This window comes from Phyllobacterium sp. YR531 (genome assembly GCF_000282595.1).
In the GTDB taxonomy this organism is placed as follows: Bacteria; Pseudomonadota; Alphaproteobacteria; order Rhizobiales; family Rhizobiaceae; genus Phyllobacterium.
Window position 1 is genome coordinate 1 of sequence record NZ_AKIZ01000037.1, and the last position, 57671, is coordinate 57671.

The 57671-nt window shown below is 53.5% G+C and carries 55 protein-coding genes and 1 tRNA gene (1 of these 56 running past the window's edge); 28 read left to right on the plus strand and 28 right to left on the minus strand.

Going from position 1 to position 57671, the window contains the following annotated elements; all coding sequences use genetic code 11:
• Positions 1–237 precede the first annotated feature (237 nt).
• From PMI41_RS19795 to PMI41_RS19815, 5 genes are all read right to left on the minus strand, one after another.
• A complete protein-coding gene (locus tag PMI41_RS19795; RefSeq protein WP_052025949.1) occupies positions 238–1065 on the minus strand; it encodes a DUF4167 domain-containing protein in 828 nt (275 codons plus the stop codon).
• 316 nt (positions 1066–1381) lie between these two features.
• Complete coding sequence (gene prmC, locus PMI41_RS19800) at positions 1382–2263, minus strand: peptide chain release factor N(5)-glutamine methyltransferase (protein WP_008127828.1); 882 nt, start codon at positions 2261–2263, stop codon at positions 1382–1384.
• A complete protein-coding gene (prfA, locus tag PMI41_RS19805; RefSeq protein ID WP_040856143.1) occupies positions 2250–3329 on the minus strand; it encodes a peptide chain release factor 1 in 1080 nt (359 codons plus the stop codon). Before prfA ends, prmC begins: the two co-directional genes overlap by 14 nt.
• 7 nt (positions 3330–3336) lie before the next feature.
• The gene (gene ptsP, locus PMI41_RS19810; protein WP_040856147.1) at positions 3337–5577 is read right to left on the minus strand and encodes a phosphoenolpyruvate--protein phosphotransferase; all 2241 of its coding nucleotides are present in this window, start codon (positions 5575–5577) and stop codon (positions 3337–3339) included.
• A 137-nt stretch (positions 5578–5714) separates the two neighbouring features.
• On the minus strand, positions 5715–6968 hold the full coding sequence (locus PMI41_RS19815) for an aspartate kinase (RefSeq protein ID WP_008127831.1): 1254 nt from the start codon (positions 6966–6968) through the stop codon (positions 5715–5717).
• Positions 6969–7158: 190 nt separating this feature from the next.
• Here PMI41_RS19815 and ubiG point away from each other — a divergent pair, with 190 nt between their 5' ends.
• The gene (gene ubiG / locus PMI41_RS19820) at positions 7159–7902 is read left to right on the plus strand and encodes a bifunctional 2-polyprenyl-6-hydroxyphenol methylase/3-demethylubiquinol 3-O-methyltransferase UbiG (protein WP_008127832.1); all 744 of its coding nucleotides are present in this window, start codon (positions 7159–7161) and stop codon (positions 7900–7902) included.
• Positions 7903–7911: 9 nt separating this feature from the next.
• On the opposite strand, the gene PMI41_RS19825 is transcribed toward ubiG, so the two are convergent.
• The 7 genes from PMI41_RS19825 to PMI41_RS19855 all read right to left on the minus strand — a co-directional run bounded on the left by PMI41_RS19825 (position 7912) and on the right by PMI41_RS19855 (position 12006).
• Positions 7912–8280: a helix-turn-helix transcriptional regulator gene (locus tag PMI41_RS19825; RefSeq protein WP_008127833.1), complete on the minus strand. Its 369-nt coding sequence runs from the start codon at positions 8278–8280 to the stop codon at positions 7912–7914.
• An 8-nt stretch (positions 8281–8288) separates the two neighbouring features.
• Complete coding sequence (locus tag PMI41_RS19830) at positions 8289–8540, minus strand: type II toxin-antitoxin system RelE/ParE family toxin (RefSeq protein WP_008127835.1); 252 nt, start codon at positions 8538–8540, stop codon at positions 8289–8291.
• Between the two features lie 94 nt (positions 8541–8634).
• Positions 8635–9531 carry a DMT family transporter gene (locus PMI41_RS19835; protein WP_008127836.1) on the minus strand — a complete coding sequence of 299 codons (897 nt, stop codon included), beginning with the start codon at positions 9529–9531 and terminating at the stop codon, positions 8635–8637.
• A 60-nt stretch (positions 9532–9591) separates the two neighbouring features.
• Positions 9592–10005: a DUF1178 family protein gene (locus tag PMI41_RS19840; protein ID WP_008127837.1), complete on the minus strand. Its 414-nt coding sequence runs from the start codon at positions 10003–10005 to the stop codon at positions 9592–9594.
• A complete protein-coding gene (locus PMI41_RS19845) occupies positions 10002–10868 on the minus strand; it encodes a carbon-nitrogen hydrolase family protein (protein ID WP_008127838.1) in 867 nt (288 codons plus the stop codon). The genes PMI41_RS19840 and PMI41_RS19845 overlap by 4 nt, the downstream gene beginning before the upstream one ends.
• A 10-nt stretch (positions 10869–10878) precedes the next feature.
• Positions 10879–11148, minus strand: a complete 270-nt coding sequence (gene grxC / locus PMI41_RS19850; protein WP_008127839.1) for a glutaredoxin 3 — start codon at positions 11146–11148, stop codon at positions 10879–10881.
• 78 nt (positions 11149–11226) lie between these two features.
• Positions 11227–12006 carry a ComF family protein gene (locus PMI41_RS19855; protein ID WP_008127840.1) on the minus strand — a complete coding sequence of 260 codons (780 nt, stop codon included), beginning with the start codon at positions 12004–12006 and terminating at the stop codon, positions 11227–11229.
• A 63-nt stretch (positions 12007–12069) separates the two neighbouring features.
• Between PMI41_RS19855 and PMI41_RS19860 the strand changes: the two genes are divergently transcribed.
• Positions 12070–12951, plus strand: coding sequence for a methyltransferase domain-containing protein (locus PMI41_RS19860; protein ID WP_008127841.1), 882 nt, complete (start codon positions 12070–12072; stop codon positions 12949–12951).
• Here the strand turns inward: PMI41_RS19860 and PMI41_RS19865 are convergent.
• From PMI41_RS19865 to PMI41_RS19885, 5 genes are all read right to left on the minus strand, one after another.
• The gene (locus PMI41_RS19865) at positions 12948–13268 is read right to left on the minus strand and encodes a hypothetical protein (RefSeq protein ID WP_008127842.1); all 321 of its coding nucleotides are present in this window, start codon (positions 13266–13268) and stop codon (positions 12948–12950) included. The genes PMI41_RS19860 and PMI41_RS19865 overlap by 4 nt on opposite strands.
• A 112-nt stretch (positions 13269–13380) precedes the next feature.
• Positions 13381–13794, minus strand: a complete 414-nt coding sequence (locus PMI41_RS19870; protein WP_008127843.1) for a (deoxy)nucleoside triphosphate pyrophosphohydrolase — start codon at positions 13792–13794, stop codon at positions 13381–13383.
• Entirely contained in the window at positions 13791–14549 is a 759-nt protein-coding gene (locus PMI41_RS19875) for a GNAT family N-acetyltransferase (protein WP_008127845.1), read from the minus strand. Before PMI41_RS19875 ends, PMI41_RS19870 begins: the two co-directional genes overlap by 4 nt.
• On the minus strand, positions 14549–15790 hold the full coding sequence (gene argJ, locus PMI41_RS19880; protein WP_008127846.1) for a bifunctional glutamate N-acetyltransferase/amino-acid acetyltransferase ArgJ: 1242 nt from the start codon (positions 15788–15790) through the stop codon (positions 14549–14551). Before argJ ends, PMI41_RS19875 begins: the two co-directional genes overlap by 1 nt.
• 76 nt (positions 15791–15866) lie before the next feature.
• On the minus strand, positions 15867–16793 hold the full coding sequence (locus PMI41_RS19885; protein ID WP_008127848.1) for a peptidylprolyl isomerase: 927 nt from the start codon (positions 16791–16793) through the stop codon (positions 15867–15869).
• A 260-nt stretch (positions 16794–17053) separates the two neighbouring features.
• Between PMI41_RS19885 and secA the strand changes: the two genes are divergently transcribed.
• From secA to PMI41_RS19900, 3 genes are all read left to right on the plus strand, one after another.
• Positions 17054–19780, plus strand: coding sequence for a preprotein translocase subunit SecA (gene secA / locus PMI41_RS19890; protein ID WP_008127850.1), 2727 nt, complete (start codon positions 17054–17056; stop codon positions 19778–19780).
• Between the two features lie 122 nt (positions 19781–19902).
• Positions 19903–21324 carry a lipopolysaccharide biosynthesis protein gene (locus tag PMI41_RS19895; RefSeq protein WP_008127851.1) on the plus strand — a complete coding sequence of 474 codons (1422 nt, stop codon included), beginning with the start codon at positions 19903–19905 and terminating at the stop codon, positions 21322–21324.
• Positions 21324–22610 (plus strand): GNAT family N-acetyltransferase, encoded by a 1287-nt coding sequence (locus PMI41_RS19900; RefSeq protein ID WP_008127852.1) that lies wholly within the window; start codon positions 21324–21326, stop codon positions 22608–22610. Before PMI41_RS19895 ends, PMI41_RS19900 begins: the two co-directional genes overlap by 1 nt.
• A 27-nt stretch (positions 22611–22637) precedes the next feature.
• On the opposite strand, the gene PMI41_RS19905 is transcribed toward PMI41_RS19900, so the two are convergent.
• On the minus strand, positions 22638–23411 hold the full coding sequence (locus PMI41_RS19905; protein ID WP_008127853.1) for a sulfotransferase: 774 nt from the start codon (positions 23409–23411) through the stop codon (positions 22638–22640).
• 465 nt (positions 23412–23876) lie between these two features.
• Between PMI41_RS19905 and PMI41_RS19910 the strand changes: the two genes are divergently transcribed.
• From PMI41_RS19910 to PMI41_RS19925, 4 genes are all read left to right on the plus strand, one after another.
• On the plus strand, positions 23877–24407 hold the full coding sequence (locus PMI41_RS19910; protein ID WP_008127855.1) for a tail fiber protein: 531 nt from the start codon (positions 23877–23879) through the stop codon (positions 24405–24407).
• 36 nt (positions 24408–24443) lie between these two features.
• Positions 24444–24974 (plus strand): tail fiber protein, encoded by a 531-nt coding sequence (locus PMI41_RS19915; protein ID WP_008127856.1) that lies wholly within the window; start codon positions 24444–24446, stop codon positions 24972–24974.
• Positions 24975–25040: 66 nt separating this feature from the next.
• Positions 25041–25574, plus strand: a complete 534-nt coding sequence (locus PMI41_RS19920) for a tail fiber protein (protein ID WP_040856075.1) — start codon at positions 25041–25043, stop codon at positions 25572–25574.
• A 92-nt stretch (positions 25575–25666) separates the two neighbouring features.
• Complete coding sequence (locus tag PMI41_RS19925; RefSeq protein ID WP_157179450.1) at positions 25667–26110, plus strand: GNAT family N-acetyltransferase; 444 nt, start codon at positions 25667–25669, stop codon at positions 26108–26110.
• On the opposite strand, the gene PMI41_RS19930 is transcribed toward PMI41_RS19925, so the two are convergent.
• Positions 26103–26396 (minus strand): hypothetical protein, encoded by a 294-nt coding sequence (locus PMI41_RS19930; RefSeq protein WP_008127862.1) that lies wholly within the window; start codon positions 26394–26396, stop codon positions 26103–26105. The genes PMI41_RS19925 and PMI41_RS19930 overlap by 8 nt on opposite strands.
• 227 nt (positions 26397–26623) lie before the next feature.
• On the opposite strand from PMI41_RS19930, the gene pepT reads away from it, so the two are divergent.
• Positions 26624–27856 carry a peptidase T gene (pepT, locus tag PMI41_RS19935; protein ID WP_008127865.1) on the plus strand — a complete coding sequence of 411 codons (1233 nt, stop codon included), beginning with the start codon at positions 26624–26626 and terminating at the stop codon, positions 27854–27856.
• Between the two features lie 15 nt (positions 27857–27871).
• Here the strand turns inward: pepT and PMI41_RS19940 are convergent, their stop codons facing one another.
• The 3 genes from PMI41_RS19940 to PMI41_RS24390 all read right to left on the minus strand — a co-directional run bounded on the left by PMI41_RS19940 (position 27872) and on the right by PMI41_RS24390 (position 33080).
• Complete coding sequence (locus tag PMI41_RS19940; RefSeq protein WP_008127867.1) at positions 27872–29308, minus strand: GGDEF domain-containing protein; 1437 nt, start codon at positions 29306–29308, stop codon at positions 27872–27874.
• 135 nt (positions 29309–29443) lie between these two features.
• On the minus strand, positions 29444–30613 hold the full coding sequence (locus PMI41_RS24385) for an acyltransferase (protein ID WP_008127869.1): 1170 nt from the start codon (positions 30611–30613) through the stop codon (positions 29444–29446).
• Positions 30614–30731: 118 nt separating this feature from the next.
• A complete protein-coding gene (locus tag PMI41_RS24390) occupies positions 30732–33080 on the minus strand; it encodes a calcium-binding protein (protein ID WP_008127872.1) in 2349 nt (782 codons plus the stop codon).
• 519 nt (positions 33081–33599) lie between these two features.
• Between PMI41_RS24390 and PMI41_RS19955 the strand changes: the two genes are divergently transcribed.
• Both PMI41_RS19955 and PMI41_RS19960 read left to right on the plus strand, forming a co-directional pair.
• Positions 33600–35345 carry a type I secretion system permease/ATPase gene (locus PMI41_RS19955; protein ID WP_008127873.1) on the plus strand — a complete coding sequence of 582 codons (1746 nt, stop codon included), beginning with the start codon at positions 33600–33602 and terminating at the stop codon, positions 35343–35345.
• On the plus strand, positions 35342–36658 hold the full coding sequence (locus PMI41_RS19960) for an HlyD family type I secretion periplasmic adaptor subunit (RefSeq protein ID WP_008127876.1): 1317 nt from the start codon (positions 35342–35344) through the stop codon (positions 36656–36658). The genes PMI41_RS19955 and PMI41_RS19960 overlap by 4 nt, the downstream gene beginning before the upstream one ends.
• A gap of 195 nt (positions 36659–36853) precedes the next feature.
• On the opposite strand, the gene PMI41_RS19965 is transcribed toward PMI41_RS19960, so the two are convergent.
• Positions 36854–36938, minus strand: a tRNA-Leu gene (locus tag PMI41_RS19965).
• 256 nt (positions 36939–37194) lie between these two features.
• Here PMI41_RS19965 and PMI41_RS19970 point away from each other — a divergent pair.
• Entirely contained in the window at positions 37195–37785 is a 591-nt protein-coding gene (locus PMI41_RS19970) for a YqaA family protein (protein WP_008127880.1), read from the plus strand.
• A 32-nt stretch (positions 37786–37817) separates the two neighbouring features.
• Positions 37818–38315, plus strand: coding sequence for a disulfide bond formation protein B (locus tag PMI41_RS19975; protein ID WP_008127883.1), 498 nt, complete (start codon positions 37818–37820; stop codon positions 38313–38315).
• Positions 38316–38473: 158 nt separating this feature from the next.
• Here the strand turns inward: PMI41_RS19975 and PMI41_RS19980 are convergent, their stop codons facing one another.
• On the minus strand, positions 38474–39031 hold the full coding sequence (locus PMI41_RS19980) for an HNH endonuclease (protein WP_008127884.1): 558 nt from the start codon (positions 39029–39031) through the stop codon (positions 38474–38476).
• 108 nt (positions 39032–39139) lie between these two features.
• Positions 39140–39784, minus strand: coding sequence for a DNA-3-methyladenine glycosylase (locus tag PMI41_RS19985; RefSeq protein ID WP_008127886.1), 645 nt, complete (start codon positions 39782–39784; stop codon positions 39140–39142).
• 77 nt (positions 39785–39861) lie between these two features.
• Between PMI41_RS19985 and gluQRS the strand changes: the two genes are divergently transcribed.
• Both gluQRS and PMI41_RS19995 read left to right on the plus strand, forming a co-directional pair.
• Positions 39862–40716, plus strand: a complete 855-nt coding sequence (gluQRS, locus tag PMI41_RS19990) for a tRNA glutamyl-Q(34) synthetase GluQRS (protein WP_008127888.1) — start codon at positions 39862–39864, stop codon at positions 40714–40716.
• A 63-nt stretch (positions 40717–40779) separates the two neighbouring features.
• Positions 40780–41667 (plus strand): DMT family transporter, encoded by an 888-nt coding sequence (locus PMI41_RS19995; protein WP_008127890.1) that lies wholly within the window; start codon positions 40780–40782, stop codon positions 41665–41667.
• Here the strand turns inward: PMI41_RS19995 and PMI41_RS20000 are convergent.
• Positions 41634–42488, minus strand: a complete 855-nt coding sequence (locus PMI41_RS20000; RefSeq protein ID WP_008127898.1) for a YihY/virulence factor BrkB family protein — start codon at positions 42486–42488, stop codon at positions 41634–41636. The genes PMI41_RS19995 and PMI41_RS20000 overlap by 34 nt on opposite strands.
• 95 nt (positions 42489–42583) lie before the next feature.
• Here PMI41_RS20000 and PMI41_RS20005 point away from each other — a divergent pair, with 95 nt between their 5' ends.
• The 9 genes from PMI41_RS20005 to PMI41_RS20045 all read left to right on the plus strand — a co-directional run bounded on the left by PMI41_RS20005 (position 42584) and on the right by PMI41_RS20045 (position 52999).
• Entirely contained in the window at positions 42584–43414 is an 831-nt protein-coding gene (locus tag PMI41_RS20005; protein WP_040856079.1) for an SDR family oxidoreductase, read from the plus strand.
• Between the two features lie 39 nt (positions 43415–43453).
• Entirely contained in the window at positions 43454–43651 is a 198-nt protein-coding gene (locus PMI41_RS20010; protein ID WP_008127902.1) for a twin transmembrane helix small protein, read from the plus strand.
• Positions 43652–43661: 10 nt separating this feature from the next.
• Positions 43662–44243 (plus strand): cob(I)yrinic acid a,c-diamide adenosyltransferase, encoded by a 582-nt coding sequence (locus PMI41_RS20015; RefSeq protein ID WP_008127903.1) that lies wholly within the window; start codon positions 43662–43664, stop codon positions 44241–44243.
• 16 nt (positions 44244–44259) lie between these two features.
• Positions 44260–45021 carry a rhomboid family intramembrane serine protease gene (locus PMI41_RS20020; RefSeq protein WP_008127904.1) on the plus strand — a complete coding sequence of 254 codons (762 nt, stop codon included), beginning with the start codon at positions 44260–44262 and terminating at the stop codon, positions 45019–45021.
• 194 nt (positions 45022–45215) lie between these two features.
• The gene (locus PMI41_RS20025) at positions 45216–45965 is read left to right on the plus strand and encodes an electron transfer flavoprotein subunit beta/FixA family protein (protein WP_008127906.1); all 750 of its coding nucleotides are present in this window, start codon (positions 45216–45218) and stop codon (positions 45963–45965) included.
• A gap of 21 nt (positions 45966–45986) precedes the next feature.
• On the plus strand, positions 45987–46916 hold the full coding sequence (locus PMI41_RS20030) for an electron transfer flavoprotein subunit alpha/FixB family protein (protein WP_008127907.1): 930 nt from the start codon (positions 45987–45989) through the stop codon (positions 46914–46916).
• A gap of 133 nt (positions 46917–47049) precedes the next feature.
• Complete coding sequence (locus PMI41_RS20035) at positions 47050–47931, plus strand: 3-hydroxybutyryl-CoA dehydrogenase (RefSeq protein ID WP_008127909.1); 882 nt, start codon at positions 47050–47052, stop codon at positions 47929–47931.
• A gap of 23 nt (positions 47932–47954) precedes the next feature.
• Positions 47955–48578 carry an exopolysaccharide biosynthesis protein gene (locus PMI41_RS20040; RefSeq protein ID WP_008127911.1) on the plus strand — a complete coding sequence of 208 codons (624 nt, stop codon included), beginning with the start codon at positions 47955–47957 and terminating at the stop codon, positions 48576–48578.
• A gap of 170 nt (positions 48579–48748) precedes the next feature.
• Positions 48749–52999 (plus strand): DUF4781 domain-containing protein, encoded by a 4251-nt coding sequence (locus tag PMI41_RS20045; RefSeq protein ID WP_008127912.1) that lies wholly within the window; start codon positions 48749–48751, stop codon positions 52997–52999.
• Positions 53000–53023: 24 nt separating this feature from the next.
• Here the strand turns inward: PMI41_RS20045 and PMI41_RS20050 are convergent, their stop codons facing one another.
• A complete protein-coding gene (locus PMI41_RS20050) occupies positions 53024–53353 on the minus strand; it encodes a hypothetical protein (RefSeq protein WP_008127914.1) in 330 nt (109 codons plus the stop codon).
• Between the two features lie 69 nt (positions 53354–53422).
• Here PMI41_RS20050 and PMI41_RS20055 point away from each other — a divergent pair, with 69 nt between their 5' ends.
• Complete coding sequence (locus PMI41_RS20055; RefSeq protein ID WP_008127916.1) at positions 53423–53908, plus strand: YaiI/YqxD family protein; 486 nt, start codon at positions 53423–53425, stop codon at positions 53906–53908.
• Between the two features lie 150 nt (positions 53909–54058).
• Positions 54059–55966 carry a DEAD/DEAH box helicase gene (locus PMI41_RS20060; protein ID WP_008127918.1) on the plus strand — a complete coding sequence of 636 codons (1908 nt, stop codon included), beginning with the start codon at positions 54059–54061 and terminating at the stop codon, positions 55964–55966.
• 66 nt (positions 55967–56032) lie between these two features.
• Here the strand turns inward: PMI41_RS20060 and PMI41_RS20065 are convergent, their stop codons facing one another.
• Entirely contained in the window at positions 56033–56704 is a 672-nt protein-coding gene (locus PMI41_RS20065; RefSeq protein ID WP_008127919.1) for a TlpA disulfide reductase family protein, read from the minus strand.
• A gap of 36 nt (positions 56705–56740) precedes the next feature.
• On the opposite strand from PMI41_RS20065, the gene argH reads away from it, so the two are divergent.
• Positions 56741–57671, plus strand: partial view of an argininosuccinate lyase gene (gene argH / locus PMI41_RS20070; RefSeq protein ID WP_008127921.1) — the 5' portion only. Its footprint extends 470 nt past the window's final position; the window shows 931 of its 1401 coding nt (coding positions 1–931); the start codon lies at positions 56741–56743; the stop codon falls past the right edge of the window.

A 57671-nucleotide genomic window follows, 5' to 3' on the forward strand; every position in this document is an offset into this window, starting at 1 on the left:
AGCTTGTCGAACCACGCATAAGAATTGTGCCGATTATCTTACCACACGAGGAGAGATAATCCGCATCGGCCCTTACAGCCACCGGCCTTTTTCATGCCTAACCATCCTGAGCTTGTCGAAGGGCTAACCACGCACTACACCAATGCTCTGGCACAAGTGCATCACACTTAATAAAAATAATGAAAACGCCACCCGCAGGTTTCCCCACGGGTGGCGCATAACTCATTTCAAATCAAATCAAACGTCCGATTCGACTGCAGCCCGGCGTTTCTTGACCTCGGCAACGATACTTGCCGGTGAAAGATCATTCGCTGGTTCCGGGGCACTGGCGGCCACGCTGCTATCCTCGGTTGTGCGAGGTTCGCGCGGGCGAGCAGGTCTGCGACCACGGGGTGAGCGACGAACTGCTGGCTTGGCCTCTTCACCTTCTTCTATGGCGGCTGCCGCTACCTCAACTTCCTCACTCTGAGGAGGCTGGGCCTGTGGGCGACGCTGGCTGACAGTATCGTCATCATAGGCAACTTCGGCAGGTGTGCCTTCGATAACCGGCTGGGGTCCGCTGCCATTGATCTGCTGGTGCACGACGCGTTCAGGGCGGTCACGACGATCCGAACGTTCCGGCCGGTCAGAGCGGTCCTGACGTTCATGGCGTGGCTGACGCTCCTGGCGATCCTGACGTTCCGGCCGCTCCTGACGTTCAGAACGATCCTGCCGCTCGGGACGCTCCTGGAATTCCGCCTCGTTGTTAACAACGTTGTTGCCGTCTTCTTCGTAACTGTTCTCGTCATCCTGCTCCTGATCATCGCGATCGTCGCGCTGATACTGGACAGGCGCCGCAGCTTGTGCGGCAAGAATGATACGATTGTAATGTTCTGCGTGCTGAAGATAATTTTCAGCCATCACGCGATCACCCGCGCTTTGTGCATCGCGCGCAAGGGTGGTGTATTTTTCTGCTACGTGTTGAGCATTTCCTCGAATTTTAACGTCGGGACCGTTGCTCTCGTAATTACGGGAAAGTGGGTTAGGACCTTTGCTGCGGTTATTGTTGTTACCGCGTCCGCGCATGCGCCTATTCTGCTGTACTGGCCTCATACTTATCTCTTTTCAGAAAATCAGGGGCGCTCATTTGCTCAACATTCGAGTCAAAAAGCTTCGCTTCTCAAGTGCCGATCTGAAGCGCGCCCCGCGCTTCAATCGCATCCAAAGTTCATAAAACTTTTGTGCTACCGCAAAAAACATTCCTCCAAAACAAATGTTGGGAGAAAACAAACCCTCAGAAATTTGCGTATCAATTATCTTGATAGGCAGAACCAGAGTTGTTCGGTTTCGAGCGGTATCTGGAAACTAGCGGGCTTCTTTGCAAATTCCAAGCCTTTTTTCATTATTTTTCATTTGCTGTGAACAAAAGCGCTCGTTCGTGTCCGCCCAAATCTTTCTTCACATCGTGTAGAACGAAATTCTGGCGCGAAAAAATCGTCTCAATATCTTCTCGCTGCCCGGCTCCGATTTCCAATGCCACGGCTCCCCCTGGCCTCAGATAATGATGGGCGCTTGCGGCAATGATGCGATATGGATCAAGACCATCCGCACCACCATCAAGAGCCTTGACGGGATCATGTAAGACAACCTCGCGTTGCAAGTGCTCGATATCAGCCGCCGGTATGTAGGGAGGATTGGAAATAATCATGTCATATGAACCGGTTAGCTCAGAAAACCAGTCTGACAGCAGCGCGGCGAAGCGTGAGGAAACACCAGCAGCCCCGGCATTTTTGCGCGCTGTTGCAAGGGCGTCGGCTGATATGTCAACGCCCACGGCGCGCAGTTGCGGAAGTTGATCAAGGAGAGCCAAAGCAATGGCACCCGTGCCCGTGCCAAGGTCAACAATATCGGCAAGCTCAAAGGTGGAAATACGTTCTTGCAAGAACGGCAAGGCAAGCTCGACAAGAGATTCCGTGTCCGGACGCGGCTCCAGCGTTTCTGTGGAAAGACTCAACTCAATTCCGAAGAACGCACGCTTCCCGATGATGCGATGCACGGACTCCCCGTTGATTCGGCGGGCAAGTACGGCTTGAAGTGTTTCATATTCATGCTGCCCGATCACGCGATTCGGATTACGGATCAGTTCCAACTGATCGCAGCCGGTGGACCACTCAACCAAAAGACGAGCATCCAGATCAGCAGATTCGATCGCCGCTTCGGTAAGGACAGCTCGCGCCTGCCGCAAAACTTGCGCCAAGGGGTGACGGTTATCAGAATCCGTCATTCATCTGCGCCAGCAAGGCTGTCTGATAATCGGAGATCAGCCCGCCAATCAATTCATCCAGATCACCTTCCATAATGCGATCCAGCTTATAAAGCGTCAGGTTGATCCGATGGTCGGTTACCCTGCCTTGCGGGAAATTATAGGTACGAATGCGCTCCGAACGATCCCCTGAACCGACCTGGCTGCGGCGCGCTTCAGAGCGTTCACTGTCCGCCTTTTGCCGCTGCATATCGAACAGACGCGAGCGTAGCACCTGCATAGCGCGGGCGCGGTTTTGATGCTGGGATTTTTCCGCCTGCACCACGACAATTCCGGACGGAATGTGCGTGATACGAACAGCAGAGTCCGTAGTGTTGACGTGCTGTCCGCCTGAGCCAGACGCGCGCATAGTATCGATGCGGATATCATCGGGGCGAATCTCGATGTCAATTTCCTCGGCTTCCGGCAGGACGGCAACTGTGGCCGCCGATGTATGAATACGCCCGCTGGCTTCCGTGTCCGGAACGCGTTGAACGCGATGAACGCCGGATTCGAATTTCAGCTTGGCGAACACGCCCCTGCCCGAAACCATGGCGATGACTTCCTTGTAGCCGCCAGCTTCGCCATCGCTGGCCGATATCAGTTCAACCCGCCAGCCATTGGCAGAGGCGTAACGCTCGTACATGCGGAAAAGATCGCCACCGAAAAGCGCAGCTTCCGACCCACCTGTTCCGGCACGAATTTCGAGGATGGCATTGCGCTCATCCGCAACATCCTTGGGCAGGAGCAGAACCTGTATATCCTGCTCGAGAACTTCAATACGCTCTTCAATTTCCGGCAATTCCGCTTCGGCAAGTTCGCGCATATCACGATCGGTGGATACATCATCCAGCATTGCCTGAAGATCAGCAGCTTCACTGCGAGCGGAAAGGAAGTCGCGGATCTTGAACACCACCGGTTCAAGCTCGGAATATTCTGACGCGAGCTTTACATATGTTTCGGAATCGGGATTGCTCGCCATCTGCGTTTCCATCATTGAAAAACGCTTCAGCAGCTGATCCATACGATCCTGCGGAATAGACATCAGATTAGCCTCACAGTGATATGCCTGCCCGCTCTGCAAATTTGGTCAGGACGTGGCGCAGCGAGCCCGTATCGCCATGATTGTTCATCGCATCCGCAAGCTGAGTTCCAAGCTCATTTACATCAAGAGAGCCGAGCATCGCCTTTATCGGGCCGATGGAAGCAGGCGACATCGAGATTGAGCGGAAACCGAGCCCTAGCAGAGCCAGCGCCGAAATCGGCTTTCCGGCCATCTCACCGCATAGCGTCACATCGGTATTATTGCGTATGCCCGCCTCAACGATCTGGCGAAGCACACGCAGGAACGGCACAGAGAGATTGTCGAAGCGATTTGTAATGATCGAATTGCCACGATCCACTGCCATGACAAACTGGAAAAGGTCATTGGAGCCGACGGAAACAAAATCCACGACGGACATCAATTCATCGAGCTGCCAAAGCAATGACGGCACTTCCACCATTGCGCCGATCTTCACCCGTGTCGGCAGATTATGCGCAAAACGCGACAGATGCTGCACTTCGCGATTGATCAGTTCACTGGCTTTGCGCACTTCCGCAATTTCGGTGACCATTGGCAGCATAAGCCGCAACTCACGCCCGCCTGCAGCTTTCAGCAAGGCACGAACCTGCGTACGCAGCAGCCCCGGGCGATCAAGAGTCAGGCGAATCGCCCGCCAGCCCAATGCCGGGTTTTCCTCATTGGTCTCGCTACGGAAATAGGGCAACACCTTGTCACCACCAATATCGAGCGTGCGGAATGTCACCGGCTTGTCGCCAGCGGCCTCAAGCACGGAGCGATAAAGCCGCTCCTGCTGCTCTGCGCGCGGGAAAGTTGAGGCGACCATGAATTGCAACTCCGTACGGAACAGCCCGATCCCGGCAGCACCAGCTTCAACGAGTTGCGGCAAATCCACCAAAAGACCGGCGTTCATCAGCAAGGTGATGGGTATACCATCTCTGGTTACCGATGGGCGATCACGCAATTCGCGATAGAGGGCCTGACGCTTAGCGCGGAACTTGACCTTTTCGGAATAGGCCGCTTCCACGTCTGATTGCGGACGCAGATGCACTTTGCCATCATCGCCATCGACAATGATCGCATCGTTGTTTTCAGCCATGGACACAACGCCTTTGACCTGCCCCGCCACGGGAATACCCATGGCGCGGGCAACGATCACCACATGGCTCGTCGCAGCTCCGTCTTCCAGCACAAGACCACGGAGGCGTTCCCGAGGATAATCCAGCAACTCCGCCGCGCCCATGGAGCGGGCAACGATAATCGCATCCTTGGCCAATGATCCGGCCATTGTCTTCACATCGCGACCCATCAACTGGCGCAGCAAGCGATTTGCAAGATCATCGAAATCGCTCAGCCGCTCGCGCATATAGGGGTCCGTCAGATGCATCATGCGGGCGCGTGTATCACTCTGCACCTTCTCGACCGCTGCTTCTGCTGTCAGGCCGTTGCGGATCGCTTCTTCGAGACGCCGCACCCAGCCATTGTCATGGGCAAACATGCGATAAGCTTCCAGCACTTCGCGGTGCTCGCCCTCGAATGCCACATCGCGGCGCGACAGCATATCATCAATGGAAACCCGCAATGACCCAAGCGAGCTTTCAAGCCGGTCGATTTCAGTATCGATGTCTTCGTTGAACAGATTGGTGACGACGATACGCGGCTCGTGCAAAACCACATGACCAAGGCCGACGCCATCATTGAAAGCGCTGCCGGAAAAGCTCATGGGCTTGCCCATGTCAAGTTCGACGCCTGGACGGGCAAGCCGAGTAAGGCTACCGGCCGCTACCATTTCCGCCAGGACCATGGCCGTAGTTTCCAGCGCTTCTATTTCGTCCTCACGATAAACCCGCTTTGTCCTGTTCTGCACCACCAGAACGCCAAGGGTGCGACCTGCACGCAGGATCGGCACGCCGAGGAACGAGTTGTAAATCTCTTCGCCCGTTTCCGGCAGATAGGCGAAGGCCGGGTGGGTCTGCGCATCGGTCAGATTGAGCGGGCGCGCGCTTGCAGCAATTGTACCAACGAGACCTTGCCCGAGGCGCAATTGTGCCAAATGGACGGCAGAAGGGTTCAATCCTTCAGTTGCGTACAATTCAAGCACGCCGTCAGAGCGCAACACGTAAAACGAGCACACTTCCGCAACCATGTTCTGCGCAATATCGCGAACGATACGGTCAAGCCTCTCCTGTGGCTCAAGAGCCTCCGCCATCAATTCGCGGAGCCGCTTCAGCATGACACGAGGGCCGGTTGTCTGCGGCGTTGGCACCCATTCGCTCCATAGCAATTATTGACAAGGCCGGAATGACCTTGCCAATCTCATTGATAAATTATGTCAGCCGGCAAAAGCAGCGGCAAACAGAATCTCTGTTATCAATGCTTATCCAGACCGTACACAGAATGCAAAGTGCGCACTGCAAGTTCCGCGTATGGACCGTCGATTAGAATGGAAATCTTGATTTCCGACGTGGTTATGGCACGGATATTGATGCCCTTGTCAGCCAAAGCACGGAATGCCGTGGCGGCAACACCCGCATGGCTGCGCATACCAATGCCGATAACCGATACTTTGACCATGCCGGCTTCCGACTGGATAATGTCACAGCCGATTTCAGCTTTTACCTTTTCCAGTACGGCAAGCGCCTTGTCGAGATCGCCCGATGGAACGGTAAATGTCATGTCGGTCTTGGTACCGTCTTCAGATACATTCTGTACGATCATGTCGACGTTGATATGAGCTTCAGCAAGCGGGCCGAATATACCTGCGGAGATACCCGGGCGATCCGCAACGCGGCGCAGCGATATCTGCGCTTCGTCCTTGGCATAGGCAATTCCTGTAACAACCTGCTGTTCCACGATTTCTTCCTCGTCGCAAATAAGAGTACCGGGCGGATTGATCAGATCACCCATGCCCGGTGCATCGGGGTCTTCGAAACTGGACCTGACAAATGTGCGTACTTTGTGCACCATGGCAAGCTCGACTGAACGTACCTGCAACACTTTCGCACCCAATGAAGCCATTTCGAGCATTTCTTCAAACGAGATGCGGGAAAGGCGTCGAGCCTTGGGCTCAACCCGCGGATCAGTGGTGTAGACGCCATCTACGTCCGTATAGATATCGCAGCGGTCTGCTTTAACGGAAGCTGCAATGGCAACAGCGCTGGTATCCGAACCGCCCCGTCCAAGTGTTGAAATGCGATTATCCGGGCCAATTCCTTGGAACCCGGCAATAACAGCAACTTGACCTTCCTTGAAACGTTCAATCAGGAAAGAGCCATCAATGTCGGTGATACGCGCTGCCCCATGCGCGTTGTCCGTCTTGATGGGTATCTGCCATCCCTGCCACGAGCGGGCGTGAACGCCCATCCCTTGCAAGGCAATTGCCAAAAGGCCCGCCGTCACCTGCTCGCCGGAAGCGACAATCGCGTCATACTCGCGCGCATCGTGCATGGGTGAAGCCTGACGGGTCCAGGCTACGAGTTCGTTGGTTTTTCCTGCCATGGCCGAGACGACGACTGCTACTTCGTGGCCGGCATCGACTTCACGTTTGACATGCCGGGCCACATTACGGATGCGGTCGATATCGGCCACCGAAGTGCCACCGAATTTCATCACAATGCGAGCCATGGGAATTACCGTTCTGGAAAGGCCTGAAATTATATTGGAAGAGAACCAGTTGAATGAACAAGTTCCGCGCCAGTTGAATGCGGCTTCCCATAACCAAATTATGACATAACTGCAAGAACGCGGGACGATTTGCGCCTTGACATTTTTTCCCCGAAAGGGCCACTCGATAGGGACAGCAAAGGACAAGGCAATGGCCCAGGCAGAACGCAGTACAATTGATGCCGCAGAAGTCGAGCGTTTTTCACGCATGGCAGCGGAATGGTGGAACCCTCAGGGCAAATTCCGGCCTTTGCATAAATTCAATCCAACGCGTCTTGCCTACATCAAGGAAAAGGTCTGCGCTCACTATAATCTTGATCCCAATAACCCGCAGCCGTTTAAAGGTCTGCGCTTTCTGGATATTGGTTGCGGTGGCGGATTGCTATGCGAACCCATGGCACGTCTCGGCGCAACTGTCGTCGGTGCCGATGCTGGCGAAACAAATATTGAGGTTGCCAAAATTCATGCTGCGCAAAGCGGACTGGACATCGACTATCGCGCAACGACAGCTGAAGCTCTGGCGGAAGCCAGTGAAAAGTTCGACGTCGTTCTGAACATGGAAGTGGTCGAGCATGTGGCCGACGTTGACCTTTATATGTCTGCTTGTTCGCAGATGGTCAAACCAGGCGGGATGACCTTTGTTGCCACCATCAACCGCACATTGAAAGCACTCGGCCTTGCAATCTTCGGCGCAGAATATGTGTTGCGGTGGTTGCCGCGTGGCACGCATCAGTATGAAAAGCTGGTGCGTCCGGAAGAGTTGGAAACTGCACTCGGCGCTGCAGGCCTGACAGTTACTGAAAAAGTCGGCGTAACCTACAATCCCTTTGCCGACAGTTGGAACCGCTCTACCGACACCGATGTGAATTATATGGTTTTGGCGGTGCGGTCGTAAGAACTTGTTCTAGATAATATCGTCCAACGAGACTTTAAGTATCTCAGCAAGTTGCTTCATGACAGATAGGCTGCCGTCTTTCTTGCCGGTTTCGATTTCCGACAGATAGGCTGCGCTTATCCCGGCTTTGGCAGCGAGGTTCTGAGCTGAAAGCTTTCTATATTGTCGCCAGACGCGAAGCGGGTTTTCGCCGTCGAGAATCCTGTAGGCAAATTCGGCAGGAATAAGCTCTTCTTCACCCGACGCAAGTTTGGCCTTGAAGCGATCAAAAGCAGCAACATCCTGAGCCATTTCACTGGCTTGAATAAGCTTGTCATATTCCGCTCGGGGAAGGATGACCATTTCATCGCCATTTGGGGTTGTAAAAGGAATGTTCATTTCAACTCCTATTCGTAAATTCCGCCGCGTGGACCGATCGAGATAATAGCAATGACAGTCCCGTCGTTTGTAAATATCACACGCCAATCGCCAACACGAAGACGGAACCCATTTCGACCCTGCAATTTAACCACATTCTGAGCCTGAGAGGCGGGGTTGTTTGCATATTGCTCAATCTTAAAACGAATACGCTCTGCTTCATTCACTGGAATTCTTTGAAGGGCTTTAAACGCAGCTCTACTGTAGTTTACAAGTTTCATTAAATTTAGCCTATGGCTAATATAAGTCAATTAATCTTAGAAAAAATATATGTTCCGATAGCATCTACTTTAAAGAATTAGCCAAAGGCTAATTTCAATCTGCCTTGGCTGCCATCAACTGAGCCCGCGTCGTCATACCGACGCCAATAGTGATTACGGCTGCGCCGAGCCAGGTTGCCAGCCCGTATGCCTCACCCAAAAACAGCGTGCCGGCAAGTAGAGCCACCGCCGCACCGACATATCCTATCTGGCTGAGATAAACCGGGCCACCAACTGCCTGCAGTCGGAAGTAGAGCGCAAACATGCAGGTCGAGGCGAGTATCTGCGCAACAACCAGCCAAGGCACATTGGCCAATGGCGCTACGGGAAAGCCGCCCGTTATAAACAGGATCGCGGGAACAAGCATGATCGCAGTTGTAATGTGGCTCCCGGCCGCAAGCTCTGTCGGGTCAGCCCCCTTCGGCCAGTCTATAGTACGATAGACATTGCCGAGAGCAAGGATAACCGGGATGAGCAAGCCAATAACAACCCACAGCGGTTCGGCAGGCTGCCCCACCTGCCCTCGTGTGAAACCGACAATAACCGCCCCGATGAAACCCACCAATATGCCCAAAAGCCCCAGCAGGCTCGGGCGCTTCAATTTGAACAGTACCGAAAGCATGAGTGTGAAGACTGGCGAAAGCGTATACATGATACCGGTATAGCCCGCCCCAAGATGCGGGATAGCCGAGAGCGTCATCAGATTGGGCACGGCGTAGGAAATGAAAGCGGCAATGATGTAGTAGCGCACCATATGCGCATCAAGCCTTGGTCGTTTTCCAACAATGAGGAATGCAGCCAGCAATACAGCGCCAGCGCCCGTCGATATGACGAAAGCCCAAAGCGAAGGCTCAATACCGGCGGCAAACGCCAATTTGCCAAAAGGTAGCGTCAAACCCAGGAAAGAGCCTGTGAGGACGAGCAACAGCGGCGCGGAATTCAGGAATCGCATGAAAATTCACCCGGAATGGCAGGAATCAACCTGTGCACAATAGACCCCGGTCTATTCTGATCAATTACGATCTTCCGGGAAAATCGGCAGTGGCATGACATCCACGCCGTCTTCAAGCAAAGCCTCTACATCCTCATGCGTGGCTTCACCATAAATGCCTCGCGCCTCAGCCTCACCGAAGTGAATTTTGCGGGCCTGTTCAGCAAACTCCGTACCGACATAATCCGCATTGTCGCGAACCTTCTTGACCATTTCCTTCATTTCCCTGGCCATCTGACTCATGGCAATGGCGATCTTTTCCTTCTGTCTACCGGTAGAGACTGAAGGGGCCATAAGGGCTTTGCCGACTTTATGCGAACCGCACGAAGGGCACGTGACGAGACCTTTTCCGACTTGGGAATCGAAATCATCATTGCTGCGGAACCATCCCTCGAATTCGTGTTCCTTATCGCAGTGGAGGGAAAAACGGATCATGAGGCGTCTGCCAGCCTCTGGCTTTGGCCATCATTCTCCACAAGAACACCAAATGGACGGGCATTCTTCAGGTTGGGTACTTTGGCGCGGGCGGCCGAACTCAACGCCGGATCGATATCAGCAATGATAATGGCCGGGTCCGCATGCGCAGCTTCTGCCAGCACCTCACCCCATGGAGCGACAATAATTGAATGGCCGAATGTTTCGCGGCCATCTTCATGGACGCCGCCTTGTGCGGCAGAAATCATGAAAGCGCCATTCTCGATTGCGCGCGCCCGCTGCAGTACATTCCAATGGGCTTCACCGGTCTGGCGTGTAAACGCTGCAGGGGCCGTGATGACTGAAGCGCCAGCCAATGCCTGTGCCCGGAACAATTGCGGAAACCTGACATCGTAACAGATTGCCAAGCCAAGCTTGGCAAACGGCAGATCAAGAACCACCGTATCGTTGCCCGGCGAATACACGGCGGATTCACGCCAGCTTTCGCCATTGTCGAGATCAACATCGAACATGTGGATTTTGTCGTAACGCGTAAGGATGTTGCCATCCGGCCCGAAGAAAAATGCACGATTGGCAATCTTGCCATCATCACGCGCAATAGCCGTCGAACCTATATGAAGATGAATTTTGTGCTTTGCTGCCAACTCGGAAGCGGTCTGGACAATGACGTCATCGCTCTCGCCTTTCAAAACGCTGGCAAGAGCATTGCGGTCACGCTGCAAGGCACCAGTCATTTCCGGTGTTTGCACATAGACCGCGCCTTTACCGGCAGCCTCAGCTACATAGACTGCAAGATCAGCGGCATTACGTTGCGGGTCGACACCCGAACGCATCTGGATAGCAGCAGCACGAAATACACTCATTCTGCAATCCTCAAGCGAGTTCGCCGGTTTTCAGAAGACCGTCGAGACGACCCTGACCCTCAAGCGCAAAAAGATCGTCACAACCGCCAACATGTGTCTTGCCGATAAAAACCTGCGGAAATGTCGTACGGCCATTGGCGCGCGCCAGCATTTCCTGACGTGCATTGGGCTCTACAGTCGCATTGTGTTCGACAAATGCCACGCCCTTCTTGTTTAGAAGGCCAACAGCAGCTGTGCAATAGCCACATCCATTACGCGTATAGATCGTCACATCGACCATTATGGTACTCCAGATTTTTTTCTTATATAGGCGTGAAAACCCTATGGGAAAAGACCCGTTTATTGCGTCAAAACCGGTCTAGACAGACAATTCGTCCCCCAGAACACGCCCAAACGTCAGCACATCGACGTTTTTCGCGCCAGCACGCTTGAGCGCCCGGGTTGCAGCTTTCACCGTGGCCCCTGTGGTGTAGACATCATCAATCAACAGGACATTGCGCCCCCGCACCTTGATCTCCTGCGAGCTTGAGGCCTTGAACGCGCCGCGAACATTTGCAAGACGATCATTCAGACCAAGCCCCACCTGTTGCCTGGTTCTTCTGATGCGTTGGAGGGCCTCGGGCTCAAATGATTTCTTGCTGGTGCCAGCCAGATATCGGGCTAGCTCTGCCGACTGATTGAACCGGCGCATCCAGAAGCGATGCGCATGCAGAGGTACCGGAATAATAACATCGCAATCATCGATCAGTTCGCGCCCTGCCCGCGCCATCCACCCGGCCATCCATCGGCTCAGATCGGTACGGTCATTATATTTGAGCCTGTAAACCATGTCGCGGATCACACCATCATAGACTGCAACGGATCGGGCGCGCGTAAAAGGGGGTGGATCAGCGATAGCCTCAGCAGAATGTATTTCCGCACCCAGATCGTGACTGAACGGAATTCCCAACACCGGGCAGTAAGGCTTCTCGATAAACCTGACCTTGGACCAACAGGTCCCGCATAGGGAACCCGGCTCGGCGACGTGCTTGTCACATCCGGCACAGACCGGGGGAAACAATACCCCGAACAATTCGCGCGCAGCGCTACGCGCCAACCCGCCAAGACTTGTCCGGATATTTTTCCCGATAGTTTTCATTGCAATTCGAACTCAAGCGACGCATCTACCAGGGCAACTATACATTGATCAGAGAAATTCGGAATGGATCGACATCAGGTCTTCGATCGAACTTTAGTACTGCAGAGAAGATTGCGTGCCCTCAAACAGCACGGAACATCTGCCGACTTTTTGCTCGCCCGTGCCGCTGATGACCTCGAAGAGCGCCTTTCCGCTGTCGAACGCCGTTTTGATGTAGCAGTTGACCTTGCCAGCCATACAGACCTTGCTGCTGAGGCTTTAAGAAGGTCGGGCAAGGTTTCGGCCATTATCCGCATTGAAGATGATGCCCGGTTTCTGACAGGCGCATCTACCGGAATTGTAGCCGATCAGGAAGTTCTTCCGCTCCAAGCCGCAAGCATTGATCTGGCCGTCTCATTGTTATCCCTGCACCTGACCAACGACACGCCCGGGACGCTGTTGCAGATAAGGCGCGCATTGAAACCGGATGGCTTGTTCCTTGGCGCAATGGCTGGCGAGAACACTCTCACCGAGTTACGCGAATGCCTGATCGCAGCCGAGAGCGAAATCAGCGGCGGTGTATCGCCCCGCGTAGCGCCCTTCGCGGATGTGCGTGACGTGGGTGGATTGTTGCAAAGGGCGGGTTTTACATTGCCTGTGACGGACATCGAAACCTATACGGTCCGCTATGACAACCTGTTCGCGTTGATGCGTGACCTGCGCGCGATGGGGGTACAGAACAGCCTGTTCGGGCGATCCCGCAAGCCACTGACACGGCAGTTCTTTATGCGGGCGGCGGAAATCTATGCCGAGCGCTTCAGCGATCCTGACGGACGCATCCGCGCGACGTTCTCATTCATTTGGATGTCCGGCTGGGCCGCGCATGAATCACAGCAGAAGCCACTGAAACCCGGTTCGGCCAAGGCTTCACTGGCCGACTTCCTCAAAGACGCTGAAAAAGATTAGCAGTCGCCGGTTTTCAGGCCGTTATTTTGGATTACGCAAACCGAATTGGGGGTGTTCTGCAGGACGCTGCGACGAATCGTATAGGTTGACGGATCAGCTTTTTTTATCGAGCCTGTCTGGATTTCATCCAGGGAACGGCCCGCTGAATAGTCCACAACAGCCTGACTGGTCCGATTGGCCAATGGCGCAATAATAAGCGCCAGCGCGACAGCCGCTGAGCCGAACAGCAATGTAATCCGCAGGATTCCTCCAGCTGCGCCGGAAAAACTGCCGGTTTGCATCAGATCATCATCGATGTAATCGTTTTTGCGCGCCATAACCCACCCTGAAAAATGCGCCTCAAGAATAAGTAAAAGTCGCTCAATCAGGTGAAGGATCAATTAACCGTTAGAGTTAACGGACAAGAATGCAGCCTAACGTTGCATAAAATTAGAGCAGATCGATCAAAAACGGGATGAGAGGGATATCGGCCTCGGGCATCGGATAATCGCGCATGTCCTTCGGGCGCACCCATTTAAGCGCCTGCCCCTCCATCGAACGTGGTATGCCTTCGTAGCGACGGCAAATGAAGAGCGGCATCAAGAGGTGGAATTTCTCATAGGTGTGGCTGGCAAATGTCAGCGGAGCCAGACAATCCGGTTTGACCGTGATTCCCAATTCTTCCTGCAATTCCCTGATCAGGCTGGTTTCGGGCGTTTCGCCGGATTCGACTTTCCCGCCGGGAAACTCCCACAGCCCGGCCAGCGACTTGCCCTCCGGTCGCTGGGTCAAAAGCACCCTTCCATCGCCATCAACCAGAGCACATGCTGTCACCAAAAGTATTGGAAGAGTTTTTTCAGTCATGCTTCAGCTGCCTGCCAGTAAGCGTATTGATAAGCTTCTCTAAATCCCATGGATTGGTATAGTGCGATTGCGCCCGCATTACCTGCCTCTACCTGAAGCCACGCTTTGGTCGCACCCTGCTGCACCGCCCATTTCAAAGCGGATTTCACAATAGCGCGACCAAGCCCGCGACGTCGCTGATTCCCGGCTGTTGCAATTCCAAACAGTCCCGCCATCGCACCATCGGACACGCAAATGGCAGTCGAAACAGGAACACCGGAATCTTCGATAGTGAATAAGCCTCGAGCGGGTTTGATCGAACCAATCACATCAATCAGGCCAGATTTCAGGGTGGCAGCTTCCCCCTGCACGTGTAAAGATGCATCGACAAAGCCGCCAATATCGGGCTGAACAACCAAGTCCTTCGCATCCGATAAATCCACAGTGGCCAAGTCGGCAATCATTATGAGCGAGTCATCGAATCGCACCCAGCCAGAACTCGCCAGATATGATTCAAGCTGTTTTGGTGCCAAGGGAGAAAGTCTGAATACACATTTGCGACCGGAGGCGCGAAAGCGTTCTACGGCAGCCGCCACGCGCTGTTCAATGTTATCCGTATCACCCGGATCAAGCGGGTTAACCGAATTCAGGCGCTTCGATGGGTGCTTTTTCGTAGTACGGATTGCCCAGCTTCCATCGTAATGTACGGAGGAAGCTGGCCAAGCCCGAAAACCCAAAGCTTCGATCTGTCTGACCTGCGTTAAAGCGAATGACATCAGCTGCGGTAATCACCGTTGATCGCCACATATTCCTTTGTCAGGTCGCAGGTCCAGACTGTCGCTTTGCCCTTACCGAGACCAATATCAACGCGAATATGTATGTCTTCGTTTTTCATATAGGCGGATGTTGCTGCTTCCGAATAATCCGGATCGCGTTCGCCTTCACGAGCAACGCGAATATCCCCGAACCAGATCGCCAGAAGATCGCGATCAGCCGGTTCACCGGCCTTGCCCACCGCCATGACGATCCGGCCCCAATTGGCATCTTCGCCAGCGGCAGCTGTCTTGACCAACGGAGAATTGGCGATTGACAGGGCGATTCTCTTCGCAGACTTGTCAGATTTTGCACCAGTGACCGTGATTTCAAGCATTTTGCGAGCGCCCTCGCCATCCCGCACAACCTGCAAGGCCAAATTCTTGAGAACATGGTCCAAAGCCTTTGCAAAAGGCTTGAGGCGCTTGTCCTTTGACTTCGTAACGGGCTCCGCACCACGCTCGGCTGCCGAGCCGGTCGCAAAGAGCAACAATGTATCGGAAGTCGATGTATCGCTGTCTACAGTTACCGAGTTGAAGCTTTTGCCGACAGCTTTGGAAAGGAGTTCCTGCAAAACGTCCGAAGCAATCGGTGCGTCCGTCGCGATGAATGAAAGCATGGTTGCCATGTCGGGTGCGATCATACCCGCCCCTTTGGCAATACCATTAATGGTGACCGGGACACCGCCCAACAATACTGTTTCTGTAGCAACTTTCGGAAATGTATCCGTGGTCATGATTGCGCTGGCCGCATCCTGCCAGCGTCCAGTGATCGCTTGCTCCGCCATTCCTTCCAGCAAATGGCTGAATTTTCCGGCATCCAGCGGTTCGCCGATCACGCCCGTGGATGCGAGGAAAATCTCACCCGGCTTGCAACCAACAGCTTTGGCTGCAGCGGCGGCAGTAAGTTTGGTCGATTCCCGCCCTTTTTTCCCCGTAAAAGCATTGGCATTGCCTGAGTTGACAATGACTGCTCGCGCAGAGCCGCCCTTCAGACTGGCCCGGCAGAAATCCACTGCAGCTGATGGGCATTTTGACCGGGTGAAAACACCGGCAACAGCCGCAGGCTTGTCAAAAACCATCATCACAACATCAGTACGGCCTTTATATTTTATGCCTGCCTCAGCCGTGGCAATCCTGACGCCGTGAATTTCAGGCATCGCAGGGAAATGTTTGGGGGCTAGCGGCGAAACCGATGTAGACATCTACAACCTCGAAAGATGGGAAAGAACGGCCTGATGGAGAAAAGGCCCGCCTTCAATCAGCGGGCCTTCAGTTCTGTTACTGCTGACCTTCGGTTGCAGCCTTGATCGCTTTTTCCGTTTCCGGATCCTTGAAAGTGACCTTCAGATCGCCGCGTTCTTTCTTGACGAGCTCCATATAGCGCTCGCGGATAAGAATCGACTTTACCTGTTCCTTTACCTGCTCAAACGCTGGTGGCTGTTGAACGCGCTTGTCTTCAAGCTTGATGACATGGAAGCCAAACTGAGTCTGAACCGGAACCTTGGTGTATTTGCCAATTTCCAGCTCATTTGCCGCCTTTTCGAATTCCGGAACCATCTGACCGGCACCGAAATAACCAAGATCACCACCCTGTGCGGCGGACCCGTCTGTCGACTTTTCCTTGGCCACGTCCTCAAAGGAAGCGCCGCCATCAAGCTGCTTGATGATCGCTTCGGCTTCTTCCTTGGTCTTTACCAGAATATGACGCGCACGAACCTCGTTCTGCGGAGGCATTGCCGCCATTTCCTTGTCATAGCGCGCGCGGACATCAGCGTCGCTGATCTTGTCGACAACCTGCTGCTTGAAGTAGTCATTATGAAGCGCACGATCCTTCAGGAAGGCGACACGTGCCTTGAACTCCGGTGTCTGGTCAAGCTTTTCGGCTTCAGCCTTGGCAGCAAGCGACTTGATGTCGATTATGGCAGCCAGAGCGGCCAAACGACGCTGGTCATCAGGAAGGCGGGCAAATTGTGGATCGAGATCAGCGGAAATCTGGTCAACATCAGCAACGGTAATATCGCTACCGGCAATCGTTGCGAGAACCTTCTTGGGATCCTGCGGTGCAGCAGGTTTTGCCGCATCAGCTGCCGGTGCAGGCGCTACGTCCTGCGCTATCGCGCTATTCTGAACGAGAGCCACTGTGGAAACGCCCGCTAAAAACGTGGCAACAGTCATCAATGAAATTGTCTTGCGCAATAGGTTCATGTTCAATTTTCTCCTTGGGAGGACCGGTACGGGCTATGAATATGGCAGAATTTGGCCATAGCGAAGCAACGCTTCAACATTGACATCATTCAAGGCCCCTCTTATCTGTCCAACGGCTTTGCGTCCAGATAGCTTGGCAGAAGATGCTCTTATACCTTTGACTTGATAGTCCAGATATATGGCAGATTTGTAGTTTCGGACATCGGACGCTTCAAATGCCGGTACAAGCCGGCAGAACGTATTTAAAGAGAGGACCAGGGATGGTCAGTTTCGGCGGCTTGGCTCGCAAGCTTTTTGGCTCTTCAAACGAGCGTCGCGTAAAGGGGTTCAAGCCTCGTGTTGATGAGATCAATGCGCTTGAACCGGAAATTTCGGCCCTGACGGACGAACAACTTCAAGGCAAGACTGCGGAATTCCGTGCGCAGCTGGCAAATGGCGCAAAGGTGGACGACCTGCTTGTGCCCGCATTTGCCGTTGCTCGAGAAGCCGCCAAGCGCGTTCTCGGCATGCGTCCCTTTGATGTTCAGCTCATCGGCGGCATGGTTCTGCACAATGGCGGCATTTCAGAAATGCGCACCGGTGAAGGCAAGACGCTCGTCGCCACCTTGCCGGTTTACCTGAATGCGCTCGAAGGCAAAGGCGTTCACGTTGTTACCGTCAACGACTATCTTGCAAGCCGCGACGCCCATTGGATGGGCCAGATCTACAACTTTCTCGGCTTGAGCTATGGCATCATTGTCCACGGCCTCGACGATGAAGAACGCGCCAAAGCGTATAATGCCGATATCACCTATGCGACCAACAACGAGCTTGGCTTCGATTATCTTCGCGATAACATGAAGTATGAGCGCGCGCAGATGGTTCAGCGGCCGCATCACTACGCCATCGTCGACGAAGTGGATTCGATTCTCGTCGATGAAGCACGCACGCCACTGATCATTTCAGGTCCGCTGGACGACCGTTCGGATTTTTACAATCTCATCGATACGTTCATCCTGCCATTGCAGCCTGAAGACTATGAAATCGATGAAAAGCAGAAAACAGCGATCTTTACGGAAGATGGTACAGAGAAGCTGGAAAACCTGCTTCGTGAAGCCGGTCACCTGAAGGGCGATGGCCTGTACGATATCGAAAACGTTGCGGTGGTCCACCACGTCAACAACGCGCTTCGTGCCCACAAGCTTTTCCAGAAAGACAAGGACTATATCGTCCGCAATGACGAGATTGTCATCATTGACGAGTTTACCGGCCGCATGATGCCGGGTCGCCGCTTCTCGGAAGGCTTGCATCAGGCGCTTGAGGCCAAAGAACATGTGACAATCCAGCCAGAAAACCAGACGCTGGCTTCGATCACCTTCCAGAACTACTTCCGTATGTACAAGAAATTGGCGGGTATGACTGGTACGGCTTCAACGGAAGCGGAAGAGTTTGGCAATATTTACGGTCTGGAAGTTACGGAAATTCCGACCAATAATCCCGTCAAACGTCTGGACGAGGACGACGAAGTTTATCGGACCGTCGAGGAAAAATACAAAGCCATTATTCGCGACATCCGCGAATCTGCCGCCAAGGGTCAGCCCGTACTGGTTGGCACGACATCCATTGAAAAATCAGAACAACTTGCGGAGCGTCTTCGTAAGGAAGGCTTCAAGGACTTTCAGGTTCTGAATGCCCGTTATCACGAGCAGGAAGCCTATATTGTTGCGCAGGCAGGTGTTCCCGGTGCGATCACCATCGCCACCAACATGGCGGGCCGCGGTACTGATATTCAGCTTGGCGGCAACCTTGAAATGCGCATTGCGCGCGAACTCGACGACATGCCTGCGGGTGAAGAACGCAAATCCAAAGAAGATGCAATTCGCGCCGACATTGCTGTTCTGAAGGAAAAGGCGCTGGCTGCCGGCGGCCTTTATGTTCTGGCAACAGAGCGCCATGAAAGCCGCCGTATCGACAATCAGTTGCGCGGCCGTTCAGGTCGTCAGGGTGATCCGGGTCGCTCGAAGTTCTTCCTGTCTCTACAGGACGATCTGATGCGTATTTTCGGTTCCGAGCGCATGGACGGAATGCTTCAGAGGCTGGGCCTCAAGGAAGACGAGGCTATCGTCCATCCCTGGATCAACAAGGCGCTTGAAAAGGCGCAGAAGAAGGTGGAAGCGCGCAACTTCGACATCCGTAAAAATCTTCTGAAATACGATGACGTGATGAACGATCAGCGCAAGGTGATCTTCGAGCAGCGCATCGAAATCATGGATGGTTCCGACCTCAGTCAGACGACAAAGGAAATGCGTGAGGATGTTGTCGAGGATCTGACCAACCGCCATACCCCGGATGGCGCCTATGCCGAACAGTGGAACGTCAAGCAACTCGATGAGGATGTACGCACCATCCTCAATCTCGACCTTCCGGTAACGGATTGGGCGCTCGAAGACGGCATAACCGCGGATGATATTCGCGAGCGCCTTTTCGAAGCCGTGGAAAAAGCGGCGACTGACCGTGCCGAGCGTTTTGGCCCTGAAATCATGGCCTATGTCGAAAAATCCGTCATTCTCCAGAGCCTTGATGCCCTGTGGCGTGAGCATCTGGTAAATCTTGATCATTTGCGTTCGGTTGTCGGTTTCCGCGGCTATGCTCAACGTGATCCGCTCAACGAATACAAGACCGAAGGGTTTGAGCTGTTCCAGACAATGCTCGTGAACCTGCGCCAGAACGTGACATCACAACTCATGCGTGTTGAGCTTGTGCGTGATGCAGCCGCTGCACAGGAACCCGAACTGCCTCCGATGGAAGGCCACCATATTGATGGCACAACCGGCGAAGACGATTTCGGCGAAGGTAGCATGCTTGCCGTGCAGGAAGATTTGCGCGTTGTCGATCCGGAAGATCGCGATCCCAACAATCCGCAAACCTGGGGCAAGATTGGCCGCAACGAAGCCTGTCCTTGTGGTTCGGGCAAGAAGTACAAACACTGCCACGGCGCATTTGTCTGACAACCTATAAAGGCCGCGTTCAACGCGGCCTTTATTTTATCAGGCATTTCACCGGCTTTTCGAACCGTTTCTAAAGGTTTACTTGTTAAAGCTCCTGCGTCGATCATGAATGGAGCTACCCTTTGCGTTTCTCTGCGGTAAAGACTGCAGACCGGCTTTTGCCGGATAAACTGACCCGTCAGCTTCATCCATGGCTTCAGCGTCTGGATGCGCTGCTCGACGGGAGCAATCAGCATGCCGTTGCACAGCGTGTGTCGCTGATCGCTTTCGGCATTCGAATTATCAGCGCGGCCATAGCTCTTCTATCGCAGGTCATCTTTGCAAGGTGGATGGGACAGTTTGAATACGGAATCTTTGTTCTCGTATGGGTGACTGTCGTCATTCTGGGCAATCTTTCCTGTCTTGGCTTCCAGACAAGCATTATCCGCTACGTGCCGGAATACCTTGAACGAAACCAATTGGAGCGCCTGCGGGGTATCCTGTTTACCAGCAAGCTGTTCGCAGTTTCCATGACCACCTTTCTGGCTCTTGTCGGAGCGGCAGGCGTATATCATTTCCGGGACACCCTCGAAGCCTATTACGTCACGCCCTTTTTGCTCGGCTTTATCTGCCTGCCAATGATCGCGTTGGGCGATACGCTTGATGGTACAGCGCGCTCGCGCTCCTGGGTTATGGTCGCCCTCACCCCGACATATATTGTCAGGCCGGTTCTGACTCTTATCGTCATGAGCATTGCCCATGCTGCCGGATTTCCGCCAACTGCCATTATTGCCGTGATCTGCTCAATAATCGCGACATACACCACATCGCTCGTTCAACTGGCGGTGGTATGCAGCCGCTTCAATGCCGTCGTTGCGCCCGGTAGAAAATCCATCCGCTTTGGCGAGTGGTTCACAGTCTCGTTGCCAATTTTTCTGGTGGAAGGCTTTTTCTTTCTGCTGACCAACGCAGACGTGCTGATGGTCGGGCGGTTCATGGAACCTGATAAGGTCGCCACATATTTTGCTACTGTAAAGCTCTTGGCGCTCGTGCATTTCGTTTACTTTTCGGTGAAAGCGGGCGCAGCCCAACGTTATTCCGAACTCATGCATACAACCGATCATAACCAACTGGCCTCTTTTGCCCGGGATACTGCACGCTGGACATTCTGGCCCTCGCTCGCAATGGCTCTGGTACTGCTGATCCTGGGCAAACCGCTGCTTTATCTCTTTGGCACGGAGTTCACGGAAGGCTATCCCCTGCTCTTCATCATGGTTATCGGTGTCGTGGCGCGGGCATCTGTCGGCCCAGCTGAAAGCCTGTTGAACATGGCCGGCAAGCAGAAAATATGTGCTGCCGTCTATGCCATCACACTGATTGTTAATATCTGTCTCAGCATTGTGCTAATCCCGGCCTATGGTCTGACCGGGGCCGCATGTGCCACTGCTTTTTCAATGATGTTTGAAGCGGTGACGTTGACGCTGACCGTGTACAACCGTTTAAACATTACGATGTTCGTTTTTGCCGGCAGGATAAGTGAAAAACCTGCCAAGGAAGAAATCTGATGGCAGCAATCCCGCTCCTCGAAGAACTGGCCGGTGGTCCTTCTGCACAGATCATTGCGCAGCTGTCTGGGATGGATTCATCGCGTGATGCAACAAAGCAGCTAGAGGAAACGCTGGGCAGCCGGGCCATTCCCCGCAAGCTTTCCATCTATTCCGCCTCCGCAGGTTTCGAACTGCTCGATGAACTCGAATATCTGACCTACCGCACTATCGAGCCAAACGTCTTCTTCAATCCGCGTTTTCTCGCCCCTGCCATGCCGCGCCTTGACGACAGGCAAGTCCGGTTCATGGTCATGCGCGACGAAAACGATATCAAGAGTCGTCTGCGCTTTCTTATGCCCTATACAATCGAGCGTCCGGGGTTTGCCTTTTCCGGCACCATCATGCGGGCTTGGGCGACACCTTTCGGACCACAGGGAACGCCGCTCATTGACCGCGACGATCCAGTTGGCGTGCTAAATGATCTGTTTGACATGCTGGGCCGCAAACATCTGAAGCTGCCGGAAATCCTTGTGTTTCCGGATATGCTGCTTGACCGTCCCGTGGCACAACTCATCCGGTCCATAGCGATGGATCGCAATCTGCCGCTCGTGACCACGCATCAGGTTGAACGCCCCTCCATTGAGAGTACCAAGGAGGCTGATGAATACCTTCGCGAGGCCATTGGGGCACGCCACGCCAAGGAATATCGCAGGCTCTGGCGGCGGCTTTCCGAAAAGGGTTTGTTGACCCATGTTGTCAGCCGCAGCGAAGAAGATATACGCCGCAAACTAGAAGATTTTCTGGCGCTGGAAGCCAGCGGCTGGAAAGGTCAGCGTGGTTCGGCCATGGCCGTGGATCGTTTTCGAGCAGCGTTCGCTCGCGAGGCGGTCAATAATCTGGCTGCCCGTGATCTTGCCCGCATCCATTCACTGGAACTGGATGGCAAAGTCATCGCTGTACTGATTGTATTCGTTGAGGCCGGTGACGCGTGGACGTGGAAAACGGCCTATGATGAAAGTCTGTCCGGGTACTCCCCCGGCGTACTTTTAATGATCGAAGTGCTGAAGAACCATCTGGAAGACCCGAATATCGTCCGAACGGATTCCTGTGCTGTACCAGACCATCCTGTCGCATCCCGCCTGTTTCAGGAACGTGAAAAAATCGGAACTCTGGTCATCGGGCTTACACCGAAAGCTGATCGCGCGACACGCCAGGCTGCATCGCAAATCCATCTGTACCGGCGCACTCAAAACATCGCTCGTCTGGTGCGTGAACGCCTGCGGGAATTGACCGGGCGCAGCTAGAGTCTCTCTTGTTGAAACAGAACCAGTCTATGGCCGTGCATAGCCGAGACTGATCAGATGGCGCATCGCGTTGGCAGGAACATCAGTATCCGCAAGGCGATCATGATAAGCTCCAGTATGTTTGAAGGGATTTTCAGAAACGTGATCCTCCGGAGTTTCTGAATCGGAACCCAACAATACGTAAGCGGCATGGCCCGCACTTTCCAAAGTAAATCCGCAATATTCGGCAATGCTGGCCGCAACTTTCTCAGGATATTGCAGCAAATCCTCCTGCCTTATTGCAAGGTGGTCAACGCGATCCCTCCATGAGAGCCAGGCTTCAATCGAAGCCACCCATCGTTTGAAGCCTATATCGCAATCACTCTCGATCGTCTTGCGCAACATACTCGCAACCACATCGCGCCCATCACGATAGATATAGATGATCTTGGCATCCGGAAAATGCGCTTTGACGGTATCTATGTGAAAGACATAGTCCGACCATTTATCACCCCACCGCCATGCGTCGCGCTTGCCATAGACCGAGTGCAAGGCTGCAACAAAACCCTCTTCTGCCTCAGAACCCGTAAGCTCAAGCTGATAATGCCAATATTGCAGCCACAGGTTTTGCTGAACCTCATCCCGTTTATTTTCAAGCCATTGGGTCAACGAAAATTGATCCTGCCATGCGGGCCAGGCGAACAATGCCCATTCGTTGGAGATCATCATCCCGTTATCGTTCAAAATACGAATGATGGCTGTCGTGCCACTTCTCTGACACCCGCAAACGATTATCGGGCTGCTTTCAGCGCCAGCAGACATTAATCTCCCCCATTTTTAGATTTATATTCTACAAGAAGAGAAAAACTGGCAATACAAATTACGACAAACATTGCTTCCCTTACAGCAATAAAGATATAACTTTGGAAATAAGGTAAAATCCTCTGCCGGATCAAAATAAAAATCTAATATTTTCAGATAATATTTTGAAAATTCAAATAAAATATTTGTACAAATAACAATAAATAACCTTTATATGATAAAATACTTACTATAGATTTATTATAAAAACAAGAATACGTTATTAAATAATAGTACAAACATAATTCGCAGAATCTACGATACTCACCAAACAAAAATTAAAATTACCAAAATATACATTTGATTTATATGATGAGATTTTTGATATCTATATAAAATGAACAATAAGCACCAAAAATTATGCTTGCATTATCTACAACTATTGAGCGAGTATCGCGAACAAAGCAAGGCAACAGGGGTGGGGCAATGACTGAAGTCTTTTTGGGCCAGATAATGCTTACAGGGTTCGCATTTGCGCCAAAGACCTTTGCTTTGTGCAATGGGCAGATTTTATCCGTCGCCCAGAACCAAGCCTTGTTTTCACTTCTTGGCACAACTTACGGTGGCAATGGCCAGACAACATTTGCCCTGCCAAATCTCCAGAGCCGTACACCTGCCGGATTTGGCCCATCTGTAGATCAGAGCTGGTCGCCGAGCCCCTATGCTTTGGGCGAAACGGGAGGCGTGGAAAACGTAACATTGCTTCCTCAGCAACTGCCACAGCATACCCATATAGCTATGGGTACGACAACCGCTGGCAATCAGCGCAGTCCGAGCAATGCGCTCTACGGCACAAACAGTACAGCGATTTATGGCCCCTCAAGTGGCCCGCAAGTTCCATTGTCCGGATCAACAGTAATGCCAGCGGGCAATAGCCAGCCTCATAGCAATATTCAGCCATACGAAGTCATCAGTTACAGCATTGCTCTGGCGGGAATTTACCCTTCACGCAATTAACATTCGAACATTAGAGATGTGGATGGAGGACCATAGATGAGCACCCCTTATGTCGGAGAGATTCGGATGTTCGGTTTTTCCCGGGTGCCCAATGGCTGGTTCGCCTGTGACGGGTCCCTCAAATCCATCGCGGAATATGAAGTTCTGTACGTGCTTATCGGAACCACCTATGGCGGCGATGGACAAGTTACGTTTGCAGTGCCGAATTTGACCGGCCGTGTACCGATACATTGGGGCACAGGCCCCGGACTATCCAACTACGTACCCGGGCAATTGAGCGGAACTGAAAACGTCACGCTGATTTCCACACAGATGCCAAATCACAGCCACACCATGCTTGCAACGACCAGTCTGGCAGCAAATACCGCGGTTGGATCAACTGTAGAACTTGGATCGCTGAACGGCGATACGATGTATGCCACGGATGTTACAGGCGCTGGCGCAGCCATGACATCGCCGGCCTCCACGCAAATTACCGGCGGAAACACAGGGCACGACAACACCATGCCTACGCTGACTACACAGTTTTGCATCGCTTGGGCCGGTGTATTCCCGTCACAATCTTAAACCGCACACTATTAAGAGATTTGCCACAGCTGGGCCAGATCAGCCCGAAACATGAAAGACACGACAATGACAGAACCTTTCATCGGTGAAATCCAATTGTTCGGTTTTAGCTTTGCTCCAAGAGGCTGGGCCTCCTGTAACGGGGCAACACTAGCGATCCAGCAGAACACCAGCTTGTTTGCTTTGCTGGGCACGCAATATGGCGGCAATGGTCAAACCACCTTTCAGTTGCCGAACTTCACCAATCGCGCCGGTTGCCAGCAAGGTGCTGGAGCAGGACTGACAAGGCGAACGATCGGGGAAACTTTTGGCGAAAACAGTGTGACGCTGACCACCAACGAGATGCCTGCCCACACGCACGCTTTTACGGTCTATAACCAAACCGATCTGAACAAACGAGCGGCATCGCCCAGCACCGGCAATTCCTTGACGCCCCCAAGATTGAGCAGCCCTTATGCGACGGCGAGCCAAGCCAATGCTGCGTTCTCTCCGGCGATGATACAGCCGTCGGGAAACAGCCAACCTCATGAAAACAGACAGCCGTTTCTGGCCTTGAATTACAGCATAGCCCTTCAAGGTGTATTTCCGTCTTTCGGATAATGGCAAATCAGCTTCCGGCATTTCCTGTGCGGACGGATGGCCTCGTCACGCCCGTAAACTTTGAGACGCTGCGTTTTGCAACGAGCGAAGACTTGCCGTTCCTGCGTGAACTATATCGTTCTTTTCGCTTTGACGATCTGACGCCCTTGCCGTGGTCGATAGAAGAAAAACATGCATTTCTCGACCAACAATTTGGTATGCAACACCGCTATTACTTAGCGGTTTTTCCGAAAGCTGACTTCCTGGTAATCGAACGGAATAGTTTGCCCATCGGCCGCCTTTATATCAATACAAGTAGCTGTCCCTGGCACATTATCGATATCGGCTTCCTGCCTGAATGGCAAAAACAGGGGCTGGGCCGAGCCCTGCTTCAGGACATACAAAATGCAGTTGCAACCCGGCATGATTGTTCTGTGATTTTGCATGTAGAACGGGCGAATGTCCGCGCGCGCTCCCTTTATCAAAGCTTGGGATTTGTCATCACCGATGACACCGATACCCATATTGGCATGACGTGGCCTGCACCTGTCAGTTAAACACGGCCTGATAAACGATGCCGTCCTTGTCTCTGGCAACCGGCACCAGAAATATATCCAGGACACCAAGTACAGCATTATTCAGCCGATATATTTTCTGAGGCAGAACAATCTGCGACATGCTTCTGAACAGCAGGGAAAATGGCGCTCTCCGCACTCCCGGAAATCCGCTCTCAGGCAAAGGTCGGGCTTCGGTCAGCGTAAACTGGATAGAGCTGCCATCCATCTCGATGGCAAATCCTTCACCTACACAGCCCGCAAACTGCTCCAGCGTTACAATACCCATCTCGCCCTCTCATCTGCCTGAAATCAGCGCGGCATTCGCGCGCATTATTTCAAACTCTCCCCGAATCCATCTCTTGCAGGATATCTTCTGATAGTATTTCTCGCTTAGAAACCGGAAGCTTGCAACGGGGCAGTGGGTGCAAAAATACGCAAAGAAACGAAACTGTTTCACACCCGGCACAGCAGGCGCTAAACAGACTGACTACTGATGCAAATTGGATGAAACCTATGACCGATACAGTTACCGACCGCTTTCTTCGCTACGTCGTGATTGATACTCAATCTCATGCCAGTTCTTCAACGAAGCCCACCACCAGAAAGCAACTGGATCTGGGACGGGTGCTGGTTGCTGAATTGCTCGAAATCGGACTGACTGACGCGCATCTGGACGAACATGGTTATGTTTATGCAACCATTCCGTCCAACGTCGAAAAAGATGTGCCGGTCATTTGTTTTTGCTCGCATATGGATACGGCCCCGGACTTCACCGGGACAAATGTGAAACCACAACATGTCCTGAATTACCAGGGTGGGGATATCCGGCTGACTGGAGACACACAGCAGGTCATCAAGGTGAAAGATCACCCTGTCCTGCTTGACCAGATTGGCAATGACATCATCACGACCGATGGCACCACGCTGCTTGGCGCGGACGACAAGGCTGGGCTTGCAGAAATAATGACTGCAGCGCAAATCCTGATGGACAACCCCGATATCAAGCACGGCACCATCCGCATTCTATTTACTCCGGATGAAGAAGTCGGACGCGGTGCAGATGCAGTTGATCTTGAGAAGCTTGGCGCGCGTTTTGCCTATACGGTTGACGGCGAAACTGCCGGACACATTGAAGACGAAACATTCTCGGCAGATGGTGTTGAGATCACTATTCAGGGCGTTGCCATCCATCCGGGCTTTGCCAAGGACAAGATGGAAAATGCCATCAAGATCGCTGGCGGTATTATCGCTGCTTTACCTCGGGACATTGCCCCTGAGACAACACAGGAGCGCGAGGGTTTCATTCATCCTGTGGGTGTGACCGGATCAATGGAAAAAGCGACGCTGAGCCTCATAATTCGCGATTTTGACGATGAAGGACTGGCTGACAAGGAAGCACTGTTGGAAGAGCTGGTCAGGAAGGTCATCGCTGACTATCCGGGCTCCAGCTACAAATTTGCCGTGACACAGCAATATCGCAACATGAAGGCAATTCTCGACCGCAACCCTGAGATCGTCGACAACGCCATGGAAGCTATCCGGCGGGCGGGCATGGAACCCGTGCGCGGTAGCATCAGGGGTGGAACAGATGGCTCCAGACTGTCTTACATGGGGCTGCCTAGCGCCAATCTGTTTGCTGGTGGGCATGCATTTCACTCGCCCCTCGAATGGGTCAGCAGGCAGGATATGGAACGAGCCGTCAAGACAATCGTGGAACTTGCCCGCATATGGCAGGAACGCGCCTGACAGCATCCTGTTTTGCTATGCGGTAGAACTGACGATCCTGTTGCGGCCGTTGTTTTTGGCCTCATAGAGCAATGCATCGGCTTTGGTGAGCAGTAGATTTATGTTGAGCGTAGTTGGGCTGCGGGTAAAAACCAGCCCGCCGCTCACCGTGACGCAGATGTCGCTTCCGTCCAGATGGCCGACACGCAACTCTTCAACGGCCTTGCGGATTTCATCTGCCACCATTTCCGCTTGCGCATTATTGTCGACCGAAAGAACAAAGCCAAATTCCTCTCCACCGAGCCTCCCCATGAGGTCTGATTTTCCCAGGATTGCCGACAGACGGGAGGTAAAAGCCACCAGCACCCGATCGCCAGCGCTGTGGCCATATTGATCATTGATAGCCTTGAAATGATCTATATCCATCAGGATTATTGCCGTGCCTTTGCCGCTCAGTGAGCGTTCTGCTAGCGTCGCGGTCGCCTGTTCTATAAATTCACGGCGCGAAAGAGAGTTTGTCAGGAAATCATAGCGTACTGCCCGCTCCAGCCTGGATATGAGTTCGGTGCGCGCCGCATTGATACTAGCCACTGACAAAGGACCAAGCGCGATCAACACTATCGCCAGTCTGACCGACATTATCGAGTTCAGCGCATCCCCTTCCACGAAGGATGAATACAAACCTGACGTCACCAGCACTGTTTGCACGGCACAATACAGGAATGAACAACAAGCCACGTAAAACAGTTCATACCGGACGGCACACCACAAAAGCGCCGGGACCGAATAAGCAAACGCACCAACACCCCCGACAAGGCCGCTTCCGGCAAGCGACAGTATAAATGCAATGGCCGGCAGCCAGTCGTTGATGATGAATGCAGGTTTGTGCAGCACGCTCATGATGGCTGCCTGCAATCTTCCCGGTGAAGGAATTGTAAGCGCCACGGGCAACACAATAATGAGGTTTACTAGATCCCCCGTGAACCAGAAGGCAAAACCGGTTAACAGTTCCCGGTCGTACAAAATCTTGGTCACGCTGCTGCCGACAGTGGCTGAACACACAGTGGCAATGACGCAGATGCCGAACATGTAGATTATCGACAATGGCCTTCGCAGGCGCTGATCACCTCTGGGCAATTGTTGGAAGAGGAAAAAACCGGAAGCCACGCCCGCAAGGTTCGCGCCAGTCAACCAAAGGGTTGTCCAGATATTCGCGCCGGTGATCATGTCTGCCGCCAGATAGGCAAAACATGCGCTGGTCCACCCAGCGGGTGTCGACAGTCGCGGCTTTCTGATCATCAGACCGAGCAATATCGGATTGGCCGGCCAGAAAGATGCCAGCAGTCCCATGGGCCGGGTGAATATGCCGAGCAGGGAGGCCACAAATACAACTCCGGCCACAAGCAATATGCCTTCGGCACTTCTGGTCGCCATGGCGGTATAGTCAAATGCTGCGGCGGATTGTTTACGCAAAACAGTACTCCAAGCCGGATCGTCCTCCAGCCCCAAGAAGACTATTGAACATATCACCAAATGCAATGCGTTTAGGCGGTCCTGTATGCATTAACATGCGCAAGTATCACCAACGGTACGCGATAACCGGAGACGCTAAGGCGCAGTACTGACTTCTCTGTTCCTCAGATTGAGGCCAGCTCCCCACCACTGCCTCAGTCGCTTATTCACGGGAGCTTCTATATACTCGTATAGCAAGGCCGAAACCGCCGTCGCGACCACTGTCATCAGGATATGCCAGAAGACATTGATGTTGCTTGTCAGCTGCCTGCCCAGCAGACCGATCATTCCGTAGACGAAAATCGAATGCGTCATATACAACGAGAATGACCAATGGCCGAGTTTCTCCATCACCCTGCTTGTGAATATCGTCTGCTTTCCGCGAATATCCGAGCTGGCAGCTGACATTATGATCAATGTGTAGATTGCTGGCAGCACGGCATAGCTCGAATTCAGAATATACTTGCCAAACTCCGCAGGCAGCATTGGCCGCAAAGAATAGTAGACTGCAAACCAGCAGGCGGCCAACAACATGCCGATATAGAGGTTTGGCAGGCGAATTGACTGAAATTCGGGTCGTTTCAAAGCTGTTGCTGCCAGCACACCGAGCAGAAACTCCAATGCCCTGTAGGGTGGGAAGACATAAAGCCCCCAACTCCTGCTTTCGCCAAATATTGATTGCGCATTCTGGGCGACAAGGAATTGGGCAGCGAATACGGCCAAGCCGACTAATACGATATTCCGTATGTTCAAACGGGTGATCAGCAAAAACAGAAGAGGATGGATGAGGTAGAAAAATGCCTCGTCAGACAATGACCAGGCAACCGGGTTGCCGCCGAAATACACTGTCGAATCGGTAGACCATGACTGGAGTGCAAAGACTGAGAGAAAGACGGCCTGCCAGTTTATTCCCAACCCCTTCATCGAATAGAATATCGGCAATGCCGCAACGAGCGTTACCAGCATGACCGGCCAAATCCGGAATATCCGGTACATATAAAATGTGACAACCGACTGTCCGGGCGTTGCGCTCCAGGTAAGGACAAAGCCGGACAAGACAAAGAAGAAGGTGACACCAGTCGTACCGAAGCCATACCAGCCACGAATTGCCGGAATGATAGCAAACTGACTGGTGTGATGTATCAGGACCATCATCGCAGCAAGAAAGCGGAGGCCGGTCAATGATGGCAGGTTCTTTTGCATTCGATCCGCTATATAGACTTGCCCACGCTCGATCAACAGGACCGGTTTGTGGGCTATTGGCATCAACCGTCACGTCGTACTGCCGTACTGTTATACTCGAGATAATTTACCCGAAGCTTAAAAGTCCATGGCCCGCAATGAATGCCATTGCGGGCCATGTAAATTTTTGTGCCAATCTTCGTTAGATCACCAGGAAGTCGGCATTGGTCAGAGCCAATCCCTTGGTGAGAGTGGCAAACTGCACTGCTGCACCCGAACCCGATCCATCGGCGTCGTAATATAGCGCGCCGGTGGTTGAGTTGTAGATGATGCGGTCGGCTGCATCATTGGCACCAGCACCGATGTGGAATGCACCCGCCGAAAGACCGCCATTGCCGCCAAGTGCTGTAAACACGGCATTGTCCATCCAGATCGTGTCGGAGGGAACATTGAAGTCCGTGATCGTATCGCGATTGGTGCTGCTGTTTGCTACTGTGTTGAACACAAAGGCGTCGTTGCCGGCGCCGCCTGTCAGAATATCATTGCCTGCACCGCCGCTGAGGATATTGGCAGCGGAATTGCCTACAAGATAGTTGTTCAAGGCATTGCCGGTCGCATTGATGCTGGCCGAGCCGGTGAGCAGGATATTCTCGATATGCTGCCCGCCAGCTGCGAACGACACGGAACTGGAAACAATATCTGTCCCGGTCGTATTTCCTTCGATCACCCGATCGCCAACATTATCGACATAATATCTGTCACTGCCGGCACCACCGGTCAAGATATCAGCGCCAGTACCACCATCGAGAACGTTGTTGCCGCTGTTACCAGTAATATTATTGGCCAAGGCATTGCCGGTCGCGTTGATGTGACCTGTGCCGGTCAGGGTGATGTTCTCGATAAACTGGGCACCGGCAGAAAACGACACCGAGCTGCGGACTGTATCAATACCGGACACGTTGGCTTCGATGACCTTATCACCGGCATTATCGACAATATATGTGTCGTTGCCCGCACCGCCAGCCATGGTATCAGCACCGGCTGCACCATTGATGTAGTTGGCAGCGGCATTGCCGACAATATAGTTTGCCAAGGCATTGCCTGTTGCATTGATGGCTGCAGCACCGCCCAAGATGATGTTCTCGATGTGCTGGGTTCCAGCAGAGAAGGAAACTGTTGTGGTGACAACGTCAACACCCGGGCCATCACTTTCAACGACAACGTCATTGATATCATCGACATAATACTTGTCACTGCCAGCGCCGCCGGTCATCTCATCAGCGCCAGTGCCGCCGATAAGGATGTCATTACCTTCCGCGCCGTACAGTTCATCGTTGCCGGCACCACCATCCAGAGTGTCATTGCCAGAGCCGCCATTGACAATGTTGACGCCAACATGACCAACGAACGTGTCGTCACCGTCCAGCAGGGACATTGTCGTATTGGATGAAATTCCACCTATACCGCTGAGGTTGAACTTGTCATTGCCGATTGTTCCGTTGAACGAATAACCGCCAAGCGCAAGGGTCTCGACGCTGAATACTCTCGTGTTACTAAAATCAATCGTGTTGGCGCTGACATTACCGTAAACACGGATTTCGTCAAAACCGTCACCACCATTGATTGTATCAACGCCGAAGCTGGAGCCGGCAATGTAGAATGTATCGTCGCCACTGCCACCAATGAGAGTGTCGTCACCTTCTGCACCAGTGAATTCATCATTACCAGCGCCACCATCCAGGCGGTCATAGCCTGAACCGCCATCAACAATGTTTACGCCAGCATGGCCAACAAAAACGTCATTACCCTCACCCATAAACATTCTTGTATTGGACGAGATGCCACCGATTCCACTCAGGTTGAAGTTGTCATTGCCCGTTGTTCCATTGAAGGAATAACCGCCGAGAGCCAATGTTTCGACACTTGTGACTTTCCCGGCGCTGAAATCGATCGTATTTACTGCCACATTGCCGTTGACACGAATTTCGTCCGAACCATCGCCGCCATCAAACCGGTCAACACCGAAGTTTGAACCTGCAATGTAGAAAGTATCATCGCCACTTCCGCCAATCAGATTGTCATTGCCTTCAGCACCGGTAAACTCGTCATTACCGGCACGACCATCCAAAGTATCATCGCCCGATCCACCATCGACGATATTTACACCAGCGTGACCAATGAAAGAGTCGTTCCCCTCGCCCATATTCATTCTGGTATTGGACGAGATAACACCGATTCCGCTCAGATTGAAACTATCGGCACCCGTGGTTCCATTGAAGGAATACCCTCCAAGAGCCAACGTCTCGACGCTCGTAACTTTTGCAGCACTGAAATCAATTATATTAGCGCTCACGTTGCCATAGAGACGAATCTCGTCCTCACCGGTACCGCCGTTGATCGTATCAACCCCGAAATTCGAGCCGCTGATATAAAAGGTGTCATTCCCGCCATTACCATTCAGGATGTCATCACCCTCTAGGCCGGTAATGCTATCAGCACCATCAGTACCATTATAGTTGTCTACACCGCCCGTGCCTGGAAAAGTCGCCATAAAATCCTCTTATAATTTTCTCGAATCCGGCAATTACTTCACGGTTTCATGACCGCTGTTTTGCGCGCTCGAGTTTTGGTTGAAGTTCACTATCCCTGTACTTACTCATGGCCATCGCAAATGTGCCAGATGCGCCTTTCAAAGCGCGGTGAACTGGCAGCTGCACCTACCTGGTGGCCTTTACGCAAAACAAATTTTCTATACAGGGATGATCCGGAGATGCCGTTCGGGATGGATACTTACTAGCACCATATGATGATCGCTTAGTGTTCAATCGAAAAGACTATCCTCATCCCACGTTTTTAATACATTACCTTTTCAGCCCAGCCAGACGGACACCCCCGCATCCTCTGGCTCAAGCGAAAAACTTATGCCATAAGCCACAAATAGCCGCAACTGAAGGTTGATAGTGCGAATTTACTATAGGCATTGCTGCTTTTGGCGGCTTCCTTTAAATATGCCCGCAATAATGAGCAGAATAGCGAATGCTGCAAAGCTATCGCCGTAGCAGGAAACTATATGCGTTCCAATCAATTGAGTTTTGACCCGAAGAAGGGTTTTTTTGCTGCGATAGCATCGTTTCATCGCGCATTTGCCGGAATCGGCGTTGTCAGTGGGGTCATTAATCTCCTGACTCTGACCGGTTCTTTTTACATGCTGCAGGTCTATGACCGGGTTGTACCGGGTCGCAGTGTGCCGACCCTCGTTGCCCTGTCTGTTCTTGCCGTGGCGCTCTATACTTTTCAGGGATTGCTCGAATGGGTCCGCTCACGGCTGCTCGTCAGAATTGCATCAGCGCTTGATCTGTCCTGTAGCCGCCCGGTTTACCTCGCCATGATGCGCCTGCCGCTACGGACCAAATTGCCCGGCGATGGAGGTCAACCAATCCGTGATCTCGATCAGGTAAGGGGCTTTCTTGCAGGCTCAGGACCATCAGCGCTTTTTGACGTGCCATGGATGCCCATCTATATTTTCATCTGCTTCCTCTTCCATTTCTGGATCGGCGTTACTGCGCTGGGCGGTGCTATCGTCCTGTTCATCCTCATCTTATTGGCAGAGGTACAGACCGAAAAACCTATCCGTATCGCCAATGGCCTTGCCGCAAGCCGCGGTGCTCTGGCGGAAGCCACAAGGCGCAACGCGGAGGCTGTGCAGGCCATGGGTATTGGTGGACGTATCCGCGACCGCTGGACTGAAATCAATGCCGAGCACTTGGCGGCGACGGCGCGCGCCAGTGACGTGGCCGGAACGCTCGGTTCCATAGCGCGCATTTTGAGGACAATGCTGCAATCCGGCATGCTCGGCCTTGGTGCCTATCTGGTCATCCGCGGCGAAGCCAGCGGCGGCGTCATGATCGCCAGCTCCATCCTGATGGGCAGGGCACTGGCACCCATTGACCAATTGATTGGCCATTGGCGTGGGTTCGTCGGAGCCCGGCAAAGCTGGCGCCGACTGCAGCAGTTGCTCGCCATGCTACCCGACGAAGGTGGCCGCACAATGCTGCCAGCGCCCAAAACAGCACTATCTGTAGAGAATATGGGGCTGGCCGCTCCGGGCGCGAACAGTTTCATTGTTCAGGATGTAACCTTTGCTCTCAAGGCAGGAGATGGTCTTGGCGTTATCGGGCCCAGCGCTTCCGGCAAGTCCACAATGCTGCGTGGTTTGGCAGGCATCTGGACGCCCGTACGTGGTACCGTCAGGCTGGATGGCGCAGCGCTCGACCAGTGGGACCCCGATGAGCTTGGCCAGCATATCGGCTACCTTCCGCAAGACGTACAGCTCTTTGCAGGGACCATTGCCGAAAATATTTCCCGCTTTGATCCTGATACCACATCAGAACTTATCATAGCTGCCGCCCGCAATGCGGAAGTGCATGACCTGATCGTTCATTTGAAGGATGGGTACGAAACCCGTATTGGAGAAAGCGGAGCAGAACTGTCCGCCGGTCAACGCCAGCGAATAGCATTGGCCAGGGCGCTTTATCGCGACCCTTTCCTCGTCCTGCTTGACGAGCCCAATTCCAATCTCGACACTGAAGGTGAAGCATCTCTGGCCAATGCACTCCTCCGGATACGCCAGCGTGGCGGAATAGTCATCGTCGTCGCGCACCGCCCCAGCGCCTTGGCCAATCTTGACCTTTTGCTCATCATGGGAAATGGACGAACCCAGACATTCGGACCCAAAAACCAGATTCTGACGCAGGTTACCCGGCCTCAACATAATACTCCCCCCTTGAAGGTTGTCCCTTCAGGAGAAGAAAAATGACTGCTCGCCCCGATCACGTGAAGACCTTCAGACTAAGCATCAGGCGTTATCTGCTGGTGGGTTTGGCCTTGTGTCTCTTTCTTGTTGGTGTGATGGGGACGCTTGCCGCAACGCTCAACATATCAGGTGCAGTTATTGCAAATGGTCTGCTGGTGGTGTCGTCGAACGTCAAGAAAATCCAGCATCCGACTGGCGGTGTTGTTGCGGAAATTCTTGTCGAAAACGGATCGAAAGTGAAAGCCGGTCAGCTGCTCGTGCGGCTTGATGCTACCTTGACCAAAGCCAATCTGGCCATTCAAACCAATATTCTCAATGAAAGTGAAGCGCGTCTGGCAAGGCTCACGGCAGAGCTTGATGGCAGCCCTCAGATAAAAATGCCTGCCGCTTTTATCGGCCGCGAAAACGAGCCTGCTGTAAAAAGGCTCATGGCGGAAGAAACCTCGCAATTCGATTTGCGCGCCAAGGCGCGAAATGGCCAAAAATCACAGCTTCGCGAACGCATTATCCAACTGGGGCAGGAGATTTCGGGGCTGGAACAACAGCAATCCGGTCAGAAGCGCCAGATGGAGCTTATCAAAATGGAGCTTAGCGCTGTCTCGGGCCTCTGGGATCAGAAACTGGTGTCTTTGGCGCGATTGACCTCCCTGCAGCGCGAAGCAGCACGGTTGGACGGGGACTATGGCGGCAGGACCGCCACGATCGCCCAGACCAGAGGTCGCGCTACGGAAATGGAACTCCAGATCCTCCAGATCGATCAGAACATGCGCAGCGAAGTGGCCGCTGAAGTCGGGCAAGTGCAGGCCAAGATCAGTGAAGCATCAGAGCGCAAAAGCGCTGCCGAAGATCAACTGAACCGTATCGACATTCGTAGCCCGCAAGATGGTTTGGTGCATGAACTTGCAGTCCACACCATCGGCGGCGTGGTGAGCCCAGCCGAACCACTCATGATGATCGTCCCCAGCAGCGACGAGCTAACCGTGGAAGTTCGTGTACTGCCGCAGGATATTGATCAGCTCCATCTTGGACAGCCAGCCAGAATAAGACTTTCAGCCTTCAGCCAGCAGACGACTCCCGAACTCACCGGAACACTGAAACAGGTTGCTGCGGATCTTACGATTGATCGGCAATCCGGGGCTGGCTATTACAGTGCGAGGGTGACTATTCCGCCGTCAGAACTCGCCAAGTTGCGTGGGCTGACCTTGACGGCGGGCATGCCCGCCGAAGCGTTTTTCATTACCGGTGAGCGGACAATGCTTTCCTATCTCGTAAAGCCGCTCGTCGATCAGATTGATCGGTCTTTCCGCGGCGATTAAGAATAATGCATCAGCGGCGCACTTCTTGGAATTGCGCTGTTGATGCACATCACCTTGTCGCTAACAACCTGCCCGGACCGCTCGCAGCGTGAAACTCAAGGTGTCTTGCACAATCTTTTCCGAGCGGGTGCGTGTCCTCGGCAAATAAATCGCACCTAACACAAGTCTTTGATTTTCAGGGGATTTTAGTGCTTCTGGTGCCCCTTGCCGGAATCGAACCAGCACTCCTTGCGGAACCTGATTTTGAGTCAGGCGCGTCTACCAATTCCGCCAAAGGGGCCGCCAAAAAAGCGTCGGCAATGAGCGAACTCAAACGCCGTGAAAGCCAAATACATGCAGAGGGTGCCTTCGGTCAACAGCAATAAAAGCTTTTATAATGGATAACGCACTCGTGTGTTGCCCGTGTCGCCGGGCACAGCTAGAGGCGGATACGCAGATTGCTGCCAGCGAGGTTATGAAAATTGATCGTCCCGATTCCATTTGGCGCGTGTTTGCTCTAAGAGACCTTGCAGATTTACTCCTGACAGGAACCGCCAATGCTGCGCAGACTATATGATTGGACAATGTCACTGGCCGCGCGCAAATCGGCTGAAGCATGGCTTGCCGTTATCGCTTTCGTCGAAAGTTCGGTTTTTCTGGTTCCCGCCGATGTGCTTTATCTGCCAATGGCGCTCGCGCGTCCGGACAAAGCATATCGTTATGCGCTTGTTGCAACGGTCGCATCGGTGCTGGGCGGGATAGCGGGCTGGATGCTGGGCTTTTATGCCTATGAGACCATCGCAAAGCCTATTCTCGAAATGTACGGTAAACTCGATGCCTTTGAGGCTATGCGCGGCTCCACAAGCGCCGATGCAATCTTGCTTTTGCTAGTTACCTCCGGCCTTGCTCACCTGCCTCCCATCAAGGTCGTGACCATTCTTTCCGGTGCTGCCGGTATCAATATCTGGCTGTTCATCGGCTCGGCTATTCTGGCACGCGGTGCGCGCTTCTTGTTTCTGGCATGGCTTTTGCGCCGCTATGGCGAGCCGATCCGCGACTTCATCGAGAAGCGCTTGGGACTGATCGCGGGTGGAGCAGCCGTCGTCCTGATTCTGCTTTATGCTGCATTCCACTATTTTCATCTGTAGTTGCGTAAACCATACGAGGCACTGCCAATATCATGACCAGTACCAAACCCCACCTGAAGACTGCTTTGTTTTTGCTGCTGGCTATGATCGTCACAGTCGGTTCAGCATTGGGCTTTCAGTATATTGGCGGATATCTGCCCTGTAAGCTTTGCCTCGAACAGCGTTATCCCTATTACGCAGGCATTCCGTTGATGGTGCTTGCCGTTGCTTCTTCCACGTTGAAGTGGCCCGCAGGCCTGACACGATTGCTGCTGGCGCTGGGCGGTTTGCTGATGCTCATTGGTCTTGGCCTTGCGATATTTCATTCCGGCGTCGAATGGAAATTCTGGGCAGGACCGACTGATTGCACAGCCGTTGCGATGTCTATCACTACGGATGCGGGCAGTCTTTTGAGTGATATGAACGCTGTTCATCCGCCAGCATGTGACACGGCAGCCTTGCGCGTTCTTGGTCTGTCATTTGCTGGCTGGAATGCAATAGCAAGCTTTGTACTGATGATTGTTGCTTTCCGTAGTGCTGCAAAATCCTGAATCTAATCCAGAACACGAAAACCCTCTGAGAATTTATCCCGATGAGTCAGCTGGTGTGATTTTCGAGAACCGTAGCGCAGCGAACTTTCAGGTTCGTGAGCAACGGAAGCATAGAAAATTGCATCAGATGGCCATCGGGGTGGATTGGCAGGAGGTTTCTACGGTTCCAGTTCGACATCCCAGTACAGATAATCCATCCAGCTTTCATGCAGATGGTTTGGCGGGAACATGCGGCCATTATTGTGCAGGTCATGAACCGTCGGCGGATATGGCTTTTGCCTCGGCCACATCTTGGCACGATCGGGCATCAATCCACCCTTGCGCAAATTGCAGGGTGAACAGGCAGCCACAACATTTTCCCATACGGTTTCACCACCCGCGCACCGTGGGATCACGTGATCGAACGTCAGGTCTTCCTCAGAGCCGCAATATTGGCACTCGAAGCGGTCACGAAGAAACACATTGAACCGGGTGAATGCAGGATTGCGCGATGGTTTGATGTAACTTTTAAGTGAAACAACGCTCGGCAATCGCATCGCAAAAGAGGGCGACGACACTTCGTGTTCGTATTCTGCGACGATATTCACACGGTCAAGGAAAACCGCCTTGATCGCGTCCTGCCAGGACCAAAGCGACAAGGGATAATAACTGAGCGGACGGTAGTCCGCATTGAGTACCAGAGCCGGCAACCCGTCCGGCGAGACGGCTATTGTCAAGGAATCAACTCCAATCCAACCATCAGGCCCCGATATTGTAAGCTCGACGTGACAGGAATGTGAAGCGAATTGCTGCGCGGGAGAAGAAAAAGCACCGTTATTTCAACTTCATGCGGCAGGTGTAGCATCGCGGCCACGGGTTGCAGCATAGTAGGCCCAGAAAAGCCTGGCAGCCACCCCACGCCAAGGCGACCAGCGCTCGGCTAACAGCTTCAATGCCTTCGAATCAGGGCGCACTGATTCGCCGTAAGCGTGGGCATAAGCATGCTGCAGAGCTACGTCGCCCGCCGGAAACACGTCGGCATGGCCCGCGGAAAAAAGCAGATAAACTTCAGCTGTCCACGGACCTATGCCCTTGACGCTTGTCATGACCTGCATAGCCTCTTCAATGGGCCGCTCACAAAGATCGTAAAGATCAAGTTCCTTTGCAATGATGGACTCACTGATCCGTGCCAGCGTCGCCTGTTTGGCACGCGAAAGCCCCGCTATGCGCCACGCTTCTTCACCTCCTGCCAGATAGGTTTCCGGTGTCAGCGGATTGATGACATCTACAAGACGCTTCCAGATGGAATCGGCGCTTGCCTTTGACACCTGTTGGGAAACGATGACTGACGCCAGACTTTCAAATCCCGGTATCGATCGCCGCAAGGGTAGCGGCCCCGCCCGCTCTACTATTCCCGCCAGTTCCGGGTGTAACTGCACGAGCGCCTCCAGCCCTTCCGCAATGTCATCCAGCGTATCGATTCTGCGCATAAGTCTTCATCCTTGCATGATCCGGCAAACACCGTATCAATGAGAGCGATCAACGCCAAGAATGTCGCCCATCACTCATGACAGTTCCGGTTTTCAGATTTGCACCAAGCCCGAATGGCTCGCTCCATCTCGGTCATGCCTATTCTGCCCTACTGAACCAAAAGATTGCGCACAACCTGCATGGACGTTTGTTGCTGCGTCTGGAGGACATCGACCGCGAGCGTTGCACGCCTGAACTCGAATATTTTATGCTCGACGAGCTTGAATGGATCGGCTTCAGCTGGGAGCAGCCTGTCCGCCGTCAGTCGGAACACTTTCCAGTGTATCAGGCGGCCTTGGATCGCCTTATACAAATGGATCTTGTCTATCCTGCCTTCCTTAGCCGCAGTGGTATCAGGGACGAGATTGAACGTTCGAATATTGATGACTGGCCGCGTGATCCAGATGGAGCGCCGCTTTATCCGCACACCGAGCGCGAACTCTCAAATCGGGAGCGGCAGGCACGCATAAGTGCCGGAAAGCCTTTCGCCTGGCGGTTGAACATGGACCGCGCAATTGAGACCACCGGAAAGCCGCTGGTCTGGCACGAATTCATCTCCCATGAGAATATCTATGCCCGTCCACAGGACTGGGGAGATGTCATCATTGCGCGGCGTGACATGCCGACAAGTTATCATCTGTCAGTTGTTATTGATGACAGCCTGCAAGGCATAACGCACGTCGTTCGCGGCAAGGATCTATACCATGCCACCAGCGTCCACCGCCTTCTGCAGCATCTTTTCGGCATTGAACCACCGCTCTATCATCATCATCGGCTTATCCTTGATGAAAGCGGCAACAAGCTTTCCAAAAGCCGAAAAGATACGTCTCTTCGCTCTTTGCGGCAGAAGGGTATGACGCGTCAGGAGATATGCGATTTGATCGGTTTGTGATCTATCGCGCTGCGCCATTCAGGTATAAGCCAATCTGGCTCATCATTGATCTGGTCATTTCCCATGCCTGTTCGCTATTTCCCAGCCCTGTTCGTTGCCCTATGGGCAACCGGTTTCATAGGTGCACGTTATGCAATGCCTTATATGGAGCCCTTTCTGTTCCTGGCGACACGCTTTGCTATTGCTGGAGCTATTCTTGGAATATGGGTTGTACTGGCGGGAAATAACTGGCCGGGCAAACGCGGCGCAATCCATGCTGTCATCGCAGGCTGCCTGATCCATGGCGCATATCTTGGCGCAGTCTTCTGGGCTATCCATAAGGGCTTGCCGGCCGGCATGTCTGCATTGGTGGTTGGCTTGCAGCCACTGATTACAGCAGTCATCGCCGGGATGACCCTTGGTGAGAAAATCCAACCGCGCCATTGGGCCGGCCTTGCGGTAGGTTTCATCGGCGTAGCCATGGTCCTTTGGCCCAAGCTTTCAATTTCTGCCGATGGTATTACCCCGGCAACAGTCAGCGCCTCGCTTTTTTCAGTCATTGCCATCAGCGCGGGCACTGTCTGGCAGAAGCGTTTCGTCGGCCAGATCGATCTAAAGGCCGGTACAACATTGCAATATCTCGGCGCAATGATTGTCATGGCAATCATGACCCTGATCTTCGAGACCCATCAGATTATCTGGTCCGGCTCACTCGTCTTTGCAATGTTCTGGCTGGTTGTAGTCCTATCGATAGGTGCAGTCCTGCTGCTAATGATTCTGATAAATCAAGGAGCAGTCTCGAAAGTCGCATCGCTGTTCTATCTCGTTCCGGGCGTGACAGCTTTGATGGCTTACGCACTCTTTGGTGAAACGTTGACGCTATTCCAACTCGTTGGCATGGGTATAGCGACGCTCGGCGTTGCGCTCTCGACGGGCGGTCAAAGCCGCCGCGCTACCCTGCCCTCGCGATAGATGATGATTGCAGCGTTGACCTCCGCGCCAATGATGAAAATTGCGGCGATGATATAGAGGAAAACGATAGCGGCCATGATCGACGCGAGACCAGCATAGGTCGAAATGTAAGACGCAAATGTTTCCAGATAGCTGGCGAAGATGGTTGCTCCGATTGTCCAGGCAACCAGCGTAAGAAATATACCGGGCAGAATATCGATGAAACGCCGGTGACCCGCCGGCAGCCACAAGTGCACCACCAAAAGTCCGACGATCAAAACTGCCGAGGCTATGCAGTAGCGCCAGAAACTGATCGTTCCCGACAAGAGATATATTTCCGGATACCATTTTGAGGCGATGCGCATGGCCAGCGGCGCAAGAACCAGCAGAAAGCTGATCGCCATGATGCCGATGGTCGCAATAATCACGTAGCCAAGGCTTTGCAGGCGGCAATAGATGATGGAGCGCGTATCCACGACGCGATAAGCGCGGTTAAGCGCAACTCGCAAGGCTTCAATACCATTGGAAGCAAAATAGGCCGCGGCGATCACGCTGATGGTCAACAGCCCGCCCCGCTGGACGTTGAGCACGTTGCTCACCTCCTGCTTGATCGGATTGGCAATAACTTCCGGCCATGTATCAAAGACCACATGCACGGCGGTTTCGGTAAATGCGCTCGCGCCAAGAAAACTTGCCAGTGCAGTCGCAAAAATCAGAAACGGAAAAAGAGCCATGATTCCGGAAAGCGCCACATGGCTTGCCAGTGCCCACCCGTCATCCGTGCTGAAATGCCCCAGCGCGTCGGCAACGATACGCCGAAGAAAACGATATACTTTACCCATCAATGCAGGTTTGCCCCTTTGACCATGTACGCGAGATTGCAAGGCACAAGCGAATATGTGAAGTGTTTTTTTGCGCAACCTATTGAATTGAAACCATGCCCCGTTCCAGAACGATTTTGATTACAGGATGTTCCAGTGGAATGGGTGCCTATTGTGCACGCGCTTTGAAGGCTGATGGCTGGACAGTTTTTGCAACGGCCCGCAAGCAGGCAGATATTGAGGCGCTGAAGGCTGACGGATTTGCCGCTTACTATCTTGATTACAGCGAATCGCAGTCCATTCAGAACACCGTTGGCAGCATACTCGCTCAGACTGGCGGCACGTTGGATGCACTTTACAATAATGGCGCCTATGCCGTTCCGGGGGCCGTCGAAGACCTGCCCACTGCCGCCCTGCGCGAGCAATTCGAAGCGGCATTTTTCGGATGGCATGAGCTGACTCAATTGATTGTCCCAGTCATGCGCAAACAAGGCCATGGGCGCATTGTCCATTGCTCCTCGATTCTGGGTCTTGTTCCGATGAAACTGCGCGGTGCCTATGTCGCCTCAAAATTTGCACTCGAAGGTTTGATGACAACACAGCGCATGGAGCTGAGGGGTTCCGGCATTCACGTATCGCTGCTCGAACCGGGCTCCATCGACTCGAACTTCCGGGCCAACGCTGCGGCGCAGGTGAGTAAGTATATAGACATTGAAAACTCGGTCCATCGGGAGCAATACACCAGCGAAATCGAGCGTTTTTCAAAAGCAAAGCCGCCACGATTCGCCCTCGGCCCTGATGCAATTTACAAGGTTCTGAAACACGCATTGGAAAATCCGCGTCCGAAACCTCATTATGTGGTGACGTTCCCGGCAAAAGTGGCAAGCATTGCCAAACGAATTCTATCGGCACGTGCGCTGTATCGCATGCTTGCGAGCCAATCATGACAGGAGCAGAGTGGAACTCTGCTGATAAGGAATAGTACCATGGATATCATCTTCAAATTTCTGGCAATTATTGCCATCGCCGCCGTCGCGATCGTGCTTATTATCGGCCTGCGTAATATGATGAAGGGCGGCAACGCCAACTTTTCCAACAAGATGATGCAGCTACGCATCCTCCTGCAATTGGTTGCAATTATCCTGATCGTCGGCGCAATTTATTTCCATCGCGCTGCAAGCTAGGACAAACACGATGGTCAAGCTCAACAAGATTTACACGCGCACGGGCGATGATGGCACGACAGGCCTAAGCACCGGGGCAAGGCGCTTGAAGCATGACCTGCGTGTCGAGGCTTACGGCACGGTTGATGAAGCGAATTCCTTTGTCGGGCTGGCCCGATTGCACACCGAGCAAGACTATCCTGAACTCGACGCTATGCTGGTTCGGATCCAGAATGATCTGTTCGATCTCGGGGCGGATCTGGCTACGCCCGATACTGGCGAAACTCTTGCCTATGAGCCATTGCGCATCATTGACGCACAAGTTTCGCGGGTCGAGGCGGATATCGACCAACTGAATGAAAACTTGGCTCCTTTGCGCTCATTCGTGCTGCCGGGCGGCTCCCCAGCATCGGCTGCGTTGCATTTGGCGCGCACGGTTTCCCGCCGCGCCGAGAGGCAGATGGTAGAGCTATCTCAAAGGCCGGACGAGATCGTTACTTCTGCCGCGTTGAAATACATCAACCGCGTTTCGGATTTCCTGTTTGTTGCTGCTCGCGTCGTCAATGACAATGGCTCAAAAGACGTGTTATGGGTTCCGGGCAAAAACCGCTGACAGGAACCCGGCGCCAATGTTCATTCCACTGCATGACGCCAACAGTCTGAAATACATCAAAGCGCAATATGTGACCCTGTCCATCATCGCGCTTAACGTCATTATCTTTGCGTTGACCAGCATTGGCGGCGACTATGCGGAAGCCACCATTATCGGGCTTGGCTATATTCCCGCCATCATCCACCATCTGGCAACCTTGCCCGCCGCCTATGATATCGTTCCGCCGAACCTCACCTACATAACTTACGCGTTTCTCCATGCCGATATTTTCCACCTCGGCGGTAATATGCTGTTCCTCTGGGTGTTCGGCGACAATATTGAAGATGCGCTTGGTCATGTGAAATTTCTGATCTTCTATCTTCTGTGCGCGGCAGCAGGTGCATTTCTTCACGGTGTCATTCTGCCGGATTCTCAGGCACCTCTGATCGGTGCTTCGGGTGCCATAGCGGGTATTGTAGCTGCCTACCTTCTTCTCCACCCACGCGTAAAAGTCTGGGTCCTTGCCTTTGGGCGAATCCCGTTGCGCATCCCGGCTATCTACCCCCTTATCCTGTGGGTGGCGGTGCAATTTGTGATGCTTTTATGGGGCGGCGACCAGCAGGTTTCCTGGCCGGCACATGTCGGCGGGATCATTGCCGGAGCATTGCTGATTGTCGTTCTAAAGCGCCGGAATGTGCCGCTTTTTGATCGCGCCATTGTTTCCCCGCGCGCGGTTGTAGTGGAAAAAGAGCCACCGATAACTGCGCCGGAAACCGGGCCGGTAAAATGGGGCCGTTAGGCCGGCATTATTCAATCGGTTGAAGTACAAATTGTCGCATGCCGTGCATTGACCTTTACGTTAGTCATATTTACGGTCCCGCGCTGTTCAGGCACAAACGTGTCGCTTTTTTCACCTCAATGTCGGCATCCGGCAAGCAGGTACCGTGATAGGACAGTTAAAGCTGTCATTCGAATTTTGAAGAGGGAGTCCCCATGAAAGTCCTCGTACCGGTAAAGCGGGTAGTCGATTACAATGTGAAGATCCGCGTCAAGGGCGACGGTTCGGGCGTTGAGCTTGCGAATGTGAAAATGTCGATGAACCCATTCGACGAAATCGCGGTCGAGGAAGCACTTCGTCTGAAAGAAGCCGGCAAGGTTGAGGAAGTCGTGGTCGTTTCGATCGGCCCGGCACAGGCCCAGGAAACATTGCGCACGGCGCTAGCCATGGGTGCTGATCGTGCCATTCTGGTCAAGGTCGATGATATTGTTGAGCCGCTTTCAGTCGCCAAGATTTTGAAGGGTGTCGTTGAAGCCGAACAGCCTCAGCTGGTTATCCTCGGCAAGCAGGCAATTGATGATGATGCCAACCAGACCGGCCAGATGCTATCGGCATTGCTTGGCTGGAGCCAGGGGACATTCGCTTCCAAGGTCGAGCTTGGTGACAAGTCCGCCAAGGTAACGCGCGAAGTTGACGGCGGCCTGCAGACCATTGAAATCACACTGCCTGCCATCGTCACCACCGACCTGCGTTTGAACCAGCCGCGCTATGCTTCGCTGCCAAATATCATGAAGGCCAAGAAGAAGCCGCTGGACGAGAAATCTGCTGGTGATTACGGCGTCGATACCAAGCCGCGTCTCAAGGTTCTCAAAACCGAAGAGCCGGGTGGTCGCAAGGCCGGCGTCAAGGTCAAGGACGTTGCGGAGCTGGTCTCCAAGCTGAAAAACGAAGCTGGCGTTCTCTGAGGAAAGGATAAGGAATTAATCATGGCTATTCTTCTTTTTGCCGAACACGATAACGAGACCCTTTCCGACCAGACTGCCAAGGCATTGACCGCAGCGCTTGCCATCGGTTCCGATGTGCATGTGCTGGTTGCAGGCAAGGGAGCCAAAGGCGTTGCTGATCAGGCTGCCAAGCTTGCAGGCGTCAAGAAAGTTCTGCTGGCCGACAGCGATGATCTGGCCAACCGCCTTGCCGAAGCAACGGCAGCGCTGATTGTCTCAATCGCTGATGGTTATGACACGATCATTGCCGCTGCCACCACGAACGGCAAGAACATCCTGCCGCGCGTTGCAGCGCTGCTCGACGTTATGCAGGTGTCGGACATCATCGAGGTCATCTCGGCTGATACGTTCAAGCGTCCGATCTATGCAGGTAATGCCTTGCAGACCGTGCAGGCGACTGATGCCAAGAAAGTCATCACCGTGCGCACAGCAACCTTTGCCGCTGCCGGTGAAGGCGGTTCGGCTTCGGTTGAGAACGTTTCCGCTGTTGCCAATCCCGGACTTTCGACTTTTGTCGAAGCCAAGCTTTCCGGTGGTGACCGTCCTGAATTGACCTCGGCGAAGATTATCATCTCGGGTGGCCGTGCACTTGGCTCGAACGAGAAGTTCAAGGAAGTAATCCTTCCGGTTGCTGACAAGCTCGGTGCTGCAGTTGGTGCCTCACGTGCCGCTGTCGATGCGGGTTATGCCCCGAACGATTGGCAGGTCGGGCAGACCGGGAAAGTTGTTGCGCCTGATCTTTACATTGCTGTTGGCATTTCCGGCGCGATCCAGCATCTGGCAGGCATGAAAGACTCCAAGGTCATCGTCGCCATCAACAAGGATGAGGAGGCACCGATCTTCCAGGTTGCCGATTATGGCCTCGTCGGCGATCTCTTCACCATTCTGCCGGAACTAGAAAAGGCTCTTTAAAGCGATTTTCCATCCGGAACCGCGCTGATAAAGAAATATATTCGCAAGTTTGAAATGATTTGCATGGCCGGGGTAGACGAACGCTACCCCGGCCATTTACTTTGTGTGGCACAAGAAACAAACGGATGGAAACATGGCTGGATCGATCAAGACTGTAGGCATCATCGGTGCTGGGCAAATGGGCAGCGGCATCGCTCATGTATGTGCAGTTGCGGGATATGATGTTTTGATCCATGACCAGTCTGCCGAACAGCTGGAAAAGGCCATTGCTACAGTCAATGGCAATATGGCGCGGCAGGTTTCACACGGCAAACTTGATGAAGCAGCGCGTGAAAAGGCTATGGCCCATATCCGTCCGGCGCTGCGCATGGAAGACCTGTCCAGCGTCGATCTTGCCATCGAAGCCGCAACCGAGGATGAAACAGTAAAGCGCAAGATTTTTGCTCAGCTCTGTCCGAATCTGAATCCTGAAGCCATTCTCGCGACCAATACCTCGTCGATTTCAATCACGCGGCTCGCTGCTACCACCGACCGCCCTGAGCGGTTTATCGGCATTCATTTCATGAACCCGGTGCCGGTGATGAAGCTTGTCGAGCTCATTCGCGGCATCGCCACCGAAAATGTGACGTTTGAAAGCGCCCGCGAGTTCGTCAGCAGTCTCGACAAGACTTTGACTGTGTCAGAAGATTTCCCTGCCTTCATCGTCAATCGCATCCTGTTGCCTATGATCAACGAAGCTATTTACGTGCTTTACGAGGGTGTAGGTTCGGTCGATGCAATCGATACTGCGATGAAGCTCGGCGCCAATCATCCAATGGGTCCGCTGCAACTCGCTGATTTTATCGGTTTGGATACATGCCTTTCAATCATGCAGGTACTTCATGATGGATTGGCCGATTCAAAATACCGCCCCTGCCCGCTATTGGTCAAATATGTCGAAGCCGGTTGGCTTGGCCGCAAGACCGGGCGCGGCTTCTACGATTATCGCGGGGAAAACCCCGTTCCAACACGTTGATCATACCCGCATGAAATTATCCCATGGGTAGCGACCACAGGCCAGAATCTCCTGCCGGCACAAAACGGCTGTCGACGGTTCTCGTTGAGCTTGGGAATACACCTGCGGAAAGAATTTCCTTTGACGATATTCTTGTCGCGCTGTCCGAGCGCAGCTTCGGTGCGTTGCTCATCCTGTTTTCCGCACTGAATCTGCTACCCCTGCCACCCGGATCATCGACGGTATTTGGCATCCCGCTGGTCCTCCTTTCGATTCAGATGCTGATCGGGTTGGAGAATCCATGGTTTCCGGCATTCCTGCGTCGTAAATCAATGCGCACGGAAACATATCGGTCAGGGATTGCCCGGCTGGAAAGTGTCCTCGCGCGTTTTGAGCGGCTCGCCCGTCCGCGTTACTGGCTTTTCCCGCAAATCATCGTCGAGCGCGTTGTCAGTATTGTCGCACTCCTTATGTCGTTGATCGTCATTCTTCCAATTCCCCTGATCAACCAGATACCAGCCCTGAGCATTATTCTGCTGGCCATTGGTCTTGGCGAACAGGATGGCGTGTGGCTGGGCACCGGATTTCTGGTTGCAGCCTTGGCTGCCGGAATTGCTATTGGACTTGGCGCATCCGTAGGACTGGCAGCACTTCACATTTTTGGCTGAACCCGCAAGAAGTCGGGCGGGCATGAAAGGCTATTGCCAATCCAATAAATGCTCCCGCCAAAGATATTGTTACAAAATGTCATTTGGCGTTACATCCATCAGGTATTCTATTGGGCATTGAAGTTCGTCAATTACTGATTGCAATCTAGCATCGCAATTTGGAGGACACGATGTTCCGGATCGATGACAGCGGCAAGTTCCGCTATAACAAGACCGGGGATGCGACCGTCCCGGCAAATTCCAAGCAGGAAAAGGTATTCACCTCCAGCATAACCCAAGCATTGCAAGACAGAAAAAGTGCTGGTGGTTCGGGTAAGGTTGATCCGCTCAACGAGAAGGTAGCGGTTGTCGAAGCAGGTGACGCGCCGGAACGCATTGCCCGGGATAATGGTATTTCGCTCAACGAACTTCAAAATGCGAACAAGGGCATTTTTGGCCCGAATGATGTGCTCAATCCAAATGACATTATTTTCATTCCGCAGCGCGATCCGGTTTTAACGGCAAACAGCCCGAAGAATGCAGACGGCGTGCCTGCCGATGAACAGGCATTCGCCAACGACATTCACGCCAGTGGCAAGGAACTTCAGGACGACAAGACGTTGTCGCCGGAACAGGTCAATGCGGGACGGTTGGAAATTCAGAAGGATGTCAAAACCTATCTCGACAATCTCCCCCCCGCTGATCGGCAGGCGGCCGCCAAGCGGCTGCTGGGCGATGGGAAAACATGGAAAGATGCTACCCCTGCCAGCACGGCAATCAAGAATGCCGCCACTGACAGCTTCGGCGACGACATCTACACCAAGGGCAACAAGGTGGAATATGCCGACGCCCCGACCTACGACCACAAGGGCGAAACCGGCAAAATTACAACTGATGTAAAAGCCTATCTCGAAGGCGTTCCGCAGGCCGAGCGAACCGCACGGCTGCAGTATCTCTATGATCGTGACTGGCAGGATGCAGGGCCGGCCAAGATTGCTATCGAGCAAGCCGCCAAGGACATGAATATTCCGCTGCGCGAAAGCGGTCATACGGGATCAGAGGCGGAAGGCACTGCGCGGGGCATCATCGACAAAGCCCGTGCTGCGGGTGGACCGGCAGAGGTCAAAAAGACCTATACAGAGCTGTCTCAAAGCCAGCCACCGGAAGTTCAACTTGCACTCAAGCGTAATCCCGAAGCTGTCCAATTGATGCGCGATGCGGAAAACCAGCAGAAAGTCGATAAATGGCTGGATGGCAAGGATCTGGAATCTGTAGACGGTGTAGACACGGTCATGAAAGCCCTTAAGGGCGAGGAAGGCGATCTCGGCAAGCTGGATGACAGCACCAAAAGATACCTCCTCGATAAAGTCCTTGCCAAAATGGGCTCGGATGACGGGTTGCAGAACATCGGCTACCTCGCCGAAGCAGCTGGCCGGTCAAACGATTCTGGATTGCGTAGTTTAGTCAGCGAGCGGATGGCAGCACGGGCAGCAGATCTGGCTGTACCGGAATCTGGAAAACAACCAACTCCGGAAGACAAGTTCAGAGCCCGTTTTTTCGCCAATAGTGCGGTCAGGGCAGGCACACCTTATGAGCACGGAGACGATGGCAAATATGATATGTCGTCGCTGCGCACCGCCATGGAAGCCCTTGGCCCCGAAAAAGCGGCAGCTTTTGTCCAATCGGTTGGCTTCACAACTGAAGCAGACTCTGGTCAAACCACAATGGACCGTACAAGTTCGTTGCAAGCCATTCTCATGGCGGCAAATTCCGGCGATCACACCAGTACGACCAGCGCAGTGGTGCAGAATGTCTTCGCGCTTTCCGACAATTACAGTCCCACATTACAATCGGAAGCTGAAGGTGGCCCCGGCCCCATGGCTCAGGCGCTGGCTCGTGAGTGGTTCCCCGACGATGCCAAGTCACGCGATTCGGAGGCAAGCCGCCTTCAGTCCATCCTGGATACGGATCAAGGAAAAGAACTATTGTTTCCGGGAACTGGCGACGATGTTTCGCTGTCTCTGGGTGCCCGGGCCAATGCACTCGCCATTGTGAGGTCTGACAAGAGCATCAATCGCGATACTCTGGAAAAGACCGATGATCCTTGGCAGAACCCCGTCTTCATCAACCCGCCCGCTCAGGAGATTGCGGGGCAATACCTGCATTTGCGTGGCAATACACCGGTGGTTCTCAAAGGCACTGATCTCGAAAATACCATTGGTACCGCAATGGGGTCGAAGCCTGTCATTCCGGAGGGCATGTCGCCCGAAGAGGTGCAGGAAAAAATCGGTAAGGGTGAGTTGTCTCTCTTTGGAGGTGAAGACAACAAGCCGGTACAAACAATCGCCAACCAGATTCGCGCAACTGCAGGTGGAGGCGACATCGCCGTCACTGTGCTGCCAATACAATATTCGAGCAGCAAGACTGGAACTGTGACATTGCCATTGTTTCGGGTATCAACCTCGGGCGGCGACAAATACGTCGACAATCTTGGCCGCGAGTACAAGGATTTCAACGACTGGAAGGCAAACAATCAGCTGCCGCCCGGCGCAATGACCTATCCCACGGATGGTCAGCTCACCGAGAATCCTGATGGATCAGTCAAACTATCCGGCCCGGAAAATACCCCGAAAACCGTCGATACGTTCGGCGAGCATGTGACCGAAGTCATTGATACGGCAGCTCTGGTAGGCGGCATTATCGTAGGCGCGGCTGTCATTATCGGTACGGGTGGCGTGGCTACACCAATTGTGGCCGGTGCTGGTATCGCTGCTGCCGGCTGGGGCGCTTATCGCGTCGGTACGCAGTTGGTGGATCGCGCAGAACATGGGCAGTCGATCAATCCTATTGAAGATGCCGACGCGCGCATGCTTTGGATCAATGGTGTCGCGAGCATCGCAGGGGCTGCCGCTTTCGGAAGTGCAGCGAAGCTGACGAGCCTCGCCTCCAAAGGTGCTACCATGACGCCGACCATGGCACGCATCATTGGACCGACCATCGCGTTCTCCAATACAGCCGATGCGGTGGCCATTGCGAATATGGCGCAGTACAGCGCTGCAAACTGGGGCTCCATGTCAGGCGAGGAGAAGGCGTCCGCAATCCTTTCAATGGGTTTCTGGGGCACCACAATCGGCGTGAACATGTCACGCGGTCCCTCACCCACACCGCGCAATATTGCAGGCATGTTCAACCCTGTGACACAGACACGAAATCTGTTGGCTGCTTACGAGCCAACAGTGGTGAAGAACGATCAAATTCCGGGCAATGAGGTGCGGATTGTCGATGATCCATCAGGAAATGGTGGTTTTATCATCGAAGCAGGCCCTGCCGCGTCTCAAGCCGATATAGCCAACCACACCCGGGTTGCGCGGCTCATGTATCAAAATAACGGCTTTCAGGGGAACCTTCGAAGCTTCATGGGTGCTGATGTCGCCAAACCGGGCACCAAGGCCTATCAAATTCAGTTTGAGTTGGAGAAGCTGACACCAAAGCTGCAACAATTGCGTCAGGACCTGCAGAAACCTGGTCTTTCGGATCACGACAAGGCACAGATATCCGCCGAGATCGGCGATCACGGCAGTTATCTTGCCAAACTGCAACGGGCCGCAGATGACCCCAATCTGACCGACCTTTCCACCGTCAAGCAAGCATCAACCGGCAAAGCAATGGCAAACACTGACGGGCCGGATGGCGGCCTGAAAGGTTCGTCTCAAGAGGCCTTTGATAATTATTGCAAGACCAATGGCATCAACGCGGCGGAATATGTCTGGTACAGGCAACCGGGTGCCAACGGAGCGCCGGACAAAGTGGCACTGCGCCGTGTCGATGCAAGCAAGAATATGCCTGAACTTGAAGTGGTGGCCGGTCGACCACCGGTTGTCAGGCCAAAGCCGACCATCAAGCCACAGACTCAGGCTATTGGTGATGCAGCGGAAGAACATGCCGTCAACGAGTTCAAGGCACGTGGCTACACGACGATTCTGACTGCAAAGAACCCCTCCGGACATGGGGTTGATATCTTCATGTATAATCCGACGACAAGGCAGTATGTCGTGGCCGAGATCAAAGCGAATACCGCTCAGTTAAGCGCTGACCAGCGGCTTGGCCCAACCTATGCGCTTGACCGTATGCGGCGTGCTGCTGATGGCGAAGGAAGTTGGGCCTCTGCGTCTCAGGCGGACAAGGAGCGGGCCAGCATAGCGCTCGAAAAACTCACCTCCGGTGAACCCGTAGGCGATACGCGTTATCTCGTCATCCGGTATGATGTTGACCCGGCGACCCTTGCTGTCTCCAATCCAAGACACGCAGACTGGGCATCGCCTGATGGTTCAGGTGCGCCTGGCGGCACGGCTGATGATACGTATGGGCATTTGCTTGAGCTTGAAGGGCCGCCGGAATTTGCCGAAACGCCGGTTTGGCAGACCGGCGACGGTGTACCCTGAACCAGGCTGACCGATAATGGCTGGCTAGTTCTCTTTTTCCGGAGTGAGAATGGGAAGGTACGCGCTGTCTTTCCCGCTCAACCATTGAAGTCTGGTCTTGCCGGACTTCCTCAGATATTCGCAAGCGAGAAGCAGCAAGGGATGGTGCAGGTCCGCATCTTTCAGCAGATAGTCATTACTGCCTTCCGATCTGCTTTGAAAGGAAGCGCAATCGGGCTCGTCCGTATAGGCCCGCACAAAGAACACGGCATCATCCTTTGAGAAAACATAGATATCGTATTCATAGTAATATAGGTAATTGCCTTCCTCATCAGGTTCTGAAGCATCAATATGGTGCGATATCTCGACCTGCATGCAGCCCTGCTCCATTACGCAAAACATTGCTTCGATACCACAAAACGAGATGAAGACTGGACTTGATTCATGACTGAAGCTGTTTCGGCAAAAAATATCACCATATATGTCGATGCCGATGCCTGTCCGGTAAAAGCTGAAATCTACCGTGTCGCTGAGCGATATGGAGTCAAGGTTTTTGTCGTATCAAACTCGATGATGGCCATTCCCCGTGACCCGATGATCGAGCGTGTCATAGTCAGCGATGGCTTTGATGCTGCCGATGACTGGATCGCGGAGCGTGTTTGCCGTGGCGACGTGGTGGTAACTGCTGACATTCCGCTTGCCAGCCGCTGTGTAAAGGCTGGCGCTGATGCCATTTCACCCACAGGACGGGCGTTCACGGAAGCTTCTATCGGCAACACTTTAGCGACACGTAATCTCATGGATGAGTTGCGTTCGGCCGGTCAAATTACCGGCGGACCGCGGCCTTTTTCCCCAAAAGATCGATCCGCCTTTCTTTCTGCTCTTGATCTCGCTATTGTGCGGTTGAAACGTGCGGGCTTCACCTCCTGAAGGGTAAGTGGATGGGAGCTATGCGTTTCGTGGCATTGACGGAACGCGTCGCAGGCTCTACGAGAGCGCAACAAAGCTATATGCGTGCCGCTCGTGCTCCATTGACGCCGAGCTAAACACACGCCCAAAACCAGCACTGAAAGTTCATTCATGACTATTTTCGATTCTATCGCTCCGGCGCTGTCCGGTGCATTGAAAGCCCGTGGCTACGAAACCCTGACCCCGGTCCAGACAGCAGTTCTTGCGCCTGAAGCCGAGGGACAGGACCTTCTCGTTTCTGCGCAGACAGGCTCCGGCAAGACCGTCGCCTTCGGCATCGCTATTGCACCAACCCTGCTTGAGGATGAAAATCGCTTCACCTCCATCGGCGCACCCTATGCGCTGGTCATCGCACCGACCCGCGAATTGGCATTGCAGGTTCGCCGCGAACTGGAATGGCTTTATGAGCCCACCGGCGCGCGCATCGCCTCCTGTGTTGGCGGCATGGACATGACCAAGGAACGCCGGGCTCTTGCTCAAGGCGCTCACATCGTTGTTGGCACGCCCGGCCGCCTGCGTGATCATATCAGCCGTGGTTCGCTGGACATGAAAGAGCTGCGCGCTGTTGTCCTTGACGAAGCTGATGAGATGCTTGATCTCGGCTTCCGCGAAGATTTGGAATTCATTCTCGGGGAATCACCTGAGGATCGACGCACACTCATGTTCTCTGCAACCGTACCAAAGCCCATCGCGCTATTGGCCAAGCAGTTCCAGAAGGATGCACTGCGCATTTCGGCAACCAATGACCGCGAGCAGCATGCGGACATCGAATATCACATCATGCCGGTCGCACCGCGGGAGCGTGAAAACGCCATCATCAATTCGCTGTTGTTCTACGATGCACAGAACACGATCATTTTCGGCTCAACCCGCGAAGCCGTCAAACATCTGACCAGCCGTCTTTCTAACCGCGGCTTTTCCGTTGTTTCGCTTTCGGGCGAACTGAGCCAGGCAGAGCGTACAAATGCGCTGCAGGCGATGCGCGACGGACGCGCCCGCGTTTGCGTTGCTACGGACGTAGCTGCCCGTGGTATTGACCTGCCAAACCTCGATCTGGTCATCCATGCTGATTTGCCTAACAATTCCGAAACACTCCTGCACCGCAGTGGCCGTACGGGACGTGCTGGCCGCAAGGGCATTTGCGTTCTGATTGTTCCTGCGTCGCGCCGCCGTACAGCCGAACGCCTGCTGCAGGGCGCCAAACTATCGACGACGATGGTACCGCCGCCGGATGCCGATGCAATCAACAAGCGCAACAATGACCGTATCCTCAATGATCCTTCCTTGTCGGAAGTCATAAGCGAGGATGAAGGTGATTTCGTACGTGAACTGCTCAGCCTTCATTCGGCAGAACAGATTGCCGCGGCTTATTTGCGCCAGCAGATGGCTGCGCGTCCGGCTCCGGAAGAGCTTTCCAACACCCCGTCCCATGTTCTCGAGCCTATTCGAAAAGGTAGCTTCGAAGACCGTCCAGGTCGCGGTGAGCGCACATCGCGCTCGGATCGCTTCACGGATTTCGAAAGCGGTGCATGGTTCAGTGTAAGCGTTGGCCGCAAGCAGCGTGCCGAACCACGCTGGCTCCTGCCGCTCATCTGCAAGGCCGGTGACATCACCAAAACTGATGTTGGTTCGATCAAGATTCTGGAAACAGAAACACGTTTCGAAATCACTGCCAGCAAGGCGGATGCCTTTCTCGCTCGTATCAAGCAATTCGGTACCGGCGAAAAGGGTGTAAATATTGCCCGCAGCGAAGGTCCCGGTGGTTATGCGCCGCGCAGCGATTTCAAGCCGAAAAAGAACTTCGGTGAGAAACGCGAGTTCGACAACCGCAAACCACGTGGCAACGATGCCAATCCACGCACCGAATGGGCCGCCAAGCCTGCAAAGGCAAAGCCGGAAGGCTGGACGACAGAAAAGCCTAAAAAGCTGCCAAAGGAACGCAAGCCTGGCGAATTGCAGGGTTTCGACAAGTACAAGGCGAAGAAAGCTCGTAAAGCCGCTACGACGGGCACCGAATAATCGTCAAGAACACTTCCTTCTCCGTCATCCTCGGGCCCTTGACCCGAGGATCTACGGATGTGTCCTTCACAAGCCCAACGCCGTATCAACGAAGCGTTGCGCGTCGTCGCTCGACCAGTCAGCAGGACCGTTCATCGCAGCTATCTGACAGCCTTCCTTGTCTACGAGCATCGTAACAGGAAGGCCAAAAGCCAAATTCTTCCGCTTGAGTTCATTGAACACGCCCATTGATGGGTCGCGATAGAGATCGAGCGATTTGACGCCGATCTCGCTCAGGAATGCCTTGGGCTTTGTTTCGTCACCCGTATCGATATTGATGGTAACGACCTCAAATTTGTCACTGCCCTTTTTTGTTTCAAGCGCGTCAAGCGCTGGCATTTCCTCGCGGCAAGGCGCACACCATGTCGCCCACAGATTAACCAGCAGGGTCTTGCCTTTGAAATCGCTGATCCGCACCGGTTTGCCATCCGGACCCGTGAAGGAAAGGCCCGACATGGACTGCGGCTGATCTGAGCCACGCATTGCTGCGATGGAGCCAACCGCTGCAGCGTCAATTGCCTTTGCGCCTGCCGCCTTCATCGGGCACTGATCGGTGGTATTAGTGGCGACTGCAATATTGCCAGAGGGCCGCTCCATCACGTATACCGCAACCGCACCGGCGGCTATGCCGGCGAGCGCGGCAAGGGCGATGATCTTTTTGTTGCTGTTGCGTGGCGCTTTCTGCATGCCGTCTGTCATTTTTTACTCTTCCGCTTCTCACTCAAGGCTCTTTCCATGTCCGACAAGAAGAACAGCAATGAAATGTGGGGCGGCCGTTTCGCCTCCGGTCCCGCCGCCATCATGGAAGAAATCAATGCTTCCATCGGGTTTGACCAGAAGCTTTACGCCCAGGACATTCAAGGTTCGCTTGCTCATGCAGCCATGCTTGCAAAAACCGGCATAATTGCGGGCGACGATTACGACAAGATCACAAGCGGCCTGAACACGATATTGTCAGAAATAGAGAGCGGAAAGTTCACTTTCTCACGCAAACTTGAAGACATTCACATGAATGTCGAGTCACGCCTCGCCGAATTGATTGGCGCATCGGCGGGCCGCCTCCACACCGCCCGTTCGCGAAATGATCAGGTGGCAGTCGATTTCAGACTTTGGGTAAAAGCTGAATTCGAAAAGACAGCCGTGTTGCTCAAGAAACTGATCGAAGCTTTCCTGAAACGTGCTGAAGAGCACTCTGCAACCCTGATGCCAGGCTTCACCCACCTTCAAACAGCCCAACCAGTCACCTTCGGCCATCATTGCATGGCCTATGTGGAGATGTTCGGACGTGATCTGAGCCGCGTCCGCGACGCTATCGAACGCATGAACGAATCGCCGCTTGGTGCCGCGGCACTTGCCGGAACTGGTTTTCCGATTGACAGGCACATGACTGCAAAAGCACTTGGCTTTCGCGAACCGACCCGCAATTCACTCGACAGTGTTTCCGATCGGGATTACGCGCTGGAATTTCTCTCTACAGCGGCGATTACCGCGACACACCTGTCCCGTCTTGCCGAGGAAATTGTCATCTGGTCCACATCGCAGTTCGGTTTTGTCAGATTATCCGACAGCTTCTCCACCGGCTCATCAATCATGCCGCAGAAGAAGAACCCCGACGCTGCCGAACTGGTTCGTGCCAAAACCGGACGCATCACCGGATCGCTTGTGG

Excerpts from the sequence above, each read along its gene's own strand:
- PMI41_RS19985 (WP_008127886.1), bottom strand. The coding sequence starts at position 39,784 with ATGCGCAGAATCGATACGCTGGATGACATTGCGGAAGGGCTGGAGGCG.
- PMI41_RS19875 (WP_008127845.1), bottom strand. The coding sequence starts at position 14,549 with ATGTCATTCGCTTTAACGCAGGTCAGACAGATCGAAGCTTTGGGTTTT.
- PMI41_RS20015 (WP_008127903.1), top strand. The coding sequence starts at position 43,662 with ATGGTCAAGCTCAACAAGATTTACACGCGCACGGGCGATGATGGCACG.
- PMI41_RS20050 (WP_008127914.1), bottom strand. The coding sequence starts at position 53,353 with ATGCAGGTCGAGATATCGCACCATATTGATGCTTCAGAACCTGATGAG.
- PMI41_RS19955 (WP_008127873.1), top strand. The coding sequence starts at position 33,600 with ATGCGTTCCAATCAATTGAGTTTTGACCCGAAGAAGGGTTTTTTTGCT.
- PMI41_RS20060 (WP_008127918.1), top strand. The coding sequence starts at position 54,059 with ATGACTATTTTCGATTCTATCGCTCCGGCGCTGTCCGGTGCATTGAAA.
- PMI41_RS19815 (WP_008127831.1), bottom strand. The coding sequence starts at position 6,968 with ATGGCTCGCATTGTGATGAAATTCGGTGGCACTTCGGTGGCCGATATC.
- prmC (WP_008127828.1), bottom strand. The coding sequence starts at position 2,263 with ATGACGGATTCTGATAACCGTCACCCCTTGGCGCAAGTTTTGCGGCAG.
- PMI41_RS19905 (WP_008127853.1), bottom strand. The coding sequence starts at position 23,411 with ATGTCTGCTGGCGCTGAAAGCAGCCCGATAATCGTTTGCGGGTGTCAG.
- PMI41_RS19795 (WP_052025949.1), bottom strand. The coding sequence starts at position 1,065 with ATGCGCGGACGCGGTAACAACAATAACCGCAGCAAAGGTCCTAACCCA.
- PMI41_RS19845 (WP_008127838.1), bottom strand. The coding sequence starts at position 10,868 with ATGAGTGTATTTCGTGCTGCTGCTATCCAGATGCGTTCGGGTGTCGAC.
- PMI41_RS24385 (WP_008127869.1), bottom strand. The coding sequence starts at position 30,613 with ATGCCAATAGCCCACAAACCGGTCCTGTTGATCGAGCGTGGGCAAGTC.
- PMI41_RS20035 (WP_008127909.1), top strand. The coding sequence starts at position 47,050 with ATGGCTGGATCGATCAAGACTGTAGGCATCATCGGTGCTGGGCAAATG.
- PMI41_RS19915 (WP_008127856.1), top strand. The coding sequence starts at position 24,444 with ATGAGCACCCCTTATGTCGGAGAGATTCGGATGTTCGGTTTTTCCCGG.
- ptsP (WP_040856147.1), bottom strand. The coding sequence starts at position 5,577 with ATGCTGAAGCGGCTCCGCGAATTGATGGCGGAGGCTCTTGAGCCACAG.
- PMI41_RS19870 (WP_008127843.1), bottom strand. The coding sequence starts at position 13,794 with ATGACTGAAAAAACTCTTCCAATACTTTTGGTGACAGCATGTGCTCTG.
- PMI41_RS19960 (WP_008127876.1), top strand. The coding sequence starts at position 35,342 with ATGACTGCTCGCCCCGATCACGTGAAGACCTTCAGACTAAGCATCAGG.
- PMI41_RS19830 (WP_008127835.1), bottom strand. The coding sequence starts at position 8,540 with ATGAAACTTGTAAACTACAGTAGAGCTGCGTTTAAAGCCCTTCAAAGA.
- PMI41_RS20040 (WP_008127911.1), top strand. The coding sequence starts at position 47,955 with ATGGGTAGCGACCACAGGCCAGAATCTCCTGCCGGCACAAAACGGCTG.
- PMI41_RS20000 (WP_008127898.1), bottom strand. The coding sequence starts at position 42,488 with ATGGGTAAAGTATATCGTTTTCTTCGGCGTATCGTTGCCGACGCGCTG.
- PMI41_RS19885 (WP_008127848.1), bottom strand. The coding sequence starts at position 16,793 with ATGAACCTATTGCGCAAGACAATTTCATTGATGACTGTTGCCACGTTT.
- argJ (WP_008127846.1), bottom strand. The coding sequence starts at position 15,790 with ATGTCTACATCGGTTTCGCCGCTAGCCCCCAAACATTTCCCTGCGATG.
- ubiG (WP_008127832.1), top strand. The coding sequence starts at position 7,159 with ATGGCCCAGGCAGAACGCAGTACAATTGATGCCGCAGAAGTCGAGCGT.
- PMI41_RS20045 (WP_008127912.1), top strand. The coding sequence starts at position 48,749 with ATGTTCCGGATCGATGACAGCGGCAAGTTCCGCTATAACAAGACCGGG.
- PMI41_RS19975 (WP_008127883.1), top strand. The coding sequence starts at position 37,818 with ATGACCAGTACCAAACCCCACCTGAAGACTGCTTTGTTTTTGCTGCTG.
- PMI41_RS20025 (WP_008127906.1), top strand. The coding sequence starts at position 45,216 with ATGAAAGTCCTCGTACCGGTAAAGCGGGTAGTCGATTACAATGTGAAG.
- PMI41_RS19835 (WP_008127836.1), bottom strand. The coding sequence starts at position 9,531 with ATGCGATTCCTGAATTCCGCGCCGCTGTTGCTCGTCCTCACAGGCTCT.
- PMI41_RS19970 (WP_008127880.1), top strand. The coding sequence starts at position 37,195 with ATGCTGCGCAGACTATATGATTGGACAATGTCACTGGCCGCGCGCAAA.
- PMI41_RS20055 (WP_008127916.1), top strand. The coding sequence starts at position 53,423 with ATGACTGAAGCTGTTTCGGCAAAAAATATCACCATATATGTCGATGCC.
- PMI41_RS19995 (WP_008127890.1), top strand. The coding sequence starts at position 40,780 with ATGCCTGTTCGCTATTTCCCAGCCCTGTTCGTTGCCCTATGGGCAACC.
- PMI41_RS19865 (WP_008127842.1), bottom strand. The coding sequence starts at position 13,268 with ATGGCGCGCAAAAACGATTACATCGATGATGATCTGATGCAAACCGGC.
- PMI41_RS20065 (WP_008127919.1), bottom strand. The coding sequence starts at position 56,704 with ATGACAGACGGCATGCAGAAAGCGCCACGCAACAGCAACAAAAAGATC.
- PMI41_RS20020 (WP_008127904.1), top strand. The coding sequence starts at position 44,260 with ATGTTCATTCCACTGCATGACGCCAACAGTCTGAAATACATCAAAGCG.
- PMI41_RS20010 (WP_008127902.1), top strand. The coding sequence starts at position 43,454 with ATGGATATCATCTTCAAATTTCTGGCAATTATTGCCATCGCCGCCGTC.
- PMI41_RS24390 (WP_008127872.1), bottom strand. The coding sequence starts at position 33,080 with ATGGCGACTTTTCCAGGCACGGGCGGTGTAGACAACTATAATGGTACT.
- grxC (WP_008127839.1), bottom strand. The coding sequence starts at position 11,148 with ATGGTCGATGTGACGATCTATACGCGTAATGGATGTGGCTATTGCACA.
- PMI41_RS20005 (WP_040856079.1), top strand. The coding sequence starts at position 42,584 with ATGCCCCGTTCCAGAACGATTTTGATTACAGGATGTTCCAGTGGAATG.
- gluQRS (WP_008127888.1), top strand. The coding sequence starts at position 39,862 with ATGACAGTTCCGGTTTTCAGATTTGCACCAAGCCCGAATGGCTCGCTC.
- PMI41_RS19900 (WP_008127852.1), top strand. The coding sequence starts at position 21,324 with ATGGCAGCAATCCCGCTCCTCGAAGAACTGGCCGGTGGTCCTTCTGCA.
- PMI41_RS19910 (WP_008127855.1), top strand. The coding sequence starts at position 23,877 with ATGACTGAAGTCTTTTTGGGCCAGATAATGCTTACAGGGTTCGCATTT.
- PMI41_RS19930 (WP_008127862.1), bottom strand. The coding sequence starts at position 26,396 with ATGGGTATTGTAACGCTGGAGCAGTTTGCGGGCTGTGTAGGTGAAGGA.
- PMI41_RS19840 (WP_008127837.1), bottom strand. The coding sequence starts at position 10,005 with ATGATCCGTTTTTCCCTCCACTGCGATAAGGAACACGAATTCGAGGGA.
- PMI41_RS19855 (WP_008127840.1), bottom strand. The coding sequence starts at position 12,006 with ATGAAAACTATCGGGAAAAATATCCGGACAAGTCTTGGCGGGTTGGCG.
- PMI41_RS19860 (WP_008127841.1), top strand. The coding sequence starts at position 12,070 with ATGGATCGACATCAGGTCTTCGATCGAACTTTAGTACTGCAGAGAAGA.
- PMI41_RS20030 (WP_008127907.1), top strand. The coding sequence starts at position 45,987 with ATGGCTATTCTTCTTTTTGCCGAACACGATAACGAGACCCTTTCCGAC.
- PMI41_RS19825 (WP_008127833.1), bottom strand. The coding sequence starts at position 8,280 with ATGAACATTCCTTTTACAACCCCAAATGGCGATGAAATGGTCATCCTT.
- secA (WP_008127850.1), top strand. The coding sequence starts at position 17,054 with ATGGTCAGTTTCGGCGGCTTGGCTCGCAAGCTTTTTGGCTCTTCAAAC.
- PMI41_RS19920 (WP_040856075.1), top strand. The coding sequence starts at position 25,041 with ATGACAGAACCTTTCATCGGTGAAATCCAATTGTTCGGTTTTAGCTTT.
- pepT (WP_008127865.1), top strand. The coding sequence starts at position 26,624 with ATGACCGATACAGTTACCGACCGCTTTCTTCGCTACGTCGTGATTGAT.